The organism is Kingella potus, from assembly GCF_900451175.1.
Lineage (GTDB): Bacteria > Pseudomonadota > Gammaproteobacteria > Burkholderiales > Neisseriaceae > Neisseria > Neisseria potus.
Genome location: NZ_UGJJ01000003.1, coordinates 338,630 through 384,934 on the forward strand (window position 1 = coordinate 338,630; position 46,305 = coordinate 384,934).

Here is a 46,305-nt window from a genome sequence, read left to right on the forward strand (position 1 = left end):
TTAAAAAAGGCGACGAAAGCCCCATCGGCAAGGAAACCAAAGTCAAAGTCATCAAAAACAAAGTCGCGCCGCCTTTCCGCACTGCCGAATTCGACATCCTCTACGGCGAAGGCATCAGCTGGGAGAGCGAGCTGATCGAAATCGGTGTCAAGCTGAACATCATCGCCAAAGCGGGCGCATGGTACAGCTACAACGGCGCGAAAATCGGACAGGGCAAAGAAAACGTCCGCGTCTGGCTGAAAGAAAATCCCGAAGTCGCCAACGAAATCGAAGCAAAAATCCGCGAAACAGCCGGCACCGATCTCAAAATCACCGAAGGCACGCGCGACGAGACCGACGGCGAAGAACCCGAAGAATAAGGCGCAGAGGCCGTCTGAAAACATTGCCGGCATCCCTTGCCGGCAGCATCCTGCACGACAGGCGGCGACGGCCCGCCGCAATACACGGAAAGCACTATGCAGAATTTTCTCTTTATCTTTACCGCCCTTACCGTTTGCGCCTTCATCGCCGCAGGTATCTATTTTCTGTCCGGCGCGATAAAGGAAGGCCGTGAGGAACGCGCACGCAGCCGCAGCAACCATTAAACACAGGCCGTCTGAAAACGCATTGCACACTTTTCAGACGGCCTTTTTAAAACCCGTCTGCCCGCTCCGGCAGCAGCCGTGCCGGAGACAACAGACAAACGGTTTGCGCAGCCCGCAGCAGCCGCCTGCTTTTCAGACGGCCTGTCCGAATGCGCCCCACCCCGCCCGTTCCGTAGAAAGGAGTTTCCTATGTACTGGTTTGTCGCCGCCGTGGCCGTATTCGTTTTGGAAATGTTTACCGGCACACTGTATCTGCTGATTGCCGGTGCGGCATTGGCCGGTGCGGGCATTGCATCCTTTCTGTTTCACGGGCAGACCGTCCCCATCCTTACCGCTGCCTTTCTGTCCGCCGTCGGACTGTTCTGGCTGCACCGCCGCCTGCAACGGCGCACACCCGCCGCCCGCGCCGCCAACGATCTCGACATCGGCCAAAGCGTGAAAATCCTGCGCCGCCTGCACGGCGCGGAATACGAAGTCGCCTACCGCGGCACCGTTTGGCACGCGCGCATCGAAGGCGGCGAACCCGAATCCGGATTTGCCGTTATCGGCGGCAAAGACGGCAACACCCTGCTTATCCACCCCGACCAACCCTAAGGAGCCTTTATGGGACTTTTAAGCCTACCGCTGATTATTCTCGCCGCCGTCGTCATATTCGGTTTCAAAGCCATCTGCATCGTGCCGCAGCAGGAAGCCTACGTTGTCGAGCGTTTGGGAAAATTCCGCGCCGTTCTCGATCCCGGCCTCAACTTCCTCATCCCGTTTTTCGACCGCGTCGCCTACAAGCACACCCAAAAAGAAATCCCGCTGGACGTACCCAGCCAGGTCTGCATTACCCGCGACAATACCCAGCTTACCGTAGACGGCATCATCTATTTCCAAGTAACCGATCCCAAGCTCGCCTCCTACGGTTCGAGCAACTACATCATGGCCATCACCCAGCTTGCGCAAACCACCCTGCGTTCGGTGATCGGCCGCATGGAGCTGGACAAAACCTTTGAAGAACGCGACGAAATCAACCGCATCGTCGTGGCCGCACTCGACGAAGCCGCCATATCGTGGGGCGTGAAAGTGCTGCGCTACGAAATCAAAGACCTTATCCCGCCGCAGGAAATCCTGCGCTCCATGCAGGCGCAGATTACCGCCGAACGCGAAAAACGCGCCCGCATCGCCGAATCCGAAGGCCGCAAAATCGAACAAATCAACCTCGCCGTCGGCCGCCGCGAAGCCGAAATCCAGCAGTCCGAAGGCGAGGCGCAGGCCGCAGTCAATGCTTCCAACGGTGAAAAAACCGCCAAAATCAATCTGGCCCAGGGTGAAGCCGAAGCCATCCGCCTCGTTGCCCAGGCCAGCGCGGATGCCATCCGTACCGTGGCCGAAGCCATCCGCACCGAAGGCGGAGACGAAGCGGTCAAGCTGAAAGTGGCCGAACAATATGTCGAAGCCTTTGCCAAACTCGCCAAAGAAAGCAATACCCTGATCATGCCGGCCAACGTGGCCGATATAGGCGGCCTGGTATCGGCGGGGCTGAAAATCGCCGAAGGCAGCCGGACAGCCGGCACAGCCAAAGCCGGATAAGCCGCAAGGCATCCGCAACAGAAAAGGCCGTCTGAAAACGCCCGACAGGGTTTTCAGACGGCCTCCTGCATGGTTTCACGCTGACGGACTGTGTAGGGTGTGTGGCACAGCCACGCACGCGGCTTGGGTATTCAGACGACGGCCTCCATGTCTGCATAACATAAAACTACGGCGGAAAATCGGGCGCGTACGCCGCTTGGGCAGCCGCACCCTGCGGCGGTCGGAAACGGACAATAGGCCGTCTGAAAACAGGTTTTCAGACGGCCTTCCGGTATCCGCAGCGTTTAAGGTTTGCCGTTCGCGCCGCATTTGTCCCACAGCAGACGGGGGTCGAAATAGTGGGCGGAGAGCATGGTCAGCAGGACGACGAGGCAGAAATAGAGCGAAGCCGGGCCCGGGGTTACGCGGGCTATAGAGGTGTGGAACGCGCTCATCAGGATGATGACGACGAAAATATCGATCATCGACCAGCGGCCGATTTTTTCGGTGATACGGTAAACCAGGGAAACTTTCTCCACCGGCCACGGCACGCCGAAACGGGCGCACGCCAGCAGGATGCCCATAATGCAGATTTTCAGCACCGGAATCATGATGCTCGCGCTGAAAATAATCGCGGCTATCGCGCGGTCGCCGCTGTCCCACATAAAGATGATGCCGCCCATGATGGTGCTGATTTCGGTAACGGTGGGATTGGACGAAATCATAATGGGCAGGGTGTTGGCCGGAATATAGAACACCGCCGCCGCCAGCAGGAAGGCGAGCGACAGGCGCAGGCTGTGCGGGCGGCGGGCAAACAAGGCGGTGCCGCACACGGCGCACACATCCTCTTCAGACGGCCTGAAACAGCGGCAGCGGCTGCAACAGATTTTGCCGCTGTTGTCGGAATAAATGGTGGTGTGGCCGTGCAGCAGGTGGATTTGGTAATACACCCAGTGTTCCGGCACGGCCAGCGTGGTGCGCAGCAGCAGCAGCACCATCGGAAACATCAGCCAGAAGGCCGCGCCGAATTCGACGCGCACCACATCGCCCAGCTTGATATAGGCCACAAGGGTGGAGATAAGGAACACATCGGCCATCACCCATGCACGCAGGCGCACCATCGTGCGCGTGGCGGCAATCAGCCCGGGCAGCGGCTTTTCAATCTGCAATGCGCCGTAAACATACAGGCACAGCAGCAGAAACAGCAGCGGCAGGCCGAAGGTAAAGACAAACATCACTTCGGCGAGAAAGCCGAAATCCTGCAACACCAGTATTTTGAGCATAAACGGCAGCGTCAGCCGCTCGTATACGCCCACGGTGGACACGGTAACAAACATACTGCCGTATACGCACAGCAGCAGAATCAGCGTGGCGCAGGCAAGCGCGGCAGGCATGAGGAAAGGCGCGGTTTCCACGCGTACGAGTTCGTGGCCACAGCGCGGGCAGTCGGCCTGGCGGCCTTGTTTCAGATCGGGTACGGCGGTGCGCAGGCCGCATTCCGGGCAGTCGATGACGTGTGCGGGCATGGCGACGCGGCGCAGAAAGCCGCGCCGTTGCCAGCGGCGCAGGGAGCGGGCGGCGGAATCAGTCATGGTGTGCGGAAGCAAAAGCAAAGGGGCGGATTATACGGCTTTTGCCTATGCAGTCAGTACACATCGCGCTGGTAGCGTTTTTCCTGCCGCATTTCGTCCAGATATTCGTCTGCCGCTTCCGCATCCATGCCGCCCTCTTTGGCGATGATTGCCAACAGCGCGGCTTCCACGTCTTTGGCCATTTTCGCCGCATCGCCGCAGACATAGATATGTGCCCCTTCCTGCATCCATTGCCAGATTTGCGCCCCGTTTTCGCGCAGGCGGTGCTGCACATAGATTTTTTCCTCTTGATCCCGCGACCAGGCGAAGCTGTATTTGCTGAGCAGGCCGTCTTTGGCAAACTGCTGCCATTCGGTCTGGTAGAGGAAGTCTTCGGTGAAATGCGGATTGCCGAACACCAGCCAGTTTTTGCCGTCCGCACCGTCGGCGGCACGCTGCTGCATAAAGGCACGGAACGGGGCAATGCCGGTGCCGCTGCCGATCATAATCACGGGCGCGGCAGGGTTTGGCGGCAGGCGGAAATTGGGATTGTGCTCGACAAACACGCGCACCTGATCGTCTTCTGCCAAACGTTCGCCCAAATAGCCGGAGGCCGCGCCGGTAAAGGGTTTGCCGTCGCTTTCGTAGCGCAAAACGCCCACCGTGAGATGCACCTCCTCGCCCACTTCATCCTGCGCGGACGCAATGGAATACAGGCGCGGCGCGAGCGGGCGCAGCAGGGCAACGAGCTGCGCGGCGGCGAGCGCGGCGGGATAGCGTTCGGCCAGCGCGACGGGCGGATATTCGGCCACCAGAGCCGCCGTATCGGTTTCGGCGCGTTGCGCCAGCTCCGCGCTGCCGGCCAGCGCGGCATAGCCTTTGACAAACTGCGGCGTGTTCTGGCTGATTTCCAAATCGTGCGTGAGCGCGTCGCGCAGGGTTTTGCGCGTGCCGCCGCTTTCGATTTCTTCGTCTCCGCCCAACGATACGGCCGCCAGCAAACGCGACACCAGCGTGCCGTCGTTGTCAAACCACACGCCCAGCGCGTCGCCCGCCGTATAGCTTATGCCCGATCCCGACAGGTCGATTTCGATGTGGCGCACGTCTTTGTCGGAATTGCGCCCCGTGATTTTCTGGCGTACGGACAAAGTGGCGGGAAACGGGTTTTCTTTGCCATACGCGTTTTGCGGCGCGGCAAGGCCGTCGGAATGCGCGGCGGGCGCGGCGGCAGGCGCGGATGCGGCGGGTTTGGACGCTTCGGCGGCGGCGGGGACGATTCTGCCTATCCACGCCTCGGCCTCGGCGGCAAACTCCAAATCGCAGTCGGTGCGCGGCAGCAGGCGCGTGCCGCCGAGTGCGGCAAAGCGCGCGTCGAAATCCGCCGCCGCGCCGCAGAATTTCGGATAGCTGCTGTCGCCCAGCCCCAACACGGCGAATTTCAGGCCGCCCAAATCGGGGGCTTTTTTGCCGTTTAGCAGCTTGAACAGGCTCAACGCCTCTTCCGGCGGCTCGCCCTCGCCCTGCGTGGAAACAACCAGCAGCAAAATCTGCTCGCCGGCAATGTTTTTCGGCTTGTAGTCGGCACACGACACCAGCGTGGCGGGCAGCTCCCGTGCCATCAGGGCTTCATACAGCCTGCCGGCAACGGCGCGGGCGTTGCCCGTTTGCGATGCGGACAGCACGGTAATGGCTGCCGGTGCGGCAGGCGGCGGGGCGGCGGCGGCAGTAGCGGCGTTTTCAGACGGCGTTTGCGGCACGGCGGCTGCACCGCCCGCCTGCGCCCAGCAGTAGCCCGACAGCCAGGCAAGCTGGACGGGCGTGAGCGCGGACAAGGCGGACGAGAGTTCGGGAGGGAGCGGGTTGGGGTTCATGGTGTTCCTTGTTCTTTTTTTGGTTTGCGGGACGGAAAGCGGTGTGCAGACGGCTTTCCGCAGGCCTGCGCCGTTGCGCTGCGGCAGGCCGCCATCTTAGTCCTGCGGCGCACAAAGCAGAAAGAATGCTTGCTTGTATAGAAAGAAACAGGGGTTATAAAAAGGCCGTCTGAAAACGCAGCACCTGTTTTTTCAGACGGCCTCTGCCGTTCAGGTAGGGTGTGTGGCTCTGCCACGCACGCGGTTGCGGCACTTACGGCGTTTTGAAAGACGATACAGAAAGGCCGTCTGAAAACACGGATTCGGCGCAGCCGAAATTCCGTTTGCCGTTTTCAGACGGCCTTTGCCCTGCGGCAGGGAACGCGTGCGTCGCTGCGCGACACACCCTACACGGATTCGGCGGGAGAAAATAAAAACAGGCCGTCTGAAAATGCATTCCGTTTTTTCAGACGGCCTCTGCCGTTCAGGTAGGGTGTGTGGCTCTGCCACGCACGCGGTTGCGGCACTTACGGCGTTTTGAAAGACAATACAGAAAGGCCGTCTGAAAACACGGATTCGGCGCAGCCGAAATTCCGTTTGCAGCTTTCAGACAGCCTGTGCGCTGCGGCGGGGAACGCGTGCGTCGCTGCGCGACACACCCTACACGGATTCGGCGGGAGAAAATAAAAGCAGGCCGTCTGAAAACGCAGCCCCCGTTTTTTCAGACGGCCTTTGCCGCCGGAGGTAGGGTGTGCCGCCCCGAGACGGCGCACGCGTTCTGTGTTTGCAGGCTGCGTTTCCAACCAATCCGTAAACCCGTAAAACCGCGTGCGGCGCGGCGCGGCAAACTCTACGGGATTCTGCGGGGCAAACGGAAGTGAGGCCGTCTGAAAACACGGATTCGGCGCAGCCGAAATTCCGTTTGCAGCTTTCAGACGGCCTGTGCCCTGCGGCAGGGAACGCGTGCGTCGCTGCGCGGCACACCCTACACGGATTCGGCGGCAGAAAATAAAAGCAGGCCGTCTGAAAAACGGTTTTTCAGACGGCCTGTGCGGCGGATGCGCCCTACCCTACCCTGTAAAACGCCAGGCTGCCCAAAAGATTGGGCAGGGTTTCGATGCGCTCCGTGCCGGTCATGACGGCGCGTTCGAGGATGCGGATGTTGTTTTTGGCACAGAGGGCTTCAAAATCGACCAGGGTGCACCAGTGGATATTGGGCGTGTTGTACCACTGGTAGGGCATACGTTCGGAAACGGGCATTCTGCCGCCGAGGGCGATTTGCAGGCGGTTGCGCCAGTAGCCGAAATTGGGAAAGGATACGACGGCTTCGCGGGCGACGCGGGTCAGGTCGCGCAGGATGGTTTCCGTGTTCTGCATGGACTGGATGGTTTGGCTCAATACGATGATGTCGAAGCTGTCGCTGTCGAAATCCTGCAAACCCTGTTCGAGGTCGGCCTGGATGACGCTGATGCCGGCGGCGATGGAGGCGAGTACGCCTTCGGTGTCGATTTCGATGCCGCAGCCGCTGCATTGTTTGTCGCGCATCAGGGCGGAAAGCAGCTCGCCGCGCCCGCAGCCGAGATCGAGGACGCGGCTACCCGGGGGAATCCAGTCGTAGATGAGGCGCAGGTCGTCGCGCAGGGTATTCATTGCTGCAACTCCTTGTAAACGTTGTCCATATAGGCGCGTACGGCGGCAATATAGGGCGGATCGTCCATCAGGAAGGCATCGTGGCCGTGGCCGGATTCCACTTCGATGTATTGGACGGGACGCTGTGCGCGGACAAGGTGTTTGACCAGGGCGCGGGAGCGGGCGGGGGCGAAACGCCAGTCGGTGGTGAAAGAGGCTACGAAAAATCCGGCCTGCGTTTGGCGCAGGGCGGCGGTGAGGTCGTTGCCGAAAGCGGCGGCGGGGCTGAAATAGTCGAGGGCTTTGGTCATGCGCAGATAGGTGTTGGCATCGAAGCGTCCGGCGAACTTTTCGCCCTGGTAGCGCAGGTAGGATTCGATTTCAAACTCCACGCCGTAGCCGTAGCGTATGCCGTCGTGCAGGCTGCGGCCGAATTTTTCGCCCAGCCCTTCTTCGGCGAGGTAGGTAATGTGCCCCATCATGCGGGCGATGCGCAGACCCCTCCGGGGAATGGTGCCGAAGCGGCGGTAGTGGCCGTCGTGAAAGTCGGGGTCGGTAATGATGGCTTGGCGGGCAACGTCGTTGAAGGCGATGTTTTGCGCGGACAGGCGGGTGGCGGAGGCGATGACGAGGGCGTGGCGCACGCGGTCGGGATAGTCGATTGCCCATTGCAGCGCCTGCATCCCGCCGAGGCTGCCGCCGACGACGGCCGCCCATTGGCCGATACCGAAACGGTCGGCCAGCATGGCCTGGCTGTTTACCCAGTCTTTGACGGTTACGACGGGGAAGTCCGCGCCGTATTCGCGGCCGTTTTCGGGATTGGTGCTCAAAGGGCCGGTGCTGCCCGCGCAGCCGCCGAGGTTGTTTACGCCGATAACGAAGAAGCGGCTGGTGTCTACCGGCTTGCCCGGCCCGACCATGTTGTCCCACCAGCCGGGGTGTTTGTCTTCGGGGCTGTGCCGTCCGGCAACGTGGTGGTCGCCCGACAGGGCGTGGCAGATAAGGACGGCGTTGCTTTTGTCGGCGTTGGGCGTGCCGTAGGTTTCCACCATCAGATCAAAGCGCGGCAGGGTTTGGCCGTTTTGCAGGAGCAGCGGGCCGAACGGGATTTTTTCGGGCTTTACCAGCCCGATGCTGTCGGTGGCGGTCATAAAAAATTGCGGCGGCTGTGGGGGAAAGGCCGTATTATAACGGCTCGATTTTGTTTGTGCATGGCCGTTTCAGACGGCCTTTTTGCCGTATTTGCCATGTCTGCCGCCGTTTTCGTTTTCAAATTCCTGCTGTTCTGCGCCGCCCTGCTGCTGCTGGCCGCCCGCTTTCTGCCGCCGCGCTGCAAACGGGCGGTGCGGCGCGGATTCGCGGCGGCGGCGTGGACTTGTCTGGCCGTGTCGCTGCTGGCCCTGCTGCGCTATTGGCTGGCGGCGTGAACAGGCCGTCTGAAAACCTGTTTGCAGGTTTTCAGGGCCTCCGTATCCGCATAACATAAAACGCGTGCGTCGCTAAGGCGACACACCCTACGTCGGGGAATCGGGTGTGTACGCCGCTCGGATGCCATACCCCGCACTTGGCAAAAACGGACAAACAGGCCGTCTGAAAACCGTATTTTCAGGTTTTCAGACGGCCTGATGATTGGCGGACGGCCTATCCGCCCAATGCTGCCAATACTTCGGCTTTCACCGCTTCCACCGCCTGCGTGCCGTCCACCCTGACGTATTTGGGGGCGGACGCACCTTCGAGTTTGCTGTAATAGCCCACCAGCACTTCGGTCTGCTCGTGGTAAACGTCGAGGCGTTTTTTCACGGTTTCTTCTTTGTCGTCGTCGCGCTGGATCAAATCCTCGCCGGTGAGGTCGTCTTTGCCTTCCGCTTTGGGCGGGTTGTAAACCACATGGTAGGTGCGGCCGGAAGCCGGATGCACGCGGCGGCCGCTCATGCGCTCGATTACCGCGCTGTCGGGCACGTCGATTTCGACCACCGCATCCAAAAGCACGCCCGCCTGCTGCATGGCTTCGGCCTGAGCCAGCGTGCGCGGAAAGCCGTCAAACAGGAAACCCTTGGCGCAGTCGGGCTGGGCGATGCGCTCTTTCACCATGCCGATAATGATGTCGTCGCGCACCAGGCCGCCCTCGTCCATGATTTTTTTCGCTTCCAAGCCCAGCGGCGTACCCGCTTTGATGGCGGTGCGCAACATATCGCCGGTGGAGATTTGCGGGATGCCGAATGCGGCGGTGATAAACTGCGCCTGCGTGCCTTTGCCTGCGCCCGGTGCGCCGAGTAACAATACTTTCATGGTGGTTCCTTCTGTTAAGAAAATGTAATTTCGGCGCATATTAATACTTTACAGGCCGTCTGAAAAGCGCGGCACGGTCGTGCGCGGCTTCGTCCCCGCCCGAATGTCAAAATCCCCAAACAAATCAAACGGCACAAATCCCGCTCATGCAGGGGCAGGGTATTTTTCATGCCGCTTGGCCGTTTTTTATCTTGTTATCAAACAGTTAAACCAATAAACTAGGCCGTCTGAAAATAACGCAAACCGCAAGGAACAGGACATGACCGCAGGCAAAACCCTCAGCTTTGAATTTTTCCCCACCCGCACGCCCGAAGGGCGCGAAAAACAAACCGCCGTACGCGCCCTGCTGCGCGGCTTCAATCCCGGCTTTTTCTCCTGCACTTCCGGCGCGGGCGGCTCCACGCGCGAAGGCACGCTGCAAACCATCGCCGACATCCTCGCCGAAGGCACGGCCGCCGCGCCGCACCTGCCCTGCATCGGCATGAACGAAGAAGAAATCGCATCCCTGCTCGATACCTACCGCGATATGGGCGTGCGCCGCATTGTCGCCCTGCGCGGCGATATGCCCTCCGGCATGGGCGCGTCCGGCAGCGGCCTGCGTTATGCGTCCGAGCTGGTGGAGCTGGTCAGAAACCGCTACGGCAGCCTGTTCCGCATCGAAATCGCCGCCTACCCCGAATACCACCCGCAGGCGCGCAGCGCACAGGAAGACATCGCCCATTTTGTCGCCAAAGCCCGCGCCGGTGCGGATGCCGCCATCACCCAGTATTTCTACAATGCCGATGCCTACTTCCGTTTTGTCGACGACGTACGCGCCCTGGGCTGCACCATTCCCGTCATTCCCGGCATCATGCCCGTTTCCAGCTTCTCCAAACTCGTGCGCTTTTCCGACAGTTGCGGCGCGGAAATCCCCCGCTGGCTGCGCCTGAAACTGCAATCCTATGCCGACGATACCGCCGCCATCGAAGCCTTCGCCCTCGACGTGGTCAGCGATATGTGTGCGCGGCTGCTCGAACAAGGCGCGCCCGGCCTGCATTTCTACACCATGAACCAAGGTGTGCTGCCTTCCGAAATCTGCCGCCGGCTGGGATTTGGCGCGTAAAACGGCGCATTGCATCCGCCGCATAGCAACAAAGGCCGTCTGAAAACGCAGTTTCGGCGAAGCCAAAACCTGTTTTCAGACGGCCTTTTATTGTTTTTCAGACGGCCTGTTTGTCCGCTTTTGCCAAGCGCAGGGCATACCGTCCGGGCGGCGTATGCGCCCGATTCCCCGATGTAGGTGTGCCGCTCCGGCGACGCACGCGTTTTATATTATGCGGACACGGAGGCCGCCCGAACGCCCAAGCCGCGTGCGTGGCTGTGCCGCACACCCTACACAGGCCGTCAGCGCGAAACCAAGCAGCAGGCCGTCTGAAAACCGCATTTCAGGTTTCAGACGGCCTGTTGTCCGTGCGGCAAAACCGCGTGCGCCGCAAGCGGCACACCCTACCGGCAATCCGCGCTGTGTTTGTTGTTTCCGGCAACAGAAAACGGGTTTTGGCTTCGCCGAAACTGCGTTTTCAGACGGCCTCAATCCTCATAAACGGCATCGAAAAACGCGCATTCCAGCGATACGGCGCGGTGGAACAGGCTGCGCGCCTGCTGCCGTTCCGTTTCGGAAGCGGCCGCGCCGGTGCGGGCGAGCTCGGCACGCAGCCAGGCGACAAATCCGCGGAAAAACGGGTTGGCGTGCAGGGTAATCCATTCGGCGTGGCGGAAGCCGCTTTGCGGCAGCGGGCTGTCGGGGCGGTCGGCCCAGTCGAGATAAAGGCCCTCGGCCACGCACAACACGGCCAGTGCGCAGACATAGCTGCGCGTATCGGCGGCCTCCCGCATCAGCTCTTGAAACTGCCGCGTTACCGGCAGCAGCGCGGGCGCGGTGCGCTCGGCTTCGGGTACGCCGAGGTAGTCGAAGCAGCGTTGGAAATAGGTGTTTTCGTCGCCGGTAATCATGGCGGCAAACTGCGAGAGGCGGACGCGGGCGGGGTAGTGGTCGGCAGCGGCAATCGCGGCTCCGAGCAGGGCGGTGAAGCGGTCGATGAATTGGTAGTCCTGCACGAGGTAGCGGCGCAGGTGTGCGTCGGACAAAGTGCCGGCAAAAATCTCTTCCGTAAAACGGTGCCGCGTGGCCGCCTGCCAGAGGGCGGCGGTTTCGCTGTGCAGGATGTCGCTGAAATCTGATGTCATGGGGGTTCTCCTCAGGTTGGACGGATGGGGCGGGCGTTTGGTACAGCCACGCACGCGCTTGCCAAATACACCACACATATCCATATTTTTCAAGCAAATGTCGTTCGGTCTGGAACAAACACATCCAAACCCGACCGCACTCGTTGGGCTTTGCAGCCCAAACTGCCTGTTTTCAGCTTGGCTGAACCGCTATCCGAAACCACAAAATAGGCCGTCTGAAAACCGTCTTTCAGACGGCCTCAAATATTGTTTGGACACCCAAAAAAGCAGGCGTAGGGTGTGTGGCACAGCCACGCACGCGTTTGCCGAATACTACGGGCAGCACACATTCAGATTTTTCAAGCAAACCCGGTTCGGGTCTTACTCCAAACAATATCCAAGCCCGACCGCACCCGTTGGGCTTTGCAGCCCAAACTGCCTGTTTTCAGCTTGGCTGAACCGCTATCCGAAACCACAAAATAGGCCGTCTGAAAACCGTCTTTCAGACGGCCTCAAATATTGTTTGGACACCCAAAAAAGCAGGCGTAGGGTGTGTGGCACAGCCACGCACGCGTTTGCCGAATACTCCGCATATATGGTGTAGGGCGGCTGCGCTGGCGCGAAACCGTATGTTCAGTCCAAAACGCCCAGCGCGGTCAGGCCGCGCAGGATGCCGTCTTGGTCTGCGGGCGGGCAGATGTGGCGGGCAACGGCTTTCAGGGCCGGATGGGCATTGCCCACGGCCACGCCGCAGCCGACGCTTTGCAGCATTTCCATGTCGTTCAAGCCGTCGCCGAAGGCCATTGCGTCGGCCGCAGCAAGGCCGAGGGTGTCGAGCACGGCGCGGATGCCGCGTGCTTTGGAACTGTCGGCAGGCAGGATGTCCACGCCGTATGCGTGCCAGCGTGTGGTGCGCAGGCCGGCGGGCAGGCCGGCTTCGACGGCGGCGGCCTGCTCTTCGCCGTAAAACGCCAGCATTTGGCAGACGGGCTGCGCGGGGTCGGGCGCGCCGGTTTGGTAGGGAATGGCCAGCGAGCCGAGGGCGGTGCGGATGTGCGGATGATCCTGCGGCACGGCGACTCTGTGCGGATGTTCCAAAGCGTAGGCGATGCCCAGGCTGTGCAGATGGGCAACGGCGGCGGCGGTGTCGACCGGGCGGAGCGGGTATTGCGCCAGCACTTCGCCGCCGCGTTCGATGTGCTGCCCGTTGATGGAGATGAGGATGTCGATGCCGCTGTCGGCCATCAGCGTGCGTACGGAATCGGGAATCAGGCAGGGCGGGCGGCCGGTGGCGATGGCGGCGGCTATGCCCTGCCCTTTCAGACGGCCTAAGGCTGCGCGGGTGCTGTCGGGAATGCGGCCGCTGCGTTTGGGCAGCAGGGTGTCGTCGATGTCGAAAAAGATGATTTTGGGTTTGCGGTTCATGGTTGGGGCGTTTGCAAGTTGGAGGCCGTCTGAAAACACAGCTTGGGCACGGCCGCAACGGTTTTCAGACGGCCTGCCCTTGCGGGTTTACGGCAGGATGTCGATTGGGGCGTGCGGCTGCACGAGGGCGTAGAGTTCGTCGATTTCGCGGTCGGTTACGGCGATGCAGCCTTCGGTCCAGTCGAAGCGCAGGTGCTGTGCGCCGATTTGTCCGAGGCCGTTTTTCAGACCGTGGATTTTGATGTCGCCGCCCGGGCTTTTCCCCGCTGCGGCGGCGCGGGCGCGGTCGGCACGGTTCGGATAGGAAATGCCGAGGTTTTTATGGTAGCCGCTTTGCGCGTTGCGGCTGTCGATGGTGTAGCGGCCTTCGGGGGTTTTGCCGTCGCCTTCAAACTGTTTGTGTCCGACGGGCTGCCTGCCGAGGGCGACGGGGTAGGTTTTCAGCAGGCGGCCGGATGCGTCGTAGGCATCCATTTCGTGCGCACTCTTGCGCACGACGAGTCTGGCGATTTTCGTTGCGGGCGGCAGGGCGGGCTGTTGCAGCAGGGTTTGCTGCCGTCGGCTCAGGCCGCTGCTGCTGCGGTCAAGGCAGAGCCAGAGGGCGGCAGCGGCGGCGGTAAGGACGAAAAACAAGACGGCGGCTTTTTTCATGGCGGCATATGGCGGGGCCGAGTGTACAAAGCGGCGATTATAGCAACTGCGCATGGGCGTGAGGCCGTCTGAAAACCGCTTTGCCCGCTTTCAGACGGCCTCTGTCTTTACCTTCCCTTTACACAGGCGGATAATGCGCGTTTTCCGTTTTCCCCGTTCACGCAAGGAATCCCATGAGCTTTCTCAAACTCACCGATCAAAACGTTGCCGGCAAAACCGTACTCATCCGCGCCGATATGAACGTGCCGTTTAAAGACGGCAAAATCAGCGACGACACGCGCATCCGCGCATCCCTCGCCTCCATCCGATACTGCCTCGACAACGGCGCATCCGTCATCGTGATGACCCACCTCGGCCGCCCCACCGAGGGCGAGTTCCGCCCCGAAGACGATGTTGCCCCCGTGGCCGCGCATCTGGGCGGCCTGCTGGGCAAAGAAATCAAAGTGTTAAACGACTGGCGCGAAAACAAACCCGTTTTGCAGGCAGGCGAAGCGGCCATGCTGCAAAACGTGCGCATCAACAAGGGCGAAAAGAAAAACGATGCCGAACTGGGCAAAGCATACGCCGCCTTGTGCGATGTGTTTGTCAACGACGCATTCGGCACGGCACACCGCGCCCAAGCCTCCACCGAAGCCGTGGCGCAGGCCGCACCGCTTTCCTGTGCGGGCGTATTGATGGCGGGCGAACTCGACGCACTGGGCAAAGCCCTGAAAAACCCCGCCCGCCCGATGGCCGCCGTAGTGGCCGGCAGCAAGGTTTCCACCAAACTCACCATCCTCGAATCGCTGGCCGACAAGGTTGACCTGCTGATTGTCGGCGGCGGCATCGCCAACACCTTTTTGCTGGCTGCGGGCAAGCCCATCGGCAAATCGCTGGCCGAACACGATTTGGCGGAAGAGTCGAAAAAAATCATGGCCAAAATGGCGGCCAAAGGCGGCAGCGTACCCCTGCCCGTTGACGTGGCCGTTGCCAAAGAATTTGCCGCCGATGCAGAAGCCACAGTAAAAAACATCGACGAAGTGGCGGCCGACGACATGATTCTCGACATCGGCCCCCAATCCGCCGCCGAACTCGCCGCGCTCTTGAAACAGGCCGGCACCATCGTGTGGAACGGCCCGGTAGGCGTGTTTGAATTCGACCAATTCGCAGGCGGCACCAAAGCTCTGGCCGAAGCCGTCGCCCAAAGCAGCGGCTTCTCCATCGCCGGCGGCGGCGACACGCTGGCGGCCGTGGCCAAATTCGGCGTAACGGAGCAAATCGGCTACATCTCCACCGGCGGCGGCGCGTTTCTCGAATTTCTCGAAGGCAAAGAGCTGCCCGCCGTAGCCGCGCTGGAAAAACGCGGCGCGTAAGGCAAAAGGCCGTCTGAAAAACATTCCGGCTGACACAGCGGCATTTTCAGACGGCCTCTACGCAGAAGCAGATATTGGCGGACATTACCCCGCAGCCGAACACGGCAGGCCGTCTGAAAAGCCGCCGGGCGAATGTCCGTATCCGTCCCCACACACAGCAAAAGGGAAAATTATGCCCGTTTTTGCCGGCAAAGGCGCACCGTGTCCGCAATGTGCCGCATTTAAACAGCGCGTCAAAATGGACGGCGCGGCGCATTTGCAGCACACCATGCACCGCGCCGCCGAAGCGGTCGCCGCAGGCGTTTTGCGCGACATGGGCAAAGAAGCCGATCCGCAATGGGGCAATTCGCTCGAAGAATGCCGCACATTGGGAAGCGGCGGAGATTGTTTCGGCTGGTATGACACGCTGTTTCTCTGCTTCGAATGCACCCGCTGCCGCCGCCGTTACCGTTTGGGCGGCGACACTTACCACGGCAATGTGTGGTGGGAACAATGTGTTTAGGTACGCCGCACGCTGTTTTGCGTGTTTCGGCAGATAAAAAGCAAGTAACAGGCCGTCTGAAAAACAGTTTTTCAGACGGCCTCTTACTTGGTTTCGTGCTAGCGGCCTGTGTAGGGTGTGTGGCACAGCCACGCACACGGCTTGGACGTTCAGACGGCCTCGGTGTCCAAATGCTCAAACGTGTGCGCCGAGTTCGCGGCACACCCTGCCCCAACGGCAAAAGGCCGTCTGAAAACACAGCTTCCGCGAAGCCGAAACGGTTTTCAGACGGCCTGTTTGTTTGTACCGCATTCGGTTCCGCGTTACCCGCAGCCTCGCGTTACCCATGCCCGCAAACAAGCTCCCAATCCAAAACGCGTGCGCCGCTTGGGCGGCACGCCCTGCGGTTGGCAAAACGGACAAACAGGCCGTCTGAAAAACAGTTTTTCAGACGGCCTCTTACTTGGTTTCGTGCTGACAGCCTGTGTAGGGTGTGTGGCACAGCCACGCACGCGGCTTGGACGTTCAGGCGGACTCGGTGTCCGAATGCTCAAACGTGTGCCGCTTGGGTCGCACACCCTGCCCCAACGGTAAAAGGCCGTCTGAAAAAATAATTTTCAGACGGCCTTTTGATTTCCTGCGGCAATCAAATCCGTGTTACCCGCCGTACTTGGGGGATGCCGTTCAGGGCTTGGATGATGTTGTTTAATTGGTTCAGGTCTTTGGTTTTGATGCGGAATTTAAATTCGATAAAGCCTTCCGTACCCGGGCGGCTCTGCGAGGGTGTTTCCACGGCTTCGATGTCCGCGCCCTGTTCCGACATGGCCAGTGCCATGGCCGCCAGCAGACCGTGGCTGTCTTGCGAGGCAACGAGCAGCGAGGTGTGGTAGGTTTGCCCGCCTATGGCTTCCCAGTCGGCATCAAGCTGCTGGTCGTGGTCGGTTTTGAGCAGGTTCGGGCAGTTTTCGCGGTGGATGATGATGCCCTGGTCTTTGATGAGGACGGCGCGTACGGTATCGCCGGGAATGGGGTTGCAGCAGGGGCCGAGATGGACGCGGCCGGTTTCGTTGCCGCTGATTTTGAGCGGGCTGAGGCGCACTTCGCCGCCGAGGTGTTCGCCCGCCAGTGCGGCAATATGCATGGCAACGGAAACGGGCAGGGTGTGTCCCATGCCGACGCTGTACAGCACGTCTTCAAAGCTGGTTTGTTTTTCGGTGAGGTCGGCGAGGTAGGCTTCTTTGAGTTCTTCCGACAGCAGTACGTCGCGCGGCAGCAGGCTGGACAGGGCTTTTTGCAGCAGGCTCTCGCCGAGCTGCACGGCATCGCGGCGGTTCATGTTTTTGATATAGCTGCGGATTGCGCTGCGGGCGCGGCCGGACACGGCAAAGTCGAGCCAGGCGGTATTGGGGCGGGCTGTGGGCGAGGTAACGATTTCGACGGTATCGCCGGTTTTCAGCGGCGTGCGCAGGGGCATGGCGGTGTTGTTGATGCGGGCGGCAACGGTGCGGTTGCCGACATCGGTGTGTACGGCATAGGCGAAATCGATCGGGGTCGCGCCTTCGGGCAGGACGAGGATGCGGCCTTTCGGGGTAAAAATATAGACTTCGCTGGGGAAGAGATCGACTTTGACGTGTTCGAGAAATTCGACGGCATTGGACGAACGCGCCTGCAAATCGAGGATGTTTTGCAGCCATTTGTTGGCGTTGAGTGTGGCTTGGTCGGGACTGTCGTCGCCGGATTTGTATGCCCAATGGCTGGCAATGCCGCTTTCGGCAACGGCATTCATTTCGCGGGTGCGGATTTGGACTTCTATCGGCAGGCCGTGCGGGCCGGTAAGCGTGGTGTGCAGGCTTTGGTAGCCGTTGCTTTTCGGGATGGCGATGTAGTCTTTGAATTTGCCCGGCTTGGGCTGGTAGAGGTTGTGCAGCGCGCCGAGTGCGGCGTAGCAGGCGGGGATGCTGTTGGTAATGACGCGGAAGCCGTAAATGTCCGTTACTTCTTCAAAACGCAGGTGTTTGTTGCGCATTTTCTGATGGATGCTGTACAGGTTTTTTTCGCGTCCTTTGATTTGCGCTTCGATGTTCGCGCCCACCAGCCTCTGTCCGAACGCAGCCAGCACTTTGCCGACGATGTCGCGGCGGTTGCGGCGGAAGTTGTGCATGGCTTTTTGCAGGGTGCGGTAGCGGGCGGGGCGGATGTTTTGGAAGGCGAGATCCTGCAATTCGCGGTAGACGGGGTTCAGGCCGATGCGGTTGGCAATCGGGGCGTAGATTTCCAGCGTTTCCTGCGAGATGCGGCGGCGTTTTTCCGGACGCATCGAGCCGAGCGTGCGCATATTGTGCAGACGGTCGGACAGTTTGACGATGATGACACGCATGTCTTTGGTCATCGCCAGAATCAGTTTGCGGAAACTTTCGGCCTGATGCTCGGTTTGGTCGTCGTATTTGAGTTTTTCCAGCTTGGAGAGGCCGTCCACCATATCGGCAATGGCTTCGCCGAATGTGGCCGCCATTTCTTCTTTGGTTGTGCCCGTGTCTTCCAATACGTCGTGCATCAGCCCCGCGCTGAGGGTTTGGATGTCCATATGCCATTTTGCCAGCTCGGTGGCGACGGCAATCGGATGGGTAATATATGGCTCGCCGCTTTTGCGCGTCTGGCCGTCGTGGGCGGCAAAGGCGTAGGCGCAGGCCTGCTCCAGCCGCTGCAAATCTTCGTCGGGCAGGTAGGAGGCCGTCTGAAAAAGCAGGGCGCGTGCTTCGGCGGTAAGCGGGTCGTAGGGGGCGGCGGGGGCGGGGGCAGACATTTTCAGACGGCCTGTCGGAAATCTATTTGCTGCGGTTGAGGATGTCAGCAGTTACTTCGCCTGCGGCGATTTCGCGCAGCGCGGTAACTGTGGGCTTGTCGTGGCGTACGTCGTCCACCAGCGGCATGGTGCCGTTTTCAAGCTGGCGGGCGCGGCGGGCGGCGGCGAGTGTCAGGTCGAAATGGTTGGGGATTTTGTCGGAGCAGTCTTCTACGGTGATTCGTGCCATGGGTTTGTTCCTTTTAACGATGGGGTTGGTGTGGTTCAGAATTGTTCGGAAAGCAGCTCTTCGATGAATTTCTGCTGCTGCCCCCGGGTCTGCCTGCGGGCGCGGATAATGGCGGAGAGCTGGGCTTCGGCCGTGGGCAGGTCGCGGTTGACGACGATGTAGTCGAACAGGAGCGACTGCTCGATTTCGCCGCGTGCCTGCCGCAGCCGGCTTTCGATGACTTGCCCGCTGTCTGTGCCGCGTCCGCGCAGGCGTTCGGCCAAAACGGAAAAACTCGGCGGCAGAATGAAGATGCTGACGGCTTCGGGCAGGGCGCGGCGCACTTGGGCTGCTCCCTGCACGTCGATTTCCAGTATGACATCGAAGCCTTGGTTTTGCAGGGCTTTCAGGCCTGCCATGCTGGTGCCGTAATAGTTGCCGAACACGTTGGCGTGCTCGAGAAAGCCGCCGCTGCCGATCATGTCTTCAAATTCGGCCGTGCCGACGAAATAGTAGTGTTCGCCGTGCCGCTCGCCCTCGCGCGGGGTGCGGGTAGTGTGCGATACGGACACGCGCACATCGGCATGGACGCTGAGCAGGCGGGAAACCAGGGTGGTTTTGCCGGTGCCGGAGGCGGCGGAGATGATGAAGATATTGCCGGGGGTTTTTGCGGTCATGATGCGGAAAACGCGGAGAATCAAGGCTTCGGATTATAGCGCAACCGCTGTGGAATAGAAAATTTGTTAAAATGCGTTTTTTGCTTTTTACCGTAAGGACACCGCAATGCTGGTTCATCCCGAAGTGATGGGCGTGGAAGCCCTGTTTGAAAAAATGCGCAAAATACCCGACTGGCCGGAGAAAGGCATTTTGTTTCACGACATTACGCCGATTCTGCAAAGCCCGCAGTATTTCCGCCTGCTGGTCGATCTTTTGGTATACCGCTATATGGGGCAGAAAATCGACGCGGTGGCGGGCTTGGACGCGCGCGGCTTCATCATTGGTGCGGCTTTGGCCTACCAGCTCAATGTCGGCTTTATCCCCATACGCAAAAAAGGCAAGCTGCCGTTTCACACCGTGTCGCAGAAATACGCGCTGGAATACGGCGAAGCTGTGGTGGAAATCCACACCGACGCGCTCGAACCCGGCGCACAGGTATTGCTGGTGGACGATTTGGTGGCCACAGGCGGCACGATGTCGGCGGGGGCGGAGCTGATACGCCGGCTCGGCGGCAATGTCGTGGAGGCGGCGGCGATTTTGGAGTTTACCGATCTGCCGGGCGGACAGCGCATCCGCGATGCGGGCGTGCCGCTGTTTACGCTCTACCAAAACGAGGGCTGCCTGCCCCGCTAGGCGTGGCGGGTAAAATGGTGCGTAAAAAAGCAGCGTAATAGGCCGTCTGAAAACGCAGTTTCGGCGCAGGCAGAAACGGTTTTCAGACGGCCTTTTTGCCTGCAAGGCATATCTAAAACCTGCTGCGGGAAAATCCGTTGTGAAACGAAGAACGCGTACGCCGCTGCGGCGGCACACCCTGCCCGAAAGGCAACAGGCCGTCTGAAAACTGTTTTACGGTTTTCAGACGGCCTTTTTGTTCACAGAAACACGCCTGAAAACCTGCGGCAAAAAAATCTGTTGCGAAACGAAGAACGCGTGCGCTGCTGCGGCAGTACGCCCTACCCGAAAGGCAACAGGCCGTCTGAAAACTGTTTTACGGTTTTCAGACGGCCTTTTTCGGCGGCATAAAATGTACGTCTTTTGCGGTCGGAGTATGGCTTCGGAGAATGTGTCTCCGTTCTTGCCACTACTGCGGCCAGACCAGTTCGGGCTTGACGGCGAGGGCGTTGCGGAATTGTGCGCGGATGCGTTCGAGGGCGGCGGGTGTGTCGCCCTCGAAACGCAGGACGAGGACGGGCGTGGTATTGGAGGCGCGGATAAGGCCGAAACCGTCGGGATATTCGACGCGCAGGCCGTCGATGGTGATGGTTTCCCGTGCGCCGTCAAAACGGGCGGAAGCGGCGATTTCGGCCACGGTTTGACTGCCGTCTGCTCCGGCAGGCAGGGCAATGTTGATTTCGGGCGTGGAGGCGGCCTGCGGCAGGCTGTCGAGTTCGACGGCGGGGTTGCCGCTGCGGGCGAGAATTTCGAGCAGGCGCGCACCGGCATACATGCCGTCGTCGAAGCCGTACCAGCGTTCCTTAAAGAAAGTGTGGCCGCTCATTTCGCCGGCCAGCAATGCGCCGCTGCGCTTCATGGCGGCTTTGATGAAGCTGTGGCCGGTTTTTTCCATAACAGGTTCTCCGCCGTGGCGGCGTATCCACGGGGCGAGCAGACGGGTGGATTTGACATCGTAAATGACTTTGGCCTGCGGGTTGCGGCTCAAAACGTCGCGGGCAAACAGCATAAGCTGGCGGTCGGGGTAGATGATGCTGCCGCTTTTGGTAACGACTCCGAGCCGGTCGCCGTCGCCGTCGAAGGCAAGGCCGATTTCGGCCGGGCCGTTTTGCACGGCGGCGATAAGGTCGCGCAGATTTTCGGGTTTGGCTGGATCGGGATGGTGGTTGGGAAAATGTCCGTCCACATCGCAGAAAAGCTCCTGCACTTCGCAGCCGAGTGCGCGGTAGAGACCGCCGGCATAGGCTCCGGCGATGCCGTTGCCCGCGTCGATAGCGACGGTCATCGGACGGGCGAGCTTGATGTGCGAGACAACGGCGTCGCGGTAGGCTGCGGCGATGTCCAGGGTACGGACGCTGCCACTGCCGTTTACGAAGGCTTCGGTTTCAATGGCGGCACGGAGCTGCTGTATGGCTTCGCCGGCAAGGGTTTCCCCACCGAGCATGATTTTGAAACCGTTGTAGTCGGGCGGGTTGTGGCTGCCGGTAATCATGATGCCGCTGCCGCCGCATTCGCTGACGGCGGCAAAATAAAGCATGGGGGTGGCAACTGCGCCGGTATCGGTTACGCCGATACCGCTGTCGGTCAGACCCCGACAAAGGGCGGCGGCCAGTTCCGCACCGCTCAGCCTGCCGTCGCGGCCGACGGCGATGCTGCGTATGCCTCGGGCAGCGGCGCGGGCGGCGATGGCGCGGCCGATGAGGTAGGCGGTGTGTCCGGTGAGGGTTTGCCCGACGATGCCGCGTATGTCGTAGGCTTTGAAGATTTCGGGGGCTGCGTGTGCCATGCCTGCTCCTTTGTACGCGTAATGCGTTGCGGGGTTGCAAAATGCTTTTCAGACGGCCTGTCGGTAATACAGGCCGTCTGAAAAGGGAAAAACAGTATTAGCTGCCTTGCAGTCTGATGCTCTGGCCGGGCTTGAGAACGGTGCTGTTTTTGTTCCAGCGGCGCACGTCTTTGACATCGACATTGAAGCGGCGGGCAATTCCGGCCAGGGTGTCGCCCTGGCGGACGGTGTAGGATACCTGACGGATGCTGCTTTGCCCCGCCCTGCTTTTTGCCGCGCCGACAGCGGCCACTTTCAATATCTGGCCTTCGTGGATGGTGTTGCCTTTGATGCCGTTACCGGCAACAAGATCGGCAACATTCATGTCGTAACGTTTGGCGATATTGAACAGGGTATCGCCGTGGGCGACTTTATGTGTGGCGGGCTTGGCGGCTGCCAGAGCGGCCGGTTTCTTCTGCCTTGCGCGTTCGGCAACCTGCTTGGCTTGGCGGCTGCGTTCGGCGGCTTCGCGGGCGGTGGCTTCGGCCAGCGCGAGGATTTCGGCCTGTGTCGCCGCCGTGGCGGGCGCGGCTGCGGTTTGTGCGGCAGGCGCGGATTGGCGGACGAAATCCATCAGGCGGTCGCTGCCGTCGTTGGCTGCTGCGGCAGGCTGTGCGGACATTTGTGTTTGCGCTGCGGCCTGCGCCGGTGCGGGTACGGCAGTCTCTATGGCAGATTTTACCGTCAGATCGTCAGGCAGGGCGGCAAACGCCGCAGGTACGGAAGGCTCCGGCCTGTCCAGCGGCAGAGTGGTTTGGTTTGAGGCCGTCTGAACGGCATCCGTACGCGCGGCAGGCTGCTGCGCGGCCACGGCGGCCTGCGGCAGTTGGAGCGGCGTATTGACGGGACGCGGCGGTGCGGTCAGGCCGGGCTGTGCGCTGGCTACGGCGGTGGCAACGCCCATTTCGGGTACGCTTTGCAGCTTGTTGTCGTTCGGATTGAGATCTTTGTCCAAGGCGATGAAATTGGTCAGCGCGTCGCCGCCTTTGCCGCCGAAGCTGTTTTTCGCCACCAAAATGCTGCGGCCTGCGGCGATGCTGTCCCTGCTCAGGCCGTTCAGGCGTTTGAGTTCGGCGATGTTCATGCCGGTTTCGGCGGCGATGGACGAAAGGGTGGTGTTGGCATAGGGGGTGTACACGTCCCAAGAAAGCAGCGTGGCGCGGTCGGCTTTTTTGTAGTTGCGCTCGAAATCGGCTGCGGCGGAAGCGGGCAGAAGCAGTTTGCGGCCGAGCTTGGGAATGTAAACGGGGGATTTGAATGCGGGATTGAGTGCGTCAAATTCGCTGCGGCTGATGCCGGCAAGGCGTACGGCGGCATTCAGGTCAATGGGCTGGTCGATGTCGACGGCTTTGAAAAACGGTTTGTTGTCGATGTCGGAAAAACGCATACCGAAGTATTCGGGATTGCTGACTATGTTGCGCACCGCCAGAAGTTTGGGGACGTAGTTGCGCGTTTCGGCAGGCATTTTGAGGTTTTCGTAAACCGGCTCCAAGCCCTGCGCCCGGGCGCGGTTGACGGCGCGGCCGACATTGCCCTCACCCCAGTTGTAGGCGGCCAGCGCGAGAGACCAGTCGCCGAAGAGGCCGTGCAGGTATTCCAGGTAGTTCAGCGCCGCATCGGTGGCGGCATATACGTCGTGGCGGCCGTCGTAAAGCGGGGTTTGCTCGAGGCCGTAGTGGCGGCCGGTGGCGGGCATAAACTGCCACAGGCCGGACGCGCCCACATTCGATTTGGCCTTGGTAACGAATGCGCTTTCGATAAAGGGCAGCAGGGCGATTTCGGCCGGCATATTGCGTTTGGCGACTTCGCGGCTGATGTGGTACATATAGGGACGGCTGCGCTCGATGGTGCGGTTGAAGTAGGCAGCGGACGAAGCGAATTTGCTTTCGTGGCGGCGGACCAGTTCCGGATTGACTTCGGCCATGCGGAAATCGCTGCGCAGATGCGCCCAAATGCTGTTGTGGCCGTGTTTGATTTTTCCGTGGTCGAGGGAGACGGTGTTGGCGCGCATCAGCGCCATGCCGATTTGGCTCTTGCTGTAATTGTTGTTCTGATGGCTCTGGCCGTAGGCGGCAGAGAAGACAGACAGCCCCGTAATGGCTACTGCAAGGGTTTTTATCGAAGACATATTTTTAGTTTTCAGCTGGATAACAGCGGCGCATACTAACTTGATACCCGCAAACGCGTCAAGGTTATTCAAGTGTAAAATTTTTCAACATGTTAAACCGTTTGTCTGTTTGCAACACCGCTTTGCAAAGGTAAAACGCGTGGGCAAAATAAGCATTTGTCGTTTTTTTACAGGGAAACAAGGCTATGGATACGGAACGGCTTTCTTGGTTTGACTGCGGTAGCGTCGGGATGCATACGTCCGTGTGCGAACAGGATTTTTTCCGCCGCACGGCGGCTGCTGCGTATTTTCAGACGGCCTTACAGCTCGGTATGCCGCAATGGAATCCGACGCACGGCGCGGCGGTGCGGGCGGGCAGAGACTGCATCATGGCCGCAGACGCGCTGCCCTTTGCCGCAAACAGCATGGATCTGCTGCTGCTGCCGCACGGCCTGGAAACGCCCTGCCGCGAGGGCGTTCTGCGCGAGGCATACCGCGTTTTGGCGGCGGAAGGCCGGCTGGTATTGAGCGGCTTCAACCCGCATTCGGTGTGGCGGCTGCTCTACCGCAGCGAGCGCAAGTCTTTTCCCAATCAGGAAAACTGCATAGCGATAGGCCGTCTGAAAACCTTGTGGCAGGATGCCGGCTTTGAAGCGGTGCAAACCGAATGGCTGGTCTGCTGGCCGCTGGCCGCGCAGCCGGACACGCCGCAGAAAAACGGCTGGCCTGCCGCAGCTTTGGTGTACGCAGCCGTTTTAATGAAACGGCAGGCGGGCGTACATCCTTTGGGCGGCTTCGTGCCGGCCGTCCTACCCGAATGGGATTTGCAGGGCGCGTAAGCAAACCCTGCCGGCAGGGTTTGGGAAAAATATGCGTCAAACCGCACGGCCGTGCCGCCCGCAAGCCGCCCCTAAGCCGCCAGCAAACCCAGCAGACCCGCCGTTCCCACCGCCAGCAGCACCGTCGGCAGCATGGGCAGGCGGCAGGCGGCCAGCACCGCCACCGCAACGGCAGCCAGCTCGTGCGGCTTGTCCGACGCGAAATACGGGGCAATCACCGCCACCAGCACGCAGCCGGGCGCGGCATCCATGACCTTTGCCGCACGCCTGCCCAAAGTGCGGTTGCGCAGCGCGAAAAAACCCATCAGCCGCGTGGCGTAAGTAACCGCCAGCATCCCCAATATCGTCAGCAGCGAATCCCACGAAATCATGCTTCGTCTCCTCCCGCCGTGAAAAAGGCGGTCAGCAGCCCTGCCGCCGCACCCGCCGGCACATACCACGCCCCGCCTGCCGTGCGGTAAACCAATACTGCGGCGGCCAGGCTGGCAAACCACGGCAGCGCGGGTTTCCAGCCCTTCCACATCCCGCGCAGCAATACCAGGAACACGGCGGGAAACGCCATACCGAAGCCCCACGCCGACACGTCGCCCAACACCGGCCCGATTGCCGCCCCCGCCGCCGAGGCGGCCACCCACACCACATACAGCGTCATGCACACGCCCATATAGTAGTGCAGGCTGAACAGCGGCAGCCCCGCTTCTTTGCGTTTGCGGATGTCGGCCATCGCCATCGCCCAGCTCTCGTCGGTCATCAGAAACAGCGCGGGCAGCAGGCGGCGCAGCGGCAGATGGCGGATATAGGGCGCAAATGCCGCCCCCATCAGGATATGGCGCGTATTGATCATAAAGGTAACGCCGACAATCAGCAGTATCGGCAGGGGTTTGTTCCACAAACCGACGGCGGCAAACTCCGAGCCGCCGGCAAAGTTCAGCCCCGCCATCAGTGGCATTTCCAACACGCTCATGCCTTTCTGCGCCCCCTGTATGCCCAAAATCAGGGCAAAGGGCAGCAGGCCGATGATGATGGGGATGCTGTCTTTCATGCCGCGCCGCAACTCCCGCGCGGCGGTGTGTCGTGTGTCCATAGCTGAAACGCCTTGTCGGAAAACGGCGGATTATAGCCGAGGGCGGCGCGGCGGAAAGCAAAGAGGCCGTCTGAAAACGTGCCATGCGTTTTCAGACGGCCTCTTTGCCGATGACAAACCAAATAAAAAAACATCCGTTGCGCTGCCTGCATGACAGGCAGGATGTAGCGTCCAAAGGCGGCGCACGCACTCCGCCGCAGCGGAAAGGCCGTCTGAAAAACGCAAAACTGCCTTTCGGACAGGCCGCATCCATGCCTGCAAACGGCCTCGTTTTCCGTTGCGCAGGCCGCGCACAATATCCGCAGGCCGCACGGCGGAGCGGCACGCCCCATCCTAACGGCAGAGGCCGTCTGAAAAACATAAAAGCTGCTTTTCAGACGGCCTCTTTGCCGCAAAAGGGCAGGCTGCTTTGCGGCAGGCGCGGGCGGAACGGGCAACAGGCCGACCCGTACGCAGGCGGTATGGCCGCTTTGCCGCCGCCGTGTCCGTGCCAACCCGCTATCTGTGCGGACGGCAACGGTTCGCCAGCCGTCTGCCCCGTTTCAAAACCCGTTTTTCAATTCGCGCAGCGCGGTAAAAACGGCGGTTTCGTCGGGCAGGACGCGCCCCGCAAGCTCGGCGGCGCGGCGGGCGACGGCGGGTTCGGCGGTGCGCAGGAAGGGATTGATCCGCCGCTCGTGTGCGAGGGTAACGGGCAGGGTGGGCGTACGGGCGGCCTGCTGCCGCGCAGCGGCGGTGTCGGGGTTGTCCGGCTCGATGAAAGCGGCGAAGGCGAGGTTGGCGGCGGTGTATTCGTGGGCGGGAAAAACAAGGGTGTCGTCCGGCAGGCTGCCGAGACGGCGGCAGGAGGCGGCGAGCTGCTGCGGCGTGCCGGTAAAGACGCGCCCGCAGCCGGCGGAAAACAGGGTGTCGCCGCAGAAAACGTATGTGCGCCCGCCCTCTTCCAGCAGATAGGCAAGGTGGCCGTCGGTGTGGCCGGGAATGTGCCAGACGCGGACGGTGCGGCCGGCAAAGCGGATGCGGCCGCCCTCCCCTACCGTAATGTCGGCCTCATCGATGCCGCTGCCGCCGTAAACGGTGCAGGCGGGAAAGCGGCGTTTGAGCTCCGCAATGCCGCCGGTGTGGTCGCGGTGGTGGTGGGTGATCCAGATTTGCGCCAGCGTCAGGCCGTGCGCGTGCAGGTATGCCAGCACGGGGGCGGCTTCGCCCGGATCGACGCAGGCGGCTTGGCCGCCGCTCCCGTCTGCATGAAAGGGCGGTGCCGGCGCAAGCAGCCAGACATAATTGTCGTCCAAGGCGGATACGGGGACGACGGCAAGCGGTTTATCCATGGTTTTTCCTTTCGCTTTCGCGGGGCGGCACGGGCGCGGCCCAGCCGACAATCAGCAGCAGCAGGCCGACAATAATAAAGGAAACGATGCGTTCGATGCCGCCGCTGCCGCCCAGCTCCACCAAAAACAGTTTGACGACCACCACGCCCATCAGCACCGCGCCCGCCATCCAGCGCAGGCGGCTGCCGCTGCGGTTGCCCGACACCATCATCACAATGGCCGTGGCCGCCCACACCACGGACAAAGCAGCCTGCACGCCGAGCGAATGCAGCAGCGCGTCGGCATTCCAGGCGATACCGCCGTAGAAATGCCAAAGACGCATCACGCCCGCGCTGATGGTGAGGAAGGCGGCAGAGCAAAGGGCGTAGAAACCGCGCCGCCGTGCTTTCCCGTTCCAGCCGGTGCGCGTCAGGGCGCGGAAGCCGTACCACAGCACAAAGGCGGCGGCGGCTTCCAGCGGGTTGAGCAGGGGCAGATAGGGCAGCGGCGCGGGCGGATGGGGCGCGGACACGTTTGCCCACACCAGCCACACGGCTGCGGCCAAAGCGCACAGCGCGCCGCCGAAAGTGCGGTATACGGCGGGATGCCGTCTGAACAGCGGCAGGCCGGTTTGCAGCAGCAGGAGATAGGCCGCCGGCACGGCCAGCCGGGACAATTGCAGCCACACGCCGTCAAGCCGCAAAGAGGCCGTCTGAAAAACGAGCTGCTGCCACAACAGGGCAAACAACAGCAGCGCGGCGGCGTGCGGAATGCGGCGGGACGTGCCGTTTGCCCCGCTTTTGCCGCCGTCAAGCTGCCAAAACATCAGCACGGTTTGTGCGGCGAGAACCGCCCACGCGGCAAGCGGCGCGGCACGGAAATCCTCCCCCGCCAACCGCAAAGCAAAGAGGAAGGCGGCGGCAAGCAGGATACGCTGCGCCCCGCGCCAGCACAGGCGGCGGGCGGCATACACGAAAGGCGGCAGCAGCAGCAGAGGATGCAGCCACATCACGGCGTTTTCAGACGGCCGCAACGCGCCGCGCCATGCGGTGTCCGCCAGCACCAGCGCAATCAGAAACACAACCGAACCCGCCCGTGCCGCCGCCCGCGCAGGCCGCTGCTGCGGCTGCGACAGCAGCCACGCGGCGGCGGCGGCCAAAGCGGCAAGCAGCAGGTAATGCGCCGCTTCGACAGGCGGCAGCGCGGTTTGCCCGTAGCGGGACACCCAAGCCGCGCAGCAGAAAGGCTGCCGCAAGTGAGTCAAAGGCAGAGCCAGCGCACACAGCAGCGAAAAAACGGCAAACACGGCCTGCCCCAGGCGGGAACGGCACACCGCCCACGCCAGAGCCAGCAGCGTGTAGGCCGTGATCAGGGCTTTGGCCGACGAAAACAGCAGCAGCGGCAGCAGCGAGGCGTAAAACAGCGCGGCAGCCAGAGAGGCCGTCTGAAAAACGCGTTCCCAATATGCCGGGGCTTCGCGGCGCAGGTGCGCCCACAAAACATACGGCAGCATCCCGCCGCCCGCCGCCAGCAGCGTGCCGGTACGCGAACCCTGTATCAGGCCGTCTGAAAGACCCGCGCCCCAGTGGTAGCTCCAAAGCTGCGCCACCGCCGCCGACAGATACACCGCCAGCGCAAACAGGCGCAGCTGCGGCAGCCGCTGCCGCAAACCCATGTAATAAAACAGCACGGCTTCCAGCGTCCACAGCGAAGCCGTATCCGCGCCGTCGAAAAACAGCGGCACCGCCAGCGTGGCAAACGCCAGAGCCAGCGCGGCAAACGCCTGCCGCAACACACGCAGCGGCTCCCTGCCCCGCAAAAGCAGCGCGGCACAGGCATACACGGCGGCAAAACCCAAAGCCGACCAGCCCGCGCCATACGGCAGATGCACCGTCATCGCCCATTGCAGGGCAAAAGCCGCAACCGCCGTACCGAACAGCAGCGTATGGTCGAGCAGGTGCACACGCATCCCGTACGCCGCGATGCGGGCGGCGATTTCGTCCAGCGCGGCATTGTCGGCCAGCGGCGGCACGCCTTCTTCCGCCCTGTCCGACAGACGGCGGCGGGCAAACAGAAAGGCGATAAGCGTGTACAGCAGCCAGTGGTAGAGCAAAAACGGCTCGACGGAAGCAAACAGCGGCGGCGCGTAATCCCGCATCCCCCAAGCCGCCGCAATCAGAAACGTGCCGGCAAAACCGGTCAGGTTCAGCGGCCGCCACGCCTTAAACCACGCGGCAAACGCCACACCCGCATTCAGCAGCGCGAGATAGGAAAACAGCACCAGATACTGTCCGCTGCCGTCGGATACCAGCAGCGGCGCGGCCAAACCGCCCGCAAGCGCGGCCTGCGCCATCGGCTGCGCATCCTGTTTCACCGCCAACACCGCCGCACAAGCCACCAGCCCCACCATCACCGCAAACACCGCCGGCGCAGGCAGCAGCGGATGCAGCTTCAAAGCCGCCAGCGCGGTGAGGTACATCACCGCAATGCCGAAGCCTTCCAGCACCAGGCCGTATTCGCGGCGGCGGCGTTGCAGCCGCCATCCCGCAAACGCAGCGGCCAAACCCGCGCCCGCCACCCCCAGATAACGCAAGCCCACGGGAACATCCACCCGTTCCGACGCATAGCGCAGCAGAAAAGCCAGGCCGAGAAACAGCACCACCACACCCGCTTTCAGCAGCGGATTGCGTACAAACCATGCCGCCAACGGATTTGCCGCATACTGCGCCCCGTCCCCGCCTGCGTTTTCAGACGGCCTATCGTTTTCCGCCAATGCCGCACCGTCCCGATGTCCGGATACGGAAGCCGTCTGCAAACTGCCGTCCGAATGCTTCCGCTCCCGCGCCCCCCGCATCCGCGCCAAAGCGGAAGCAGGAGGGGAATCGGGCGCAGACGGCTCCTGCGCGGCGGGAATGTTTTCCTGCGTGCAAACGGCATGTTCAGACACGGACGCAGGCAGCTCCCCAGCGGCGGCAGGCAGGGAAACAGGCGGTCTTTCCTGCGGCACAGACGGCGGCGGCGCAGACGCTTCCTCCCGCCCGGCATTGCCGGCAGGAAGCCCTCCGCCCAACCCGGGCTGCACCGGCCGCACACCCTCCAACGCCGCCACCCGCTGCCGCAAATCGTCCACCTCGCGCCGCAGCGCGGCCAACTCCTCTCCGCGTCCGCCCGCCCGTTCTTTCCAAGATATATGGTGTACGGCCAGCCACAACACCGCGCCCGCCAGCAGGCCGGCTACCGTTTCGCCGTACACCGCGCCAAGCAGCGCGGCAGCAAAAAACAGGATGTATTTCATATCGCCCTCACAAAGGAAGCATCTGCGGCAGATTGTAGCGCGGAAACGCCGCACGGCAAAAAAGGCCGTCTGAAAAACAAATATTTTCAGACGGCCTTGATTCCCTCTCCCGCCTGCGGGGGAGGGTTAGGGTGGGGGCTGTTGCCGCTTCGGCTGCGCTGGCGGGCGGGAAAGCGGTTTGGCAAACCGCCACCCCCTCCCCGACCCTCCCCGCGCAAGCGCAGGAGAGGGAGCAGGTTTGCGGCGGATTTTTCGGTTTTAACTTCGTTGAAGCTGCGCTTTCAGACGGCCTCTTCTGCTTTATCTGCCGGCCCCGCGTAGGGTGTGTCGCCCCGAGGCGACGCACGCGGATTTGCAGATTATTCGGAAAGGCTGTCTGCAAAACAAAGAACGCGTGCGTGGCAAGCCACACACCCTACCGAACAGCATAGGCCGTCTGAAAAGCACAAATGTTTTTCAGACGGCCTTATATATTTCTCTGCGTTTGTTCTACCGAATCCTACGCAGAGTGCCGCTCAGCGGCGCACGCGCTCCCACCGTAGTGGAAAGGCCGTCTGAAAACCGTGTTACACGGCTTTCAGACGGCCTGCCAAGCGCAAAGCCCTACTCCGTCGGGCGGCGCAGCAGAAACGCCTCACGCGTTTCCAAATTCTTCAAAAAACGCGACAGCTCCGAAAGTGCGCCTTCGTACACGCTGCGTTTGAACTCGATTACCTCGTCTATCGGTGCCCAATAATCGTGCCAACGCCAGCCGTCAAATTCGGGATGGCTGGTGGCGCGCAAATGCACGTCGCTCTCACGGCCGACCAGCCGCAGCAGATACCAGATCTGCTTCTGCCCACGGTATGAGCCGCGCCATTCGCGCCGCACCCAGCCGTCGGGCACTTCGTAACGCAGCCAGTCGCGCGTACGCCCGATGATTTTCACATGGTGCGGCAGCAGGCCGACTTCTTCCAAAAGTTCGCGGTACATCGCCGTTTCCGGACTCTCCCCCGGCTTGATGCCGCCCTGCGGAAACTGCCACGAGTGTTCGCGCACCCGCTTGCCCCAAAACACCTGGTTGTGCCGGTTGGTCAAGATGATGCCGACATTGGGGCGGTAGCCTTCCCTGTCCAACATGGTTCTGCGCCCTCGCTCATTTTTACAATCGGGCGATTTTCCCATATTACAGGCCGTCTGAAAAGAAAGCCCGCCTGCCCGCAGGCGGCGGCACACGGGCATCCGGGCCGGGCCGCATGCAGTGTCGCATTTGTTAAAAAACGTTTGTAAAACCGCTCCGGAATCTTGCGTGCCATAGGCTTTTGCCGTTTAATGCGCGCCACAAACCATCCGTTTTTCCAAAGGAACACACACATGAAAAAAACCATCCTGACAAGCGTGCTGCTGTGCCTTCTGGCCGCCTGCGGCACGCAAGACCGCTCCGATAGTGCGGGTGCGGCGGACGCGCAGCCCGCCCGCCCGTCCGCCACTTCCGAACTCAATATTTTCAACTGGTCGGACTATGTCGATCCCGACACCGTCGCCGCTTTCGAGGCCGCCGAAAAAATCAAAGTGCGCTACGACTTCTACGACAGCAACGAAGCCCTCGAAGCCAAGCTGCTTACCGGCAATTCCGGCTACGATCTCGCCGCGCCCTCCCTTTCCAACGCAGGCCGCCAGATTAAAGCGGGCGCGTATCTGAAAATCGACAAAAGCCTGATTCCGAACTACAACGGCATCGACCCCTCCCTGCTCGAAAAAATGGCCGCCGTCGATCCCGGCAACCAATACGCCGTACCCTACTTCTGGGGCATCAACACCCTCGCCGTCAATACCGCCAAAGTCCGTGCCGCCCTCGACAGCGACGAGCTGCCCGAAAACGAATGGGATCTGGTCTTCAAGCCCGAATACACCGCCAAGCTCAAAAGCTGCGGCATCAGCTACTTCGACAGCCCCACCGAACAATATCCGCTCGCCCTCAACTACCTCGGCCTCGACCCCAACAGCGAAAAACCCGCCGACATCGAAGCGGCAAACGCGCTGATGGCCAAAGTGCGTCCCGACATCAAACGCTTTACCTCCTCCGGCTACATCGACGACATGGCCGCAGGCAACCTCTGCGTCGCCGTCGGCTACGGCGGCGATCTGAACATCGCCAAAAACCGCGCCAAAGAAGCGGGCAACGGCACCGACATCCTCGTCCTCGCCCCCAAAAGCGGCGTAGGCCTGTGGATCGATTCCTTTATGATACCCGCAGGCGCGGCCAACGTACTGAACGCCCACAAATACATCAGCTACGCCCTGCAGCCCGAAATTGCCGCCAAAAACGGCAGCTTCGTCCGCTACGCCCCATCCGTCTCCGCCGCCCGCGACCTGATGGATCCCGCTCTCGCTGCCGAGCCTTCGGTTTTCCCCGGGCCGGAAGTGCTGGAAAAAAGTTTCATCGTCCTGCCCAAATCGCGCGAAACGGTCAAACTGCAAACCCGCCTCTGGCAGCGGCTCAAAGCAGGCAGCGGCGCGTGAGGCACTATTCCGCCGCATAAGGCCGTCCGCATCCTTTTTTCAGACGGCCTCATGCGCCCGACAACCCACCGACAGCAAGGAGCAAACACCATGACCGGCAGACTCAACGGCAAAACCATCCTCATCACCGGCGCATCGCAGGGCATAGGCGCGGCCGCCGCCCGCCACTGCGCCGCCGAAGGCGCAACCGTCATCCTCGTCGCCCGCCGCCAAAAGCGTATGGAAAAAGTCTATGACGAAATCGTTGCCGCCGGCTCGCCCGAGCCTTTTGCCGTCTGTTTCGACCTGCTCACCGCCGAAGAAAACGAGTTTGCCCAACTCGCCGCCACCATCGCCGAAGCCACTGAAGGCCGCCTCGACGGCATCGTCCACAGCGCAAACTACTTTACCGCCCTCTCCCCCCTCGACTGCCAAACCGTCGCCGCCTGGGTCAAGCAATACCGCATCAACACCGTCGGCGCGATGGGTCTGACCCGCGCCTTCCTGCCCATGCTGATGCAGTCGGAAGATGCGTCTGTCGTCTTCGTCGGCGAAAGCCATGCCGCCAAGCCCCAAGCCTACTGGGGCGGCTTCGGCGCATCCAAAGCCGCCCTCAACTACCTGGCCGGCAGCATCGCCGACGAATGGAGCCGCTTCGAGCACCTGCGCGCCAACGTCCTCATTCCCGGCGCGGTCAATTCGCCCCAGCGCGAACAAACCCACCCAGGCGAGTCCAAAAGCGAACGCCGAGAACTGGACGAAATCATGCCCGACTTCATCTACTGGCTCAGCCGCGAAAGCCGGGGACGCAACGGCGAAACGGTTTACCTGTAATCACGCAAACACACACAGGCCGTCTGAAAACGATTTTCAGACGGCCTGTGTGTTTGTACGTAGGAAAACGTTCAGCCAAACTGGCGCACAAAGCGTTCCAAATCAAATTTCGCCCTGGATTCCTCCAAACCCACGGGCAGCGGCAGCCCGGTAAGGCCGTTTTCGCCCGCAGGCAGCGCATAGCGGTGGAAACCCGCAGACAAAGCAGCCGGCAGATCTTCGTCAAACTCCAAATTGACAATCTGCTGCGGATGTTCGTCGTTGGCGAAACGGTATAGCTTGTCGTGGACGGCAGCGGCGGTTTTGCGGATTTTCTGCTTGATTTCGGCCAGCTTGGCGGCGGTTTTTTCGTTTGTTTTAAACAGCTTGTTGAAAAAAGACGGATTCTCGCTGATTTTGGCGGCCGTCTCCTCCGCCTTCCGTTGCAGATCCCGATAATCCGGCAGGCTTTCTTTGGCAAGGTTTTTAAAATCGGCCGCAACTTGTTTGGCCCGGTTGCAGGCAGCCACCCATTCGTCGTCGTCCATACGGACAAACACATCTTCGCGGCGTTTTTCCAAAAAAGCGGTATAGGCCACCAGCCTACCGAGAAAAACTTCGGCCAATTCGCTGCCGCGTATGGCGGGAAGCGTTTGGAAGTCTTTGAATACGCTAATTATGCTGCCAAAAAGCTGGCGCATACCCAATTGCAGGTAGTTCAGCTCGTCCTGATTGGAAGCTCGGCGGACGATGGCTTTAAACGGTTGGAGGATATTTTCCTCCATCATATCCTCATACTCCTGCAAACGGGCGGCAACGGCTTTGTCCAGCACGAGATTGGCATCAAACGGCTGAAACAGCAACGGAAACAGATACTCTTCGTGATATTTATCCAAACTTTCCATCTGATCGATGATAAAACGGGAGACTTTGCCTTCAATGGTAATAATCGCAGCAATCTGCTGCCTGAAACGGCGTTGGATTTCTTCATCGCCGTTGGCCAGCAACGCGGTATTAACCGCCGTGCCGTTGAGCAAAAACTGGTCGTCCGAATACAGCAGGTCTTCCTGCAAAAAGCGGCGCAAACCAAACGGATTCAGGCCGGTCTCGACAGTAGGGGCAATGGCAAACAGATATTTGGAAGCACGCACGATTTCCAGTTGGCGCACTTTCTGCTCTTCGCACAAAAAGGTATTGAGCAGGGGATGGGGCATTTCGGCAAGCTGGCGGTTGCGCAGGGTACGGAACAAATGGCCGAGCAACCGCTGTTTCAGAAACACTTCGTTGATAAAGGTTTTGATAACGGGAAAATTGAGATTTCGACGGTTTTCGGGAATGACCCAATCGGTTTTATCGCGGATCACTTCGGCCGCCGCACAGATAAAGTTGGCGTGCAGCCGCTGCTTGGCGCGCTGCCAATCGGGTTTGTTTTCGGTTTGCACAGCTTGGATTTTGTCGAGCGCGTTTTCTAAAAGCTCGGCAATTTTACCCGCGTCGTCCAGCTCTTTCAGTGTATAGAGAATATCTTGGAGAAAACGCATCAGGTTTGCCAAATGCTGGGGAATGCCTTGCACCCCCGCAGCCAAATCGCCTGCCGATACGGCAGGGCGGTAAACAAACTTTTCCTCATCCTCATCCCAAAAAATTTCTTTCGGCGTAAGAAGCTGCTCGGTAACCTGTATGCGCTCTTCAGGAGAGAGCGCGGCGAATACCGCTGCCAATTGATCCTGCCAAAAAATATCCAGGCGCGGCTCAATCTGGTTGATTTCGCTGCGCACGGGATAAGAAATAAGATTGGGTCGTATGTCCATACATTTTTTCCTTAAAATCGCATCTACTCCGATAATAGCATTTCCAAATAGCAAAATAAACGTATAGATAGATAGATGGATAGATAGATAGATAGATAGATAGATAGATAGATAGATAGATAGATAGATAGATAGATAGATAGATAGATAGATAGATAGATAGATAGATAGATAGATAGATAGATAGATAGATAGATAGATAGATAGATAACTGATATTTATATATTATTTTTAATTCGTGAAGTTATCAGCTATATCTTTCCTTAGAAGCTGATGATGTTTTCGATAGTGCGTCGAATTAGATAAAAGCCCATTTCGACAGGAAGCGCAAAGGCAAACGTGATCGCAGAGCAGCAGGAAAAGTAGCAGCCTTTGGTATTCTCAAACATGGCGGCAAGACTTATACCTTAGTTGCCGAAAAATCCAAAAGAAAAAGCTTGCTGACTGTTATTACAAGAAAATCATGCAGGACTGCATTGTTTATACCGATTGTCTGAGTAGCTATAATACGTTGGATGTGAGCATCTTGACTCATCAGTGCATTAATCACAATAGACCGTTTGCCAAGGTGGTGGATAACGTCATATTTGAAGTTACTGCCGGTTTAGGCGAAGCTGCGGCCAATTTGGTTGGCGATGCTGTCGTGAATTCCTCCGCTTTGGCAGAGCGTTTTGTCTTACCGTTTAGATTTCAACCATTTGTTGCTGCCCTACACTTCGTTTGTAAAATTGTCTTTGGGATGTAGAAAATCGTCGCGTTGTTTACACTTTTTCGGCTGCCCAAGCTCTCGCTTCTCGGCTGCATGATGATGTCTCAGCTTTCACAAATTATCAAAAACCATGTGGCGTTGCCGTGTCTTGTGGCATTCTTAACAACCTGTGCATTCCACTAGGGGCTGTACTAGATAAGCCCTAAATTTCACACCACCGACGCAGCACTTTAAGCTGCTCGGACGGTGTACCAAAGTTAAAACGAAACTCACATTCTTTCAAGAAAAGAGGGAAAGATTTACGGTCAATTCCGTTATATTTTCGCAGAACCCGTTTTGCCTGATTCCAAAAATTCTCAATGCCGTTGATATGGTTTTGTCTGTCGGCAAACAGCTTGCTGTGGTTGATGCGGTGGTGGGTAAAACCACTTACATCCAACACGTCATAGCTGCTTAAACAATCGGTATAAACAATGCTGTCAGGCATGATTTTTCTTGTGATAACAGGAAGTAAGGTTTCTATTTTGGCATTCTTAACAACCACGGTATAAACCTTCCCACCCCGTTTAAGAATACCAAATACCGCCACTTTTCCCGCTGCTCCGCGCCCCCGTTTGCCTTTACGATGCCCACCGAAATAGCTTTCATCTAATTCGACAGCGCCATCAAAAACAGCGTCAGCTTCCAATGAAAGATAGTAGCTGATGACTTCACGAATTTTGCGGTAAAACAGTGCTGCTGAATTGGGGTGGATGCCCAATAAATCGGCAGCAGAACGGGCGGTAACTTCGAGTACAAAAAATTGAAGGAGTTTTTTTTGGATACTCTTTTTTAGTTTACAATGGGTTATCTTCATTTTTGCAGTCTATCATGACTGCTTATCTAGTACAGCCCCTTCCACTAAGGCGCACAACCCATACTGAACTACATCGCTATCTTCTACCCTTCTCCACGTCCAATCCTTTACTGCCGCCGTTTAGCGGTTTTATCCCTATATTGGCGGTATTTGACAGGCGCAGTAAAACCGGCCGGCAGTATTTGGTCTGCCGGCCGGTTTTGTCTTTACGGTATGGTGTTATGCGCTTTTACGGTTTTTTGGCGGCCGGGACGGCGGCCTGTGCCGGTTTTGCCGGTTTGGCGGCGGGAGCCGCACCAACCGTTGCCTGATCCTTCAATTTGCCCAAAATACCGTCGCCTATTCCTTTGACCTTTTTCAAATCGTCCACCGATTTGAACGCACCGTTTTCCTTACGGTAATCCACAATCGCCTGCGCCTTCGCCTGACCGATACCCGGCAGGGCCTTCAACTCCTCCGCTGTGGCCGTATTGATGTTGACTGCAGCCGAAACCAAAGCCGCTGCGGCATACGCCAAAAGACCGAACAAAGATTTTTTCAGATTCATCACTCACCTTTCAATCAAAATAAAAAAACGAGAGCCATCATAATCAAGAAACCCGTATCAGGCAAGCCTGTCTCACCGACCCCGGTTTGCTTCCGTCCCTGCACGCAAACAAAAACCCCGCCGTTAAAGGGCGGGGTTTGCAATAAGTGCCTGGCAGTGACCTACTTTCACATGGGAATCCACACTATCATCGGCGCTGGTTCGTTTCACTGTCCTGTTCGGGATGGGAAGGAGTGGGACCAAACCGCTATGGCCGCCAGACTAAAACTGTCAAATCGGTAAAGCCGGGGTCGGAAGGCATCTGCCTGTCCAACCGCAATCAACTGTGATGAAATATATCGGAACAAGTCCTATGTAGGCTTTGTCATCAAAGGATACAAAGTCCTTCAAATGATAGAGTCAAGCCTCACGAGCAATTAGTATCGGTCAGCTTCACGCGTTACCGCGCTTCCACACCCGACCTATCAACGTCCTGGTCTCGAACGGCTCTTTAGGAGGATTAAATCCTCAGGGAAGTCTCATCTTCAGGCGAGTTTCGCGCTTAGATGCTTTCAGCGCTTATCTCTTCCGAACTTAGCTACCCGGCGATGCGACTGGCGTCACAACCGGTACACCAGAGGTTCGTCCACTCCGGTCCTCTCGTACTAGGAGCAGCCCCCGTCAAACTTCCAACGCCCACTGCAGATAGGGACCAAACTGTCTCACGACGTTTTAAACCCAGCTCACGTACCACTTTAAATGGCGAACAGCCATACCCTTGGGACCGACTACAGCCCCAGGATGTGATGAGCCGACATCGAGGTGCCAAACTCCGCCGTCGATATGGACTCTTGGGCGGAATCAGCCTGTTATCCCCGGAGTACCTTTTATCCGTTGAGCGATGGCCCTTCCATTCAGAACCACCGGATCACTATGTCCTGCTTTCGCACCTGCTCGACTTGTCGGTCTCGCAGTTAAGCTACCTTTTGCCATTGCACTATCAGTCCGATTTCCGACCGGACCTAGGTAACCTTCGAACTCCTCCGTTACTCTTTGGGAGGAGACCGCCCCAGTCAAACTGCCTACCATGCACGGTCCCCGACCCGGATTACGGGTCTGGGTTAGAACCTCAAAGTCACCAGGGTGGTATTTCAAGGACGGCTCCACAAGAACTGGCGTTCCTGCTTCTAAGCCTCCCACCTATCCTACACAAGTGACTTCAAAGTCCAATGCAAAGCTACAGTAAAGGTTCACGGGGTCTTTCCGTCTAGCAGCGGGTAGATTGCATCTTCACAACCACTTCAACTTCGCTGAGTCTCGGGAGGAGACAGTGTGGCCATCGTTACGCCATTCGTGCGGGTCGGAACTTACCCGACAAGGAATTTCGCTACCTTAGGACCGTTATAGTTACGGCCGCCGTTTACTGGGGCTTCGATCCGATGCGCTAACATCTTCAATTAACCTTCCAGCACCGGGCAGGCGTCACACCCTATACGTCCACTTTCGTGTTAGCAGAGTGCTGTGTTTTTAATAAACAGTCGCAGCCACCGATTCTCTGCGACCCTCCTATGCTTACGGAGCAAGTCCTTAACATTAGAGGGTATACCTTCTCCCGAAGTTACGGTATCAATTTGCCGAGTTCCTTCTCCCGAGTTCTCTCAAGCGCCTTAGAATTCTCATCCTGCCCACCTGTGTCGGTTTGCGGTACGGTTCTGATTCAACTGAAGCTTAGTGGCTTTTCCTGGAAGCGTGGTATCGGTTACTTCGTGTCCGTAGACACTCGTTATCACTTCTCGGTGTTAAAAAGACCCGGATTTGCCTAAGTCTTACACCTACCGGCTTGAACAAACTATTCCAACAGTTTGCTAACCTAACCTTCTCCGTCCCCACATCGCATTGAATCAAAGTACGGGAATATTAACCCGTTTCCCATCGACTACGCATTTCTGCCTCGCCTTAGGGGCCGACTCACCCTACGCCGATGAACGTTGCGTAGGAAACCTTGGGCTTTCGGCGAGCGGGCTTTTCACCCGCTTTATCGCTACTCATGTCAACATTCGCACTTCTGATACCTCCAGCATACCTTACGATACACCTTCTTCGGCCTACAGAACGCTCCCCTACCATGCCTTGCGGCATCCGCGGCTTCGGTTACAGATTTGAGCCCCGTTACATCTTCCGCGCAGGACGACTCGACCAGTGAGCTATTACGCTTTCTTTAAATGATGGCTGCTTCTAAGCCAACATCCTGGCTGTCTGGGCCTTCCCACTTCGTTTACCACTTAATCTGTCATTTGGGACCTTAGCCGGCGGTCTGGGTTGTTTCCCTCTTGACAACGGACGTTAGCACCCGCTGTCTGTCTCCCGAGGAACCACTTGATGGTATTCTTAGTTTGCCATGGGTTGGTAAGTCGCAATGACCCCCTAGCCATAACAGTGCTTTACCCCCATCAGTGTCTAGCTCGAGGCACTACCTAAATAGTTTTCGGGGAGAACCAGCTATCTCCGAGTTTGTTTAGCCTTTCACCCCTATCCACAGCTCATCCCCGCATTTTGCAACATGCGTGGGTTCGGACCTCCAGTACCTGTTACGGCACCTTCATCCTGGCCATGGATAGATCACTCGGTTTCGGGTCTACACCCAGCAACTAGTCGCCCTATTAAGACTCGGTTTCCCTACGCCTCCCCTATCCGGTTAAGCTCGCTACTGAATGTAAGTCGTTGACCCATTATACAAAAGGTACGCAGTCACCCCTTACAGGGCTCCCACTGTTTGTATGCATCAGGTTTCAGGTTCTATTTCACTCCCCTCCCGGGGTTCTTTTCGCCTTTCCCTCACGGTACTGGTTCACTATCGGTCGATGATGAGTATTTAGCCTTGGAGGATGGTCCCCCCATCTTCAGACAGGATTTCTCGTGTCCCGCCCTACTTGTCGTATACCTAGTACCACCAACGAAATTTCGAATACGGGACTATCACCCACTATGGTCAAGCTTCCCAGCTTGTTCTTCTATCTCATCGGCTATCGTATACAGGCTCCTCCGCGTTCGCTCGCCACTACTTGCGGAATCTCGGTTGATTTCTTTTCCTCCGGGTACTTAGATGGTTCAGTTCTCCGGGTTCGCTTCTCTTGTCCTATGTATTCAAACAAGGATACCGTACAGAATACGGTGGGTTTCCCCATTCGGACATCACCGGATCATAGCTTTATTGCCAGCTCCCCGATGCTTTTCGCAGGCTTACACGTCCTTCGTCGCCTATCATCGCCAAGGCATCCACCTGATGCACTTATTCACTTGACTCTATCATTTGAAGTACCTTTCTGACTTCGGTGCTTTGCCGTTGACTAACTCGGCACCTTCAGGCCTCTACTTTGATACAGCCTACTGCTTGTTGTGTCCCGATCCTGCCTTTTGTGCTTCAGAATCGGGTCGATACAATCACCACCCAAATTTTACCGTCTGATTCTTTGATGCTTAAACCATGATTGCAACAATGATTTAAACCAAATCAAACGACTTTGTCTTTGTTTGTTGATTTCGGCTTTCCAATTTGTTAAAGATCAATGCGTTGTTTTCGCAAATTAAAACAGTCTGTCTTTCTTTCAGACTGCTTTGATTTGGGAAATCCTGGTGGAGGCAAACGGGATCGAACCGATGACCCCCTGCTTGCAAAGCAGGTGCTCTACCAACTGAGCTATGCCCCCAGTCTAGCTTGGTGGGTCTGGTAGGACTTGAACCTACGACCCCACGCTTATCAAGCGTGTGCTCTAACCACCTGAGCTACAAACCCTTTGTAACGCTCTCTACGATTACCGATAAGTGTGGATGCACCCGCCCCTTTCTCTAGAAAGGAGGTGATCCAGCCGCAGGTTCCCCTACGGCTACCTTGTTACGACTTCACCCCAGTCATGAAGCATACCGTGGCAAGCGGCCTCCTTGCGGTTAGCCTACCTGCTTCTGGTATCCCCCACTCCCATGGTGTGACGGGCGGTGTGTACAAGACCCGGGAACGTATTCACCGCAGTATGCTGACCTGCGATTACTAGCGATTCCGACTTCATGCACTCGAGTTGCAGAGTGCAATCCGGACTACGATCGGTTTTGTGGGATTGGCTCCGCCTCGCGGCTTGGCTACCCTCTGTACCGACCATTGTATGACGTGTGAAGCCCTGGTCATAAGGGCCATGAGGACTTGACGTCATCCCCACCTTCCTCCGGTTTGTCACCGGCAGTCTCATTAGAGTGCCCAACTTAATGATGGCAACTAATGACAAGGGTTGCGCTCGTTGCGGGACTTAACCCAACATCTCACGACACGAGCTGACGACAGCCATGCAGCACCTGTGTTACGGCTCCCGAAGGCACCCTTCCGTCTCTGGAAGGTTCCGTACATGTCAAGACCAGGTAAGGTTCTTCGCGTTGCATCGAATTAATCCACATCATCCACCGCTTGTGCGGGTCCCCGTCAATTCCTTTGAGTTTTAATCTTGCGACCGTACTCCCCAGGCGGTCGATTTCACGCGTTAGCTACGCTACTAAGCAATCAAGTTGCCCAACAGCTAATCGACATCGTTTAGGGCGTGGACTACCAGGGTATCTAATCCTGTTTGCTACCCACGCTTTCGGGCATGAACGTCAGTGTTATCCCAGGGGGCTGCCTTCGCCATCGGTATTCCTCCACATCTCTACGCATTTCACTGCTACACGTGGAATTCTACCCCCCTCTGACACACTCTAGCCTGCCAGTTCAGAACGCAGTTCCCAGGTTGAGCCCGGGGATTTCACATCCTGCTTAACAAACCGTCTGCGCCCGCTTTACGCCCAGTAATTCCGATTAACGCTCGCACCCTACGTATTACCGCGGCTGCTGGCACGTAGTTAGCCGGTGCTTATTCTTCAGGTACCGTCATAAGTTCATGGTATTAGCACAAACCCTTTCTTCCCTAACAAAAGTCCTTTACAACCCGAAGGCCTTCTTCAGACACGCGGCATGGCTGGATCAGGCTTGCGCCCATTGTCCAAAATTCCCCACTGCTGCCTCCCGTAGGAGTCTGGGCCGTGTCTCAGTCCCAGTGTGGCGGATCGTCCTCTCAGACCCGCTACTGATCGTCGCCTTGGTAGGCCTTTACCCCACCAACTAGCTAATCAGACATCGGCCGCTCGGATAACGCGAGGCCCAAAGGTCCCCCGCTTTCCCCCTCAGGGAATATGCGGTATTAGCCTTCCTTTCGGAAAGTTATCCCCCATTATCCGGTACGTTCCGATGCATTACTCACCCGTTCGCCACTCGCCGGCAGTAGTGCAAGCACTACCCCGCTGCCGTCCGACTTGCATGTGTAAAGCATGCCGCCAGCGTTCAATCTGAGCCAGGATCAAACTCTTATGTTCAATCTCTAACTTACTTAACTTCTGGTCCGCTTCAAAGAAACCGACAGGAAATATAAAATTCCTTGTCTGTTTTTCGTCGCAGTATGGGGCCAAACGCACCCACACTTATCGGTAATCATCTTGTTAAAGAACTGCGCCGCCGAAGCAGCAAAGACGCACACTATACCCACCAGAAAAAAAACAGTCAAGCAGTAAAACCAAATGCCTCTGCCAAAATACGCCATGTACACGGAAAAAAAGAAAATTTTTTGTCAGAGGAAAATTAAAAACAGAAGCTGCAACACACAAACATCAAGACCGGAAAGTATCAGAGGCCGTCTGAAAGCACTGTCTCTGTCGTACCTTTGTGCCATACACGGCTTATTGTTATTTTGATATGATGTGCCGTTTTCCCGAAAAATATTACCCGTAATTATTCCTTAAATAAATAAAACGATAGGTGCAAACCATGTCCGTCTATACCAGCATTTCCGATGAAGAAATGCGCATTTTCCTTGCCGACTATGATTTGGGTTCATTTGTTTCACTGACGGGAATTGCGCAGGGGGTTACCAACAGCAATTATTTCCTGAATACGACTTGCGGCCGTTATGTACTGACGGTTTTTGAGGTTTTGCAGCAGGAAGAGTTGCCGTTTTTCCTGTTGTTGAAACAGCATCTCAGCAGCAACGGAGTGGCTTGCCCTACACCTGTCGCACGGCGCGACGGGCAGCTTGATTCGGTATTGGCGGGGAAGCCTGCCTGCCTGGTTAGCTGCCTGAATGGTGCGGATACCGGCAGACCGACGGCGGAACAGTGTTACAACACGGAGCCATGCTGGCAAAAATGCATATTGCCGGTCAAAGTTTCCCCATGCACATGGACAATCCGCGCCATAGCCGCTGGTGGCACGAATCGGCACAAAGCTGTTTCCCGTATTGAACAAAGAAGATGCGGAATTACTGCGGATGAGATTGCCTACTTGGATACCCATCCCGACAGCAGCCTGCCGCGCCGGTATCATCCATGCCGAACCTATTTAAAGACAACGTACTGCCTCGACGGCAGCGGCAGTATCCCGGTTTTATTGATTTTACTATGCTTGCGACGGCAGTTTCGTATACGACCTCGCCATTGCCGTCAATGATTGGGCGCGCACCGCCGATAATATTCTGGATACGGAACGCACGGATGCCTTTATTCACGGCTACGAAAGCGTCCGTCCGTTGTCTGCCGCCGAACGCGCCTACTTCCCCACCGCACAGCGTGCCGGCTGTATCCGTTTTTGGGTTTCCCGCCTGCTGGATTTCCATTTCCCGCAGGAAGGCGAGATGACTTTCATTAAAGACCCGAATGCTTTCCGCAATCTTCTGCTCTCTTTCAGGCGGCCTCAGCCTTAACAAGCGGTTTGCAATCTTCCTTTTTCAGACGGCCTGCCTATATCCGGTCTTATTTTGAGAGGCCGTCTGAAAACCGCCTTAGTCCGACACCTTCCCCGCCGCTCATTCTCCACCCGCAGTTTTCCGTTACAATTAAAACGGTTTCCCATAAACTGCGTCCAATCCCAACGGACTCAACAGGCCGTCTGAAAAAGACAGTCCGGGCAAACCGCCCGCCCTATCAGGAATAAAAAAGGAATATCGAATGCACCTCAAAATGCACCAACTGCTCTTCCCAGCCCTGCTATGCACACCCGCCGCCGCCTTTGCCGCCACACCCGACGGCTCGCAACTCAGCCTGATTTGGGGGCTGCCCTTCGTCCTCATCCTGCTTTCCATTGCCACCGGGCCGCTCTTTTTCGCCCACACCTGGCATCACCATTTCGGCAAAATCACCGCCCTGTGGACGCTGCTTTTCCTCATTCCCTTTACGCTCGTTTACGGCGTAGGCGCAGGGTGGGTACCATCGTCCATGCCCTTGTGGAGGAATACATTCCCTTCATTCTACTGCTGCTGGCTCTATACACCGTATCCGGCGGCATTTTGGTATGGGGCAACCTGCACGGTTCGCCTAAAACCAACACGGCCATTCTGGCCATCGGTACGCTTTGGCCTCGGTAATGGGTACGACCGGCGCGGCCATGCTCATGATCCGGCCGCTTCTGAAAGCCAACGACAACCGCAAACACCGCGTCCACAGCGTCATCTTCTTTATTTTCCTCGTTGCCAACATCGGCGGCGGACTTACCCCGCTGGGCGACCCGCCCCTCTTCCTCGGCTTCCTCAAAGGCGTGGACTTCGGCTGGACGGGTGCAGCATATGCTTCCGCCCGTCCTCATCAGCTCGGCCGTCCTGCTGACCCTGTTCTACTTTATCGACCGCCACTACGCCCTTGAAGACGAAATCCTCCCGCGCGACCCCAGCCCGGACAGCGCGTTGAAAATACACGGAAAACGCAACTTCTTCCTACTGGCCGCCGTCGTCGGTGCGGTACTGCTTTCCGGTATCTGGAAACCCGGTATCTCCTTCGACATCCTCGGCAGCCACTATGAACTGCAAAACCTCGTCCGCGACGGCCTGCTGCTCGCCATTACCGCCGTTTCCATAAAGATCACCCCGAAACAAGTCCGTGCCGGTAATGAATTCAACTGGGATCCCATTGCCGAAGTCGGCAAACTCTTCCTCGGCATCTTTATTACCATTGCCCCCGTCCTCGCCATCCTCAAAGCCGGCGAACACGGCGCGATGGCAGGCATCGTCGCCCTTGTCCACGACAGCTCCGGCAATCCCGTCAATACCATGTACTTCTGGATGTCCGGCCTGCTCTCCGCCTTCCTCGACAACGCCCCCACCTACCTGGTCTTCTTCAACCTCGCAGGCGGCGACCCCCAAGCCCTCATGACCGGACATCTCTTCCACACCCTTTTGGCCGTATCCATGGGTTCCGTCTTCATGGGCGCACTCAGCTACATCGGCAACGCTCCCAACTTCATGGTTAAAGCCATCGCCGAACAACGCAAAGTCCCCCATGCCCGCCTTCTTCGGCTACATGGCTTGGTCCTTCGGCATACTCGTTCCCCTCTTTATCCTGCACACCCTTTATCTTCTTCGTGTGGCAGATTTTCTAAACCACGCATCCACAAGAGCCTGCCTGCTTACCGCCGGCAGGCTTTCAAGCAGTCTGAACCAATCAACGCAGTCAGATAAGGAGCCCCGATTATGCAGAAAACCGCTTTATTGATTATCGACGTACAGCAATCCCTGCTCGACATGCGGCCCTACCGCGCACAGGAAATGATGGATGCCATCTCCCTGTTGCTGCACACCGCCCCGCACCCACGGGCGCGAA

General features: G+C 58.5%; 34 protein-coding genes, 2 tRNA genes, 3 rRNA genes and 2 pseudogenes (1 of these 41 running past the window's edge). 15 read left to right on the top strand and 26 right to left on the bottom strand.

What is annotated here, in order from left to right; genetic code table 11:
- From recA to DYE40_RS11655, 4 genes are all read left to right on the top strand, one after another.
- Positions 1 to 359: the 3' end of a recombinase RecA gene (gene recA, locus DYE40_RS11640; protein WP_115309246.1), read on the top strand. Its footprint begins 727 nt before the window's first position; 359 of the gene's 1,086 nt are visible here — the last part of the coding sequence; its start codon lies off the left edge, out of view; its stop codon occupies positions 357 to 359.
- A 96-nt stretch (positions 360 to 455) separates the two neighbouring features.
- Positions 456 to 584 (top strand): hypothetical protein, encoded by a 129-nt coding sequence (locus DYE40_RS13165; RefSeq protein ID WP_280529798.1) that lies wholly within the window; start codon positions 456 to 458, stop codon positions 582 to 584.
- A gap of 78 nt (positions 585 to 662) precedes the next feature.
- Positions 663 to 1,178 (top strand): NfeD family protein, encoded by a 516-nt coding sequence (locus DYE40_RS11650; protein ID WP_244731384.1) that lies wholly within the window; start codon positions 663 to 665, stop codon positions 1,176 to 1,178.
- A gap of 9 nt (positions 1,179 to 1,187) precedes the next feature.
- Positions 1,188 to 2,159, top strand: coding sequence for an SPFH domain-containing protein (locus tag DYE40_RS11655; RefSeq protein WP_115309249.1), 972 nt, complete (start codon positions 1,188 to 1,190; stop codon positions 2,157 to 2,159).
- 284 nt (positions 2,160 to 2,443) lie between these two features.
- Here the strand turns inward: DYE40_RS11655 and DYE40_RS11660 are convergent, their stop codons facing one another.
- From DYE40_RS11660 to metX, 4 genes are all read right to left on the bottom strand, one after another.
- Complete coding sequence (locus tag DYE40_RS11660) at positions 2,444 to 3,730, bottom strand: paraquat-inducible protein A (protein WP_115309250.1); 1,287 nt, start codon at positions 3,728 to 3,730, stop codon at positions 2,444 to 2,446.
- Between the two features lie 53 nt (positions 3,731 to 3,783).
- Positions 3,784 to 5,580, bottom strand: a complete 1,797-nt coding sequence (locus DYE40_RS11665; protein ID WP_115309251.1) for an assimilatory sulfite reductase (NADPH) flavoprotein subunit — start codon at positions 5,578 to 5,580, stop codon at positions 3,784 to 3,786.
- Between the two features lie 1,044 nt (positions 5,581 to 6,624).
- A complete protein-coding gene (gene metW, locus DYE40_RS11675; RefSeq protein ID WP_115309253.1) occupies positions 6,625 to 7,209 on the bottom strand; it encodes a methionine biosynthesis protein MetW in 585 nt (194 codons plus the stop codon).
- Positions 7,206 to 8,339 (bottom strand): homoserine O-succinyltransferase MetX, encoded by a 1,134-nt coding sequence (gene metX / locus DYE40_RS11680; protein ID WP_115309254.1) that lies wholly within the window; start codon positions 8,337 to 8,339, stop codon positions 7,206 to 7,208. The genes metW and metX overlap by 4 nt, the downstream gene beginning before the upstream one ends.
- 96 nt (positions 8,340 to 8,435) lie before the next feature.
- Between metX and DYE40_RS11685 the strand changes: the two genes are divergently transcribed.
- Entirely contained in the window at positions 8,436 to 8,615 is a 180-nt protein-coding gene (locus DYE40_RS11685; protein WP_147286646.1) for a protein MIGRI, read from the top strand.
- A 214-nt stretch (positions 8,616 to 8,829) separates the two neighbouring features.
- Here DYE40_RS11685 and adk read toward each other — a convergent pair whose 3' ends face one another.
- A complete protein-coding gene (adk, locus tag DYE40_RS11690; protein ID WP_115309256.1) occupies positions 8,830 to 9,477 on the bottom strand; it encodes an adenylate kinase in 648 nt (215 codons plus the stop codon).
- A gap of 259 nt (positions 9,478 to 9,736) precedes the next feature.
- On the opposite strand from adk, the gene metF reads away from it, so the two are divergent.
- Positions 9,737 to 10,579, top strand: coding sequence for a methylenetetrahydrofolate reductase [NAD(P)H] (gene metF, locus DYE40_RS11695; RefSeq protein WP_115309257.1), 843 nt, complete (start codon positions 9,737 to 9,739; stop codon positions 10,577 to 10,579).
- Positions 10,580 to 11,046: 467 nt separating this feature from the next.
- Here the strand turns inward: metF and DYE40_RS11700 are convergent, their stop codons facing one another.
- From DYE40_RS11700 to DYE40_RS11710, 3 genes are all read right to left on the bottom strand, one after another.
- On the bottom strand, positions 11,047 to 11,703 hold the full coding sequence (locus DYE40_RS11700) for a TenA family protein (RefSeq protein ID WP_115309258.1): 657 nt from the start codon (positions 11,701 to 11,703) through the stop codon (positions 11,047 to 11,049).
- Positions 11,704 to 12,315: 612 nt separating this feature from the next.
- Positions 12,316 to 13,107: a Cof-type HAD-IIB family hydrolase gene (locus DYE40_RS11705; protein WP_115309259.1), complete on the bottom strand. Its 792-nt coding sequence runs from the start codon at positions 13,105 to 13,107 to the stop codon at positions 12,316 to 12,318.
- Between the two features lie 87 nt (positions 13,108 to 13,194).
- A complete protein-coding gene (locus DYE40_RS11710) occupies positions 13,195 to 13,758 on the bottom strand; it encodes a L,D-transpeptidase family protein (protein WP_115309260.1) in 564 nt (187 codons plus the stop codon).
- A gap of 173 nt (positions 13,759 to 13,931) precedes the next feature.
- Between DYE40_RS11710 and DYE40_RS11715 the strand changes: the two genes are divergently transcribed.
- A complete protein-coding gene (locus DYE40_RS11715; RefSeq protein WP_115309261.1) occupies positions 13,932 to 15,110 on the top strand; it encodes a phosphoglycerate kinase in 1,179 nt (392 codons plus the stop codon).
- A gap of 172 nt (positions 15,111 to 15,282) precedes the next feature.
- Positions 15,283 to 15,612, top strand: a complete 330-nt coding sequence (locus DYE40_RS11720) for a hypothetical protein (protein ID WP_115309262.1) — start codon at positions 15,283 to 15,285, stop codon at positions 15,610 to 15,612.
- A gap of 625 nt (positions 15,613 to 16,237) precedes the next feature.
- Here the strand turns inward: DYE40_RS11720 and DYE40_RS11725 are convergent.
- The 3 genes from DYE40_RS11725 to gmk are packed head-to-tail and all read right to left on the bottom strand — an operon-like array spanning position 16,238 to position 19,279.
- On the bottom strand, positions 16,238 to 18,394 hold the full coding sequence (locus DYE40_RS11725; RefSeq protein WP_115309263.1) for a RelA/SpoT family protein: 2,157 nt from the start codon (positions 18,392 to 18,394) through the stop codon (positions 16,238 to 16,240).
- Positions 18,395 to 18,416: 22 nt separating this feature from the next.
- Positions 18,417 to 18,623 (bottom strand): DNA-directed RNA polymerase subunit omega, encoded by a 207-nt coding sequence (rpoZ, locus tag DYE40_RS11730; protein ID WP_115309264.1) that lies wholly within the window; start codon positions 18,621 to 18,623, stop codon positions 18,417 to 18,419.
- A 35-nt stretch (positions 18,624 to 18,658) separates the two neighbouring features.
- Complete coding sequence (gmk, locus tag DYE40_RS11735) at positions 18,659 to 19,279, bottom strand: guanylate kinase (RefSeq protein ID WP_115309300.1); 621 nt, start codon at positions 19,277 to 19,279, stop codon at positions 18,659 to 18,661.
- Positions 19,280 to 19,385: 106 nt separating this feature from the next.
- On the opposite strand from gmk, the gene DYE40_RS11740 reads away from it, so the two are divergent.
- Positions 19,386 to 19,952 (top strand): adenine phosphoribosyltransferase, encoded by a 567-nt coding sequence (locus DYE40_RS11740; protein WP_115309265.1) that lies wholly within the window; start codon positions 19,386 to 19,388, stop codon positions 19,950 to 19,952.
- A 448-nt stretch (positions 19,953 to 20,400) separates the two neighbouring features.
- Here DYE40_RS11740 and DYE40_RS11745 read toward each other — a convergent pair whose 3' ends face one another.
- Positions 20,401 to 21,777 carry a phosphomannomutase/phosphoglucomutase gene (locus DYE40_RS11745; protein WP_115309266.1) on the bottom strand — a complete coding sequence of 459 codons (1,377 nt, stop codon included), beginning with the start codon at positions 21,775 to 21,777 and terminating at the stop codon, positions 20,401 to 20,403.
- A 97-nt stretch (positions 21,778 to 21,874) separates the two neighbouring features.
- Complete coding sequence (locus DYE40_RS11750; RefSeq protein WP_115309267.1) at positions 21,875 to 23,944, bottom strand: LysM peptidoglycan-binding domain-containing protein; 2,070 nt, start codon at positions 23,942 to 23,944, stop codon at positions 21,875 to 21,877.
- Positions 23,945 to 24,186: 242 nt separating this feature from the next.
- Between DYE40_RS11750 and DYE40_RS11755 the strand changes: the two genes are divergently transcribed.
- Positions 24,187 to 24,762, top strand: a complete 576-nt coding sequence (locus DYE40_RS11755; protein WP_244731395.1) for a class I SAM-dependent methyltransferase — start codon at positions 24,187 to 24,189, stop codon at positions 24,760 to 24,762.
- A gap of 71 nt (positions 24,763 to 24,833) precedes the next feature.
- Here DYE40_RS11755 and DYE40_RS11760 read toward each other — a convergent pair whose 3' ends face one another.
- From DYE40_RS11760 to DYE40_RS11780, 5 genes are all read right to left on the bottom strand, one after another.
- Positions 24,834 to 25,133, bottom strand: coding sequence for an AzlD family protein (locus DYE40_RS11760; protein WP_115309269.1), 300 nt, complete (start codon positions 25,131 to 25,133; stop codon positions 24,834 to 24,836).
- The gene (locus tag DYE40_RS11765) at positions 25,130 to 25,846 is read right to left on the bottom strand and encodes an AzlC family ABC transporter permease (RefSeq protein WP_115309270.1); all 717 of its coding nucleotides are present in this window, start codon (positions 25,844 to 25,846) and stop codon (positions 25,130 to 25,132) included. The genes DYE40_RS11760 and DYE40_RS11765 overlap by 4 nt, the downstream gene beginning before the upstream one ends.
- Positions 25,847 to 26,388: 542 nt before the next feature.
- Positions 26,389 to 27,177, bottom strand: coding sequence for a hydroxyacylglutathione hydrolase (gene gloB / locus DYE40_RS11770; RefSeq protein WP_115309271.1), 789 nt, complete (start codon positions 27,175 to 27,177; stop codon positions 26,389 to 26,391).
- Positions 27,170 to 30,451 (bottom strand): DUF2339 domain-containing protein, encoded by a 3,282-nt coding sequence (locus tag DYE40_RS11775; protein ID WP_115309272.1) that lies wholly within the window; start codon positions 30,449 to 30,451, stop codon positions 27,170 to 27,172. Before DYE40_RS11775 ends, gloB begins: the two co-directional genes overlap by 8 nt.
- Positions 30,452 to 31,054: 603 nt before the next feature.
- Positions 31,055 to 31,570, bottom strand: coding sequence for an RNA pyrophosphohydrolase (locus DYE40_RS11780; RefSeq protein ID WP_115309273.1), 516 nt, complete (start codon positions 31,568 to 31,570; stop codon positions 31,055 to 31,057).
- Positions 31,571 to 31,804: 234 nt separating this feature from the next.
- On the opposite strand from DYE40_RS11780, the gene DYE40_RS11785 reads away from it, so the two are divergent.
- On the top strand, positions 31,805 to 32,953 hold the full coding sequence (locus DYE40_RS11785) for a polyamine ABC transporter substrate-binding protein (RefSeq protein WP_115309274.1): 1,149 nt from the start codon (positions 31,805 to 31,807) through the stop codon (positions 32,951 to 32,953).
- 90 nt (positions 32,954 to 33,043) lie between these two features.
- Entirely contained in the window at positions 33,044 to 33,766 is a 723-nt protein-coding gene (locus DYE40_RS11790; protein ID WP_115309301.1) for an SDR family oxidoreductase, read from the top strand.
- Between the two features lie 71 nt (positions 33,767 to 33,837).
- On the opposite strand, the gene DYE40_RS11795 is transcribed toward DYE40_RS11790, so the two are convergent.
- On the bottom strand, positions 33,838 to 35,556 hold the full coding sequence (locus tag DYE40_RS11795; RefSeq protein WP_115309275.1) for a hypothetical protein: 1,719 nt from the start codon (positions 35,554 to 35,556) through the stop codon (positions 33,838 to 33,840).
- Positions 35,557 to 36,019: 463 nt separating this feature from the next.
- Between DYE40_RS11795 and DYE40_RS11805 the strand changes: the two genes are divergently transcribed.
- Positions 36,020 to 36,301, top strand: a complete 282-nt coding sequence (locus DYE40_RS11805) for a hypothetical protein (protein WP_115309276.1) — start codon at positions 36,020 to 36,022, stop codon at positions 36,299 to 36,301.
- Positions 36,302 to 36,467: 166 nt separating this feature from the next.
- Here DYE40_RS11805 and DYE40_RS11810 read toward each other — a convergent pair whose 3' ends face one another.
- The 7 genes from DYE40_RS11810 to DYE40_RS11840 form a co-directional block, all read right to left on the bottom strand.
- Positions 36,468 to 37,121 carry an IS1595 family transposase gene (locus DYE40_RS11810; RefSeq protein ID WP_115307381.1) on the bottom strand — a complete coding sequence of 218 codons (654 nt, stop codon included), beginning with the start codon at positions 37,119 to 37,121 and terminating at the stop codon, positions 36,468 to 36,470.
- 229 nt (positions 37,122 to 37,350) lie between these two features.
- Positions 37,351 to 37,668 (bottom strand): ComEA family DNA-binding protein, encoded by a 318-nt coding sequence (locus tag DYE40_RS11815; RefSeq protein WP_115307676.1) that lies wholly within the window; start codon positions 37,666 to 37,668, stop codon positions 37,351 to 37,353.
- Between the two features lie 148 nt (positions 37,669 to 37,816).
- A 5S ribosomal RNA gene (gene rrf, locus DYE40_RS11820) occupies positions 37,817 to 37,929 on the bottom strand.
- Between the two features lie 134 nt (positions 37,930 to 38,063).
- Positions 38,064 to 40,950: ribosomal RNA gene (locus DYE40_RS11825) — 23S ribosomal RNA — on the bottom strand.
- Between the two features lie 328 nt (positions 40,951 to 41,278).
- Positions 41,279 to 41,354, bottom strand: a tRNA-Ala gene (locus tag DYE40_RS11830).
- A gap of 9 nt (positions 41,355 to 41,363) precedes the next feature.
- Positions 41,364 to 41,440, bottom strand: a tRNA-Ile gene (locus DYE40_RS11835).
- 57 nt (positions 41,441 to 41,497) lie between these two features.
- A 16S ribosomal RNA gene (locus tag DYE40_RS11840) occupies positions 41,498 to 43,038 on the bottom strand.
- The 16S, 23S and 5S rRNA genes sit together here with 2 tRNA genes alongside, the layout of an rRNA operon.
- Before the next feature lie 448 nt (positions 43,039 to 43,486).
- On the opposite strand from DYE40_RS11840, the pseudogene thrB reads away from it, so the two are divergent.
- Positions 43,487 to 44,417, top strand: a pseudogene (gene thrB, locus DYE40_RS11850) (homoserine kinase).
- A gap of 256 nt (positions 44,418 to 44,673) precedes the next feature.
- Positions 44,674 to 46,084, top strand: a pseudogene (locus DYE40_RS13225) (sodium:proton antiporter).
- Positions 46,085 to 46,305: the final 221 nt, after the last annotated feature.

What these genes read in the sequence shown, in the direction of transcription:
- DYE40_RS13165 (WP_280529798.1), top strand. Translation starts at nt 456, where the DNA reads ATGCAGAATTTTCTCTTTATCTTTACCGCCCTTACCGTTTGCGCCTTC.
- DYE40_RS11655 (WP_115309249.1), top strand. Translation starts at nt 1,188, where the DNA reads ATGGGACTTTTAAGCCTACCGCTGATTATTCTCGCCGCCGTCGTCATA.
- DYE40_RS11660 (WP_115309250.1), bottom strand. Translation starts at nt 3,730, where the DNA reads ATGACTGATTCCGCCGCCCGCTCCCTGCGCCGCTGGCAACGGCGCGGC.
- DYE40_RS11665 (WP_115309251.1), bottom strand. Translation starts at nt 5,580, where the DNA reads ATGAACCCCAACCCGCTCCCTCCCGAACTCTCGTCCGCCTTGTCCGCG.
- metW (WP_115309253.1), bottom strand. Translation starts at nt 7,209, where the DNA reads ATGAATACCCTGCGCGACGACCTGCGCCTCATCTACGACTGGATTCCC.
- metX (WP_115309254.1), bottom strand. Translation starts at nt 8,339, where the DNA reads ATGACCGCCACCGACAGCATCGGGCTGGTAAAGCCCGAAAAAATCCCG.
- DYE40_RS11685 (WP_147286646.1), top strand. Translation starts at nt 8,436, where the DNA reads ATGTCTGCCGCCGTTTTCGTTTTCAAATTCCTGCTGTTCTGCGCCGCC.
- adk (WP_115309256.1), bottom strand. Translation starts at nt 9,477, where the DNA reads ATGAAAGTATTGTTACTCGGCGCACCGGGCGCAGGCAAAGGCACGCAG.
- metF (WP_115309257.1), top strand. Translation starts at nt 9,737, where the DNA reads ATGACCGCAGGCAAAACCCTCAGCTTTGAATTTTTCCCCACCCGCACG.
- DYE40_RS11700 (WP_115309258.1), bottom strand. Translation starts at nt 11,703, where the DNA reads ATGACATCAGATTTCAGCGACATCCTGCACAGCGAAACCGCCGCCCTC.
- DYE40_RS11705 (WP_115309259.1), bottom strand. Translation starts at nt 13,107, where the DNA reads ATGAACCGCAAACCCAAAATCATCTTTTTCGACATCGACGACACCCTG.
- DYE40_RS11710 (WP_115309260.1), bottom strand. Translation starts at nt 13,758, where the DNA reads ATGAAAAAAGCCGCCGTCTTGTTTTTCGTCCTTACCGCCGCCGCTGCC.
- DYE40_RS11715 (WP_115309261.1), top strand. Translation starts at nt 13,932, where the DNA reads ATGAGCTTTCTCAAACTCACCGATCAAAACGTTGCCGGCAAAACCGTA.
- DYE40_RS11720 (WP_115309262.1), top strand. Translation starts at nt 15,283, where the DNA reads ATGCCCGTTTTTGCCGGCAAAGGCGCACCGTGTCCGCAATGTGCCGCA.
- DYE40_RS11725 (WP_115309263.1), bottom strand. Translation starts at nt 18,394, where the DNA reads ATGTCTGCCCCCGCCCCCGCCGCCCCCTACGACCCGCTTACCGCCGAA.
- rpoZ (WP_115309264.1), bottom strand. Translation starts at nt 18,623, where the DNA reads ATGGCACGAATCACCGTAGAAGACTGCTCCGACAAAATCCCCAACCAT.
- gmk (WP_115309300.1), bottom strand. Translation starts at nt 19,279, where the DNA reads ATGACCGCAAAAACCCCCGGCAATATCTTCATCATCTCCGCCGCCTCC.
- DYE40_RS11740 (WP_115309265.1), top strand. Translation starts at nt 19,386, where the DNA reads ATGCTGGTTCATCCCGAAGTGATGGGCGTGGAAGCCCTGTTTGAAAAA.
- DYE40_RS11745 (WP_115309266.1), bottom strand. Translation starts at nt 21,777, where the DNA reads ATGGCACACGCAGCCCCCGAAATCTTCAAAGCCTACGACATACGCGGC.
- DYE40_RS11750 (WP_115309267.1), bottom strand. Translation starts at nt 23,944, where the DNA reads ATGTCTTCGATAAAAACCCTTGCAGTAGCCATTACGGGGCTGTCTGTC.
- DYE40_RS11760 (WP_115309269.1), bottom strand. Translation starts at nt 25,133, where the DNA reads ATGATTTCGTGGGATTCGCTGCTGACGATATTGGGGATGCTGGCGGTT.
- DYE40_RS11765 (WP_115309270.1), bottom strand. Translation starts at nt 25,846, where the DNA reads ATGGACACACGACACACCGCCGCGCGGGAGTTGCGGCGCGGCATGAAA.
- gloB (WP_115309271.1), bottom strand. Translation starts at nt 27,177, where the DNA reads ATGGATAAACCGCTTGCCGTCGTCCCCGTATCCGCCTTGGACGACAAT.
- DYE40_RS11775 (WP_115309272.1), bottom strand. Translation starts at nt 30,451, where the DNA reads ATGAAATACATCCTGTTTTTTGCTGCCGCGCTGCTTGGCGCGGTGTAC.
- DYE40_RS11780 (WP_115309273.1), bottom strand. Translation starts at nt 31,570, where the DNA reads ATGTTGGACAGGGAAGGCTACCGCCCCAATGTCGGCATCATCTTGACC.
- DYE40_RS11785 (WP_115309274.1), top strand. Translation starts at nt 31,805, where the DNA reads ATGAAAAAAACCATCCTGACAAGCGTGCTGCTGTGCCTTCTGGCCGCC.
- DYE40_RS11790 (WP_115309301.1), top strand. Translation starts at nt 33,044, where the DNA reads ATGACCGGCAGACTCAACGGCAAAACCATCCTCATCACCGGCGCATCG.
- DYE40_RS11795 (WP_115309275.1), bottom strand. Translation starts at nt 35,556, where the DNA reads ATGGACATACGACCCAATCTTATTTCTTATCCCGTGCGCAGCGAAATC.
- DYE40_RS11805 (WP_115309276.1), top strand. Translation starts at nt 36,020, where the DNA reads ATGCAGGACTGCATTGTTTATACCGATTGTCTGAGTAGCTATAATACG.
- DYE40_RS11810 (WP_115307381.1), bottom strand. Translation starts at nt 37,121, where the DNA reads ATGAAGATAACCCATTGTAAACTAAAAAAGAGTATCCAAAAAAAACTC.
- DYE40_RS11815 (WP_115307676.1), bottom strand. Translation starts at nt 37,668, where the DNA reads ATGAATCTGAAAAAATCTTTGTTCGGTCTTTTGGCGTATGCCGCAGCG.